The organism is Actinoplanes sp. NPDC026619 (assembly GCF_040638295.1).
Taxonomy (GTDB): domain Bacteria; phylum Actinomycetota; class Actinomycetes; order Mycobacteriales; family Micromonosporaceae; genus Actinoplanes.
Genome location: NZ_JBEZYA010000010.1, coordinates 1 through 57,671, shown reverse-complemented (window position 1 = coordinate 57,671; position 57,671 = coordinate 1). Strand labels below are relative to the sequence as shown.

The 57,671-nt window shown below is 71.7% G+C and carries 38 protein-coding genes and 3 pseudogenes (1 of these 41 running past the window's edge); 21 read left to right on the top strand and 20 right to left on the bottom strand.

Features of this window, described 5'->3' with window-relative positions; translation table 11 throughout:
• The 9 genes from AB0E90_RS22375 to AB0E90_RS22335 form a co-directional block, all read right to left on the bottom strand.
• Positions 1 to 10,218, bottom strand: partial view of a hypothetical protein gene (locus AB0E90_RS22375; RefSeq protein ID WP_360408634.1) — the 5' portion only. The gene continues 7,470 nt to the left of window position 1, outside the view; only the first 10,218 of its 17,688 coding nucleotides appear in the window; the start codon lies at positions 10,216 to 10,218; its stop codon lies beyond the left edge, outside the window.
• A 5-nt stretch (positions 10,219 to 10,223) separates the two neighbouring features.
• A complete protein-coding gene (locus tag AB0E90_RS22370; protein ID WP_360408631.1) occupies positions 10,224 to 10,571 on the bottom strand; it encodes a hypothetical protein in 348 nt (115 codons plus the stop codon).
• 10 nt (positions 10,572 to 10,581) lie between these two features.
• Complete coding sequence (locus tag AB0E90_RS22365; protein ID WP_360408628.1) at positions 10,582 to 13,389, bottom strand: BTAD domain-containing putative transcriptional regulator; 2,808 nt, start codon at positions 13,387 to 13,389, stop codon at positions 10,582 to 10,584.
• A 35-nt stretch (positions 13,390 to 13,424) separates the two neighbouring features.
• Positions 13,425 to 14,387, bottom strand: a complete 963-nt coding sequence (locus tag AB0E90_RS22360; protein ID WP_360408625.1) for a hypothetical protein — start codon at positions 14,385 to 14,387, stop codon at positions 13,425 to 13,427.
• A 67-nt stretch (positions 14,388 to 14,454) separates the two neighbouring features.
• On the bottom strand, positions 14,455 to 15,204 hold the full coding sequence (locus tag AB0E90_RS22355; RefSeq protein ID WP_360408622.1) for an SDR family oxidoreductase: 750 nt from the start codon (positions 15,202 to 15,204) through the stop codon (positions 14,455 to 14,457).
• A 9-nt stretch (positions 15,205 to 15,213) separates the two neighbouring features.
• Positions 15,214 to 16,221: an alcohol dehydrogenase catalytic domain-containing protein gene (locus AB0E90_RS22350; RefSeq protein ID WP_360408619.1), complete on the bottom strand. Its 1,008-nt coding sequence runs from the start codon at positions 16,219 to 16,221 to the stop codon at positions 15,214 to 15,216.
• Positions 16,221 to 17,081 (bottom strand): fumarylacetoacetate hydrolase family protein, encoded by an 861-nt coding sequence (locus tag AB0E90_RS22345; protein ID WP_360408616.1) that lies wholly within the window; start codon positions 17,079 to 17,081, stop codon positions 16,221 to 16,223. Before AB0E90_RS22345 ends, AB0E90_RS22350 begins: the two co-directional genes overlap by 1 nt.
• Before the next feature lie 12 nt (positions 17,082 to 17,093).
• Positions 17,094 to 17,957: an SMP-30/gluconolactonase/LRE family protein gene (locus AB0E90_RS22340; RefSeq protein ID WP_360408613.1), complete on the bottom strand. Its 864-nt coding sequence runs from the start codon at positions 17,955 to 17,957 to the stop codon at positions 17,094 to 17,096.
• Positions 17,954 to 18,718 (bottom strand): IclR family transcriptional regulator, encoded by a 765-nt coding sequence (locus tag AB0E90_RS22335; protein WP_360408610.1) that lies wholly within the window; start codon positions 18,716 to 18,718, stop codon positions 17,954 to 17,956. The genes AB0E90_RS22340 and AB0E90_RS22335 overlap by 4 nt, the downstream gene beginning before the upstream one ends.
• A gap of 99 nt (positions 18,719 to 18,817) precedes the next feature.
• Between AB0E90_RS22335 and AB0E90_RS22330 the strand changes: the two genes are divergently transcribed.
• From AB0E90_RS22330 to AB0E90_RS22315, 4 genes and pseudogenes are all read left to right on the top strand, one after another.
• Positions 18,818 to 20,536 (top strand): IlvD/Edd family dehydratase, encoded by a 1,719-nt coding sequence (locus AB0E90_RS22330; protein WP_360408607.1) that lies wholly within the window; start codon positions 18,818 to 18,820, stop codon positions 20,534 to 20,536.
• Entirely contained in the window at positions 20,536 to 21,210 is a 675-nt protein-coding gene (locus tag AB0E90_RS22325; protein WP_360408604.1) for an SDR family NAD(P)-dependent oxidoreductase, read from the top strand. Before AB0E90_RS22330 ends, AB0E90_RS22325 begins: the two co-directional genes overlap by 1 nt.
• Before the next feature lie 37 nt (positions 21,211 to 21,247).
• Positions 21,248 to 22,186 (top strand): LLM class F420-dependent oxidoreductase, encoded by a 939-nt coding sequence (locus tag AB0E90_RS22320; RefSeq protein WP_360408601.1) that lies wholly within the window; start codon positions 21,248 to 21,250, stop codon positions 22,184 to 22,186.
• A gap of 84 nt (positions 22,187 to 22,270) precedes the next feature.
• Positions 22,271 to 23,098, top strand: a pseudogene (locus AB0E90_RS22315) (serine/threonine-protein kinase); the annotation flags it as partial.
• Between the two features lie 1,142 nt (positions 23,099 to 24,240).
• On the opposite strand, the gene AB0E90_RS22310 reads toward AB0E90_RS22315, so the two are convergent.
• Positions 24,241 to 25,674 (bottom strand): RICIN domain-containing protein, encoded by a 1,434-nt coding sequence (locus AB0E90_RS22310; RefSeq protein ID WP_360408598.1) that lies wholly within the window; start codon positions 25,672 to 25,674, stop codon positions 24,241 to 24,243.
• A gap of 34 nt (positions 25,675 to 25,708) precedes the next feature.
• Entirely contained in the window at positions 25,709 to 26,761 is a 1,053-nt protein-coding gene (locus AB0E90_RS22305; protein WP_360408596.1) for a substrate-binding domain-containing protein, read from the bottom strand.
• A 129-nt stretch (positions 26,762 to 26,890) separates the two neighbouring features.
• On the opposite strand from AB0E90_RS22305, the gene AB0E90_RS22300 reads away from it, so the two are divergent.
• Positions 26,891 to 28,306, top strand: coding sequence for an RICIN domain-containing protein (locus AB0E90_RS22300; RefSeq protein WP_360408593.1), 1,416 nt, complete (start codon positions 26,891 to 26,893; stop codon positions 28,304 to 28,306).
• A gap of 50 nt (positions 28,307 to 28,356) precedes the next feature.
• Here AB0E90_RS22300 and AB0E90_RS22295 read toward each other — a convergent pair.
• Positions 28,357 to 28,971: pseudogene (locus AB0E90_RS22295) on the bottom strand (M14 family zinc carboxypeptidase); the annotation flags it as partial.
• Between the two features lie 118 nt (positions 28,972 to 29,089).
• Here AB0E90_RS22295 and sigK point away from each other — a divergent pair.
• The 4 genes from sigK (at position 29,090) to AB0E90_RS22275 (ending at position 32,659) form a co-directional block, all read left to right on the top strand.
• Complete coding sequence (gene sigK, locus AB0E90_RS22290; protein ID WP_360408590.1) at positions 29,090 to 29,698, top strand: ECF RNA polymerase sigma factor SigK; 609 nt, start codon at positions 29,090 to 29,092, stop codon at positions 29,696 to 29,698.
• Positions 29,695 to 30,423 (top strand): anti-sigma factor, encoded by a 729-nt coding sequence (locus tag AB0E90_RS22285; RefSeq protein WP_360408587.1) that lies wholly within the window; start codon positions 29,695 to 29,697, stop codon positions 30,421 to 30,423. The genes sigK and AB0E90_RS22285 overlap by 4 nt, the downstream gene beginning before the upstream one ends.
• 71 nt (positions 30,424 to 30,494) lie before the next feature.
• On the top strand, positions 30,495 to 31,136 hold the full coding sequence (locus AB0E90_RS22280) for a fasciclin domain-containing protein (protein ID WP_360408584.1): 642 nt from the start codon (positions 30,495 to 30,497) through the stop codon (positions 31,134 to 31,136).
• Positions 31,136 to 32,659 (top strand): molybdopterin-dependent oxidoreductase, encoded by a 1,524-nt coding sequence (locus AB0E90_RS22275; RefSeq protein ID WP_360408581.1) that lies wholly within the window; start codon positions 31,136 to 31,138, stop codon positions 32,657 to 32,659. Before AB0E90_RS22280 ends, AB0E90_RS22275 begins: the two co-directional genes overlap by 1 nt.
• A gap of 49 nt (positions 32,660 to 32,708) precedes the next feature.
• On the opposite strand, the gene AB0E90_RS22270 is transcribed toward AB0E90_RS22275, so the two are convergent.
• Both AB0E90_RS22270 and AB0E90_RS22265 read right to left on the bottom strand, forming a co-directional pair.
• Complete coding sequence (locus tag AB0E90_RS22270; protein WP_360408578.1) at positions 32,709 to 33,794, bottom strand: substrate-binding domain-containing protein; 1,086 nt, start codon at positions 33,792 to 33,794, stop codon at positions 32,709 to 32,711.
• Positions 33,791 to 35,656 (bottom strand): heparinase II/III family protein, encoded by a 1,866-nt coding sequence (locus AB0E90_RS22265; RefSeq protein ID WP_360408575.1) that lies wholly within the window; start codon positions 35,654 to 35,656, stop codon positions 33,791 to 33,793. Before AB0E90_RS22265 ends, AB0E90_RS22270 begins: the two co-directional genes overlap by 4 nt.
• A gap of 166 nt (positions 35,657 to 35,822) precedes the next feature.
• On the opposite strand from AB0E90_RS22265, the gene AB0E90_RS22260 reads away from it, so the two are divergent.
• The 8 genes from AB0E90_RS22260 to kduD all read left to right on the top strand — a co-directional run bounded on the left by AB0E90_RS22260 (position 35,823) and on the right by kduD (position 44,375).
• On the top strand, positions 35,823 to 37,796 hold the full coding sequence (locus AB0E90_RS22260) for a DUF2264 domain-containing protein (RefSeq protein WP_360408572.1): 1,974 nt from the start codon (positions 35,823 to 35,825) through the stop codon (positions 37,794 to 37,796).
• Positions 37,797 to 37,798: 2 nt separating this feature from the next.
• Complete coding sequence (locus AB0E90_RS22255; protein ID WP_360408569.1) at positions 37,799 to 39,100, top strand: extracellular solute-binding protein; 1,302 nt, start codon at positions 37,799 to 37,801, stop codon at positions 39,098 to 39,100.
• A gap of 78 nt (positions 39,101 to 39,178) precedes the next feature.
• Entirely contained in the window at positions 39,179 to 40,081 is a 903-nt protein-coding gene (locus tag AB0E90_RS22250) for a sugar ABC transporter permease (RefSeq protein WP_360408566.1), read from the top strand.
• Entirely contained in the window at positions 40,078 to 40,965 is an 888-nt protein-coding gene (locus AB0E90_RS22245) for a carbohydrate ABC transporter permease (protein WP_360408563.1), read from the top strand. The genes AB0E90_RS22250 and AB0E90_RS22245 overlap by 4 nt, the downstream gene beginning before the upstream one ends.
• Positions 40,966 to 40,970: 5 nt before the next feature.
• Entirely contained in the window at positions 40,971 to 41,645 is a 675-nt protein-coding gene (locus AB0E90_RS22240) for a hypothetical protein (RefSeq protein ID WP_360408560.1), read from the top strand.
• On the top strand, positions 41,642 to 42,778 hold the full coding sequence (locus AB0E90_RS22235) for a glycoside hydrolase family 88 protein (RefSeq protein ID WP_360408557.1): 1,137 nt from the start codon (positions 41,642 to 41,644) through the stop codon (positions 42,776 to 42,778). The genes AB0E90_RS22240 and AB0E90_RS22235 overlap by 4 nt, the downstream gene beginning before the upstream one ends.
• 8 nt (positions 42,779 to 42,786) lie before the next feature.
• Positions 42,787 to 43,614, top strand: coding sequence for a 5-deoxy-glucuronate isomerase (gene iolB, locus AB0E90_RS22230; protein ID WP_360408554.1), 828 nt, complete (start codon positions 42,787 to 42,789; stop codon positions 43,612 to 43,614).
• A 2-nt stretch (positions 43,615 to 43,616) separates the two neighbouring features.
• Entirely contained in the window at positions 43,617 to 44,375 is a 759-nt protein-coding gene (gene kduD, locus AB0E90_RS22225; RefSeq protein ID WP_360408551.1) for a 2-dehydro-3-deoxy-D-gluconate 5-dehydrogenase KduD, read from the top strand.
• 93 nt (positions 44,376 to 44,468) lie between these two features.
• On the opposite strand, the pseudogene AB0E90_RS22220 reads toward kduD, so the two are convergent.
• A pseudogene (locus tag AB0E90_RS22220) lies at positions 44,469 to 45,368 on the bottom strand (WYL domain-containing protein); the annotation flags it as partial.
• 44 nt (positions 45,369 to 45,412) lie between these two features.
• Here AB0E90_RS22220 and AB0E90_RS22215 point away from each other — a divergent pair.
• Positions 45,413 to 45,991 (top strand): DUF664 domain-containing protein, encoded by a 579-nt coding sequence (locus AB0E90_RS22215; protein WP_360408548.1) that lies wholly within the window; start codon positions 45,413 to 45,415, stop codon positions 45,989 to 45,991.
• Position 45,992: 1 nt separating this feature from the next.
• Here AB0E90_RS22215 and AB0E90_RS22210 read toward each other — a convergent pair whose 3' ends face one another.
• Entirely contained in the window at positions 45,993 to 46,847 is an 855-nt protein-coding gene (locus AB0E90_RS22210; protein ID WP_360408545.1) for a hypothetical protein, read from the bottom strand.
• Positions 46,848 to 47,040: 193 nt separating this feature from the next.
• On the opposite strand from AB0E90_RS22210, the gene AB0E90_RS22205 reads away from it, so the two are divergent.
• Positions 47,041 to 47,628 (top strand): phosphoesterase PA-phosphatase, encoded by a 588-nt coding sequence (locus tag AB0E90_RS22205; protein ID WP_360408542.1) that lies wholly within the window; start codon positions 47,041 to 47,043, stop codon positions 47,626 to 47,628.
• Between the two features lie 32 nt (positions 47,629 to 47,660).
• Here the strand turns inward: AB0E90_RS22205 and AB0E90_RS22200 are convergent, their stop codons facing one another.
• Positions 47,661 to 48,251 carry a helix-turn-helix domain-containing protein gene (locus AB0E90_RS22200; protein ID WP_360408539.1) on the bottom strand — a complete coding sequence of 197 codons (591 nt, stop codon included), beginning with the start codon at positions 48,249 to 48,251 and terminating at the stop codon, positions 47,661 to 47,663.
• 162 nt (positions 48,252 to 48,413) lie between these two features.
• On the opposite strand from AB0E90_RS22200, the gene AB0E90_RS22195 reads away from it, so the two are divergent.
• On the top strand, positions 48,414 to 49,613 hold the full coding sequence (locus tag AB0E90_RS22195; protein ID WP_360408536.1) for a cytochrome P450: 1,200 nt from the start codon (positions 48,414 to 48,416) through the stop codon (positions 49,611 to 49,613).
• Between the two features lie 6 nt (positions 49,614 to 49,619).
• Positions 49,620 to 49,817, top strand: coding sequence for a ferredoxin (locus tag AB0E90_RS22190; protein ID WP_360408533.1), 198 nt, complete (start codon positions 49,620 to 49,622; stop codon positions 49,815 to 49,817).
• A 5-nt stretch (positions 49,818 to 49,822) separates the two neighbouring features.
• Here AB0E90_RS22190 and AB0E90_RS22185 read toward each other — a convergent pair whose 3' ends face one another.
• The 3 genes from AB0E90_RS22185 to AB0E90_RS22175 all read right to left on the bottom strand — a co-directional run.
• Positions 49,823 to 51,583: an FAD-dependent monooxygenase gene (locus AB0E90_RS22185; protein WP_360408530.1), complete on the bottom strand. Its 1,761-nt coding sequence runs from the start codon at positions 51,581 to 51,583 to the stop codon at positions 49,823 to 49,825.
• A gap of 3 nt (positions 51,584 to 51,586) precedes the next feature.
• Entirely contained in the window at positions 51,587 to 54,742 is a 3,156-nt protein-coding gene (locus AB0E90_RS22180; RefSeq protein WP_360408527.1) for a beta-ketoacyl synthase N-terminal-like domain-containing protein, read from the bottom strand.
• Positions 54,743 to 54,773: 31 nt separating this feature from the next.
• Positions 54,774 to 57,671, bottom strand: a 2,898-nt coding sequence (locus AB0E90_RS22175; protein ID WP_360408524.1) for a type I polyketide synthase, incomplete at its 5' end; no start/stop codon positions are given.

The following is a 57,671-nucleotide window of genomic DNA, read 5'->3' as shown; positions in this document are numbered from 1 at the left end:
GGTCTCCACCAGCACGAGCGCGTCGCCGACCCGGACCACCAGCACCGCGTGCCGCGCCTGGCGGGGCGCGTCGAGTACCACCGCGGTCGCGTGGCCGGGCCGCAGCGACGTGCGCAACGACCGCAGATCGGCCCGGGTGAACTCGCCGCGGAACCGCTCGGCGATCGTGTCGATCGGCCGCGACCCGGCGCCGTCGTCGACGGCGCCGCGACGGACCGCGCCGAGCTTGCCGAGCGCGTGGCCGACCCGGACCGCACAGTCCACCAGGGGGTCGTCGGACATCCGGCGCGGGCCCGGGAACCGGTCGGTCTCGGCCAGCGCGTCGTGCACCGCCTGCGGGACCACGGTCTCCGGCGCCGGGGCGGCCACCTCGGCGAACCGCACGGTGGCCCGGGCCCGGGCGGTCAGGTCGCCGACGGTGTTCTGAGTGGTGTCGGCGACGATCGAGACGTAGTCGGCCGGGTCGACCGTGGGCGCGGGGACGCCGCGGACCAGCGCCGCATCGGCCACCTCGGCGCGCAGTCGCTCGACCACCTTTTCCCGCACCGCCTCGGCGCGCCGGCCCGCCCGTTCGCTGTCGAGGCCGAGCGTGCTGCGGCCGGAGACCTGCACCCGGACGGTCGGCACCCCGTTCGGCGCGTCCACGATCCGCCGGGCCGCCTCGGCCACGAACTGCTGGAACTCCAGCGGGCCGACCTGCGGGCCGGTCGTGGCGGAGCGGTTGAAGTCCACGTCGAGGGTGTCCGGGGCGGTCCAGTCGAAGCCCTGATGCACCCAGTCCGAGTGCCGGCCGAGCTCGGTGGCGATGTTGTACTCGTCGCTGTTGGTGCCGCCGGTCGGCGCGAACGCGGGCGCCCAGGCGGCCTTGCCGTCGTCGCCGACGAACAGGTAGGTCTGCTTCGCCGGCCACGGCCGGTACCAGCGGCCCCGTACCATCTCGGCGCCCTTGGCCCCGACCATCGTGTAGCCGTCGCGGTGCAGGATCCGCTTGCGCCACTTCGTCATCGCGTGGTCGTGGTCGAGCGGATCCGACGGGGTGAACGCCTTCGTCACCGGATCAAACGACCCACTGATGAGTACGCCGTGGAAGTTCACGGCAACCACGCCGTTCCCCGCTTCGGCGGTGACGATCGGCCGCCCCGCCGCGTCGACCTTGTCGAACCGGTCGGGAGCAGGCGCGTGCACCGGTGTCGCCGGCGTGATCGGCGACGGGGGCATCTCCGGGTTGTGCCCGGTGACCGCGCGGATCCACCGGTGCATGTCGGCGCCGGTCACCTTCTCCATCGGGTCGACGCCGAGCAGCTCGAAGATCGCACCGAGCACCGACTTCAGGCCGACCTCCTCGGCGATCTGGCCGGCCTCCATCGGGTCGCCCTCGGACAGCTTCTGGTAAAACTCCAGGCTCGACACCTTCTCCTTGACCTGCGCGCCGAAGTCCTTCCAGAGTTGCTTCTTGGCGGCCTCGATCCGGGCCGCACGGATCGCCGCGGTGTCCCCCGGCTGCGCCTCGATCCGCTTGATGAGCTTGGTCCGGAGCCGGGCGTCCAGGTAGGCCTCCGCGGTGCTCTCCAGGGCGATCTTGGCGAACTCCCAGCCCGGCAACATGCTGGCGCCGATCGAGGCCGCCTCCAGCAACAGGGTGAACGCCCGCCGCTGCTGCTCGATCGCGTGCTCGGCCAGCACGTACGGCTTGGCGTCGAGGGTCTCCACGGCCGCCAGCACCGAGTGCTCGCTGCGGAAGTGGTGCTCGCGGAAGGCGGCGAAGCTGCTGATCGCGACCTCCCGGGCGACCGAGACGCCGAACGAGGCCGCCGCCGGGATCGGGCCGGCGCCGAGGCTGAGAAAGCCGAGACCGGTGTTGACGCCCTGGCTGACCGCGGTGATCCCGTCCACGACGCCGCTCTTCTGCAGCGAGACGTGGCCCTCGACGCTCTTGTTCTCGAGCACCGCCCGCACGCTGCGCCCGGTCTGCTCGAGCCGCGCGGCGAGCCGCGACGCCATGTCGATCACCTCGGCGGTCAGGACGTCGGTGCGGCCGCCCCGGCGGTAGTCGCGCAGCGCGTTCTCCAGCTGGAGGACCGCCAGATCCACGTCGTGCCGTGCCGACCAGATCCGGTAGGTCGCCACCGCCGAGTTCCTGATGAACTCGGTCTCCAGGATCTGGTTCAGCGACGTCGACTGATGTTGCCCCTCGGTCACCTTGCGGATGATCGCGGCCATCATCTCGCCGTCGTCCGGCTCGGCGTGGCTGTCCAGGGCGATCGCGGCGGCCGGGCCGTTCGGGCGCAGCCCGAGGGCCGCGGTCGGGATTCCGGCCACGAGCGCGGCCGTGGCCAGCGCGGACACCTGGTACGTGTGAACCGCGTGGTCCGGCCCGCTCGTCGACGGCGCTTTCTTCTGCAGCAGCCACCCCTGGGCCTCGGTGGAGCGCGGCGGGTCGATCATGCCCCGGGCGGTGTCGCCGGCCGGCTTGATCTCGCCGCCGGAGAGGAATCCGCGCCGGCCGTCGCCGGCCCGCACCTGCCGCAGGTGGTTGTCGCCGTCGACGATCACCTGGATCGACGCGAAGTTCTCGGTGTCCAGGAACCCGGACTCGTCGGTGGCCAGGAAGTCGTACCGGTCCCGGCCGGCCGCCTGCGTCTCGGCCACCACCAGGCCGGCCGCGGTCTTCACCACCAGAACCAGATGGCGTACGCCGTTGATCGGCGCCAGCAGCACCGGCGTCGCGTGATCCCGGCGCAGCGTCGCCTCCAGTTCGGCCACGGTCGCCGCCGCGAACCGGCCGCCCATCCGCTGCTGCAGCCGCTCCTGCGCCGGGGTGCCTTCCTCGAGCGTCCGCGACGTGCCGCCGAGCTCGGAGACCACCTGGTCGACCCGGTCGGCGCAGTCGGTCAGCGGGTCGGTGACCTTCGGGTCGATCTTCGGGAGGTTGCCCATCGCGCCGATCAGGCGGTTCGGCACGTGTGAGTCGACCGCCGGGGTGGTCACCGGGACCGCCGGGGCGGCGACGCCGTCGATCCAGGCGAAGGCCCGGGCCTCGCGGGTGAGCCGGCCGGTGCGCCGGGACGCGGGCGCCGCGGCCGCGTCCTGTTCGATCACCACATGCTTGTCCGGGTCGAACTCGCCGTGGTCCTGGTCGCGTATCAACTGCGCCTTGCCGTGCTCGTGGCGGATCCGCTCGACCAGGATGTCGCGCAGCGCCTCGGCGCGCAGGCCGGCGTTCTCGGGGTGCAGCGCGTTGCGGCTGACGCCCTTGATGCGCACCTTCGCCGTGGTGTCCGGGTTGTCCGCCAGGTGCTGGGCGAACGCGGTGCCGAACAGCTGCAGTTCCAGCGCGTCGATCCGCGGGGTGTCGCTGTTCAGGATGCCGAAGTCGGCCTCGAGCCGGGCCGGCGCGCTCCAGTTGAACGACGTACGCAGCCAGGTGGGGTGGGCGATCAGCTCGTGCTGCACGTCGTGTTCGTCGCTGACCAGGCCGCCGGTCGCGGCGTGGCCGGGCGCCCAGAACGCGCGGCCGTCGTCGCTGACGAACAGGAACGTGAAGGAGTCGGCGAACGGCTGGTACCAGCGCCCGCCGATGGTGGTGTCCTCGGCCATCGCGTGGAATTCCTCGCGGCCGACGGTGCGGTCGAGCCAGCGTGCCCCCTCGACGAGGTGGTCGCCCGGCTGGACCGGGGTGAACTGATCGCCGCTGAGCCAGCCCCAGACGAGCACGCCGTGGAAGTCGGCGCCCACCCAATGGCGGTCGCCGGACTGCTTGGCCGGGTCGATCGCGGTGATCGGAAAACCGTTGGCCGAGACCTTGCGGAATCCCTCCGGCGGCCTGGTGTGTACGGGTGTCGTCGGCGTCTCGGCCTCGGTCTCGTGCGCCGCGGGAGTCTCGTGGCCGGTCACCCGGCGGATCCAGCCGCGCATGTCGGCGCCGTCCACCACCGCGGCGCCGTCGATGTCGGCCAGCCGGAAGATCGCGCCGAGCACCGCGTCGAGCACGGTGTCGGTGGCGAACTCGGCCGCCTTGGCCGGCTCGACCTTCCCCTCCTTCGCCACCTCGGTGAGCAGGTCGCGGAGATCCGAACCGGTCAGCTTGTCCTTGAGCGTCTCGCGCAGGTCGTCCCAGACGCGGCGGCCCGCCTCCTGCAACCGCCCGCGCACGTCGGCCGGTCGCTCCCGACCGGCCAGCCAGTCCTCGGTGATCTTCACGCGCTCGTCGAGGTACTTGTCGGTGAGCTTGGTGAGCGCGGTCTTCACCACGCCCCACACCGGGAGCATGCTGCCGCCGATCGAGGCCGCGTCGAGTGCCAGGTGCACCAGCAGCTTCTGCCGGGCGACCACGTACTCGGCCATCATGAGCGGCTTGGAGTCGAGTGCCGCGACCGCCTGCATGGCCGAGTGCTCCTGCTCGATCCCGCGGACCTCCCAGCGGGCCTTGCCCTCCAGGAATGCCGCCTGGGCCGCGGTGAAGGTGAACTGGACGGCGCCGGCCACCGGGGCGTTGCTGATCTCGAGCAGCTCGACCAGCGCGGTCACCTTGCCACCGTATTTGTCGACGAGCTCGCGCACGGCGTCCGGCCGGCTGTGCTGATAGGCCTTGACCGCGCGGTGCTCGAGCGTCATGCGGACCCGATGGCCGGCGGTCTCCGCGGCATTCTTGACCGCCCCGATCGCCTGCCGGGTCTCGTCGAGCACCCGGTCCAGGTCCGGCGAGTCCGGCGCGAGGCCGGCGAGCTCGCTCATCTGCCCCTGCAGCACGCGCCGGGCGGCGTCGAGGGCCATCCGGCTGAACACCACCGTGGTGAAGGCGGGCACCGAGTTCGCGATGAACCCTTCCGCGCGCAGCCGCCCGAACAGTGCGGACAGCCGCTGCGCGTCCGCCGCCGCCCGGACCGCCGTGACCAGCATCAACTGCTGGACCGAACCCGGCTCGAGGATCCGGGCCGGGGCGCCGGCCGGCCGCCCGACCTCCAGGCCCGGCATGGCGAGCGCGGCCAGGGCGGCGCGGGCGGTGCTCGCCTTGAGCACACCGTTCTCGGCGCGCTCGGGCATGGCCTTGCGCAGCTTGCCGCCGTTGCCGTTGCGGGCGAGGCCGGCCGGCGGGTTGGCGACCTGATCGGGCTCGACCATCGCCCAGTCCTCGAGGTCGCTGGTCGTCTGCTCCGGCGGGGCGGCGTTCGTCTTCCGCCGGCCTTGCGGCCCGGTCGAGCGCGGTGGGTCGATCAGCGCCCGGGCGGTCTCGCCACCCTTCGCGATCTCGCCGCCGGAGACCATCCCGCGCTTGCTCTCGGCGGTCCGGACCTGCCGCAGCCGGTTGTCCTCGTCGACGACCAGCCGGATCGACCCGAGGCCCTCGTCGGTCAGCATCTCGTACCGGTCCCGGCCGGTCGCCTGGGTCTCGACCACCACCAGGCCCTCGTCGGTATTCACGACCAGAACCATGTGGCGTACGCCGTTGATCGGCTCGAGCAGCACCGGTGTCGCGTGGCCCGGCAGCAGCGCGGTCCTCAGGTCGGCCACGGTCGCCGGCTGGAACGTGCCGCCCATGCGCCGGCGCACCCGGTCCACCGGGCGGGTGGCGCCGTCCTCGAGCGTGGCCGCCGTGCCACCGAGCCGGGCCAGAACCCGGTCGACCCGGACCGCGCAGTCGGTCAGCGGGTCGGTGTTGTTCGGGTCGATGGCCGCGAGATCGCCCATCGCCCCGATCAGGCGGTTCGGCACGGACAACGAGACCGGCGGCTCGGTCGCCGGGGCCTGGACCGGCTCGACGGCGGCTCCGTCGATCCAGGCGAAGGCCCGGGCCGCGCGGGTGGTCCGGCCGGTGCGGCGGGACGGCGGCGCCACGGCCGCGTCGCCTTCCTCGATCACCACGATCCGGTCGGGGTCGAGCTCGACCGGCTCCTTGCCGCGGATCAGGCGGGCCTTGCCGTACTCGTGCACGACCCGTTCGACCAGCAGGTCGCGAAGGGCCTGGGCGCGCTTGCCCGCGTTCTCGGGGCGCAGCGCGTTGCGGCTGACGCCCTTGATGTGCAGCCTGATCGGCCCGTTGCCGGGCGTGTCCAGCAGCCGGCGGGCGAACTCGGCGCCGAAGAGCTGGAGTTCCAGCGCGTCGATCTGCGGTTTGGCGGTGTCCAGGGTGCTGAAGTCGGCCTCGAGCCGGGCCGGCGCGGTCCAGTTGAACGAGGTGCGCAGCCAGGTGGGGTGGGCGATCAGCTCGTGCTGCACGTCGTGTTCGTCGCTGACCAGGCCGCCGGTGGCCGCGTGGCCGGGCGCCCAGAACGCGCGGCCGTCGTCGGCGACGAACAGGAACGTGAAGGAGTCGGCGAACGGCTGGTACCAGCGCCCGCTGACGGTGGTGTCCTCGGCCATCGCGTGGAATTCCTCGCGGCCGACGGTGCGGTCGAGCCAGCGCGCCCCCTCGACGAGATGATCTCCCGGCTCGATCGGCGTGAAGTGGTCGTTGCTGCCCAGCCAGCCCCACACGAGGACACCGTGGAAGTCGGCGCCCACCCAGTCGCGACCGCCGTTCCGCTTGGCCGGATCGACCGTGACGATCGGAAAACCGTTGGCGGAGACCTTGCGGAATCCCTCCGGCGGCCTGGCGTGTACGGGTGTCGTCGGTGTCTCGGCCTCGGTCTCGTGCGCCGCGGGAGTCCCGTGGCCGGTCACCCGGCGGATCCAGCCGCGCATGTCGGCGCCGTCCACCACCGCGGCGCCCTCGATGTCGGCCAGCCGGAAGATCGCGCCGAGTGTCGCGTCGAGCACGGTGTCGGTGGCGAACTCGGCGGCCTTGAGCGGCTCGACGTTGCCTTCCTTCGCCGCGTCGGAGAGCAGGGTGCGGAATTCCGAGCTGGTCAGCTTGTCCTTGAGTGTCTCGCGCAGGTCGTCCCAGACGCGGCGCCCGGCCTCCCGCAACCGCCCGGCCGCGTCGCCCGGCCGTTCGTGCCCGGCGAGCCAGTCCTCGGTGATCTTCACCCGTTCGTCGAGGTACTTGTCGGTGATCTTGGTGAGGGCCGTCTTGACCACGCCCCACGCGGGGACCATTCCGCCGCCGATCGAGGCCGCGTCCAGCGCCAGGTGGACCAGCGCCTTCTGCCGCTCGACCACGTAATTCGCCATCATCAGCGGTTTCTTGTCCAGCTCCGCGACCGCCTGCAGGGGCGAGAAATCCTTCTCCAGCGCGGCCACCCGGATGTGGGCCCGGCCTTCCAGGAACGCCGCCTGGGCCGCGGTGAAGGTGAACTGGACGGCGCCGGCCACCGGGACGTTGCTGATCTCGAACAGCTCGACCAGCCCGGCCACCTGGCCGCCGTATTTGCTGACCAGATCGCGTACGGCGTCCGGCCGGCTGTGCTGGTACGCCTTCACGGTGCGGTGTTCGAGGGTCTGGCGAACCTGCTGGCCGGACTGCTCGGCCGCCGCCTTGACCGCCTCGACCGCCAGCGCCGTCTCGTCGAGCACCCGGGGCAGGTCCGGCGACTCCGGCGCCAGCCGGGCGAGCTCGTGCATGTGCGTCTGCAGTTGGTGGCGGGCCGCGTTGAGCGCCATCTGGCTGAACGCGACCTTGGTGTAGGCGGAGGCGGAGTTCGCGATGAACCCCTCCCCGCGCAGCCGCCCGAACAGTGCGGACAGTCGCTGCGCGTCCGCCGCCGCGCGGACCGAGGTGACCAGCAGGTTCTGCTGGACCGGACCCGGCGTGGCGGTCACCGCGCCGGCCGTGGCCGCGGCCGGCCGGCCGGCGTCGAGGCCCGGCAGGGCGAGGGCCGCGAGGGCGGAGCGGGCGGCGCTCGCCTTGAGCACGGCGTTCTCCGGCCTGGGCTTGCGGAGTTTGCTCCCGGGGCCGCTGCGGGCCGGCTCCGACGGCAGCCCGGCGACCTGGCCGGGTTCGAGGATCGCCCAATCCTCGATGTCGCTGGTCGTCTGCTCCTCCGCGGCGGCTTCCGTCTTCCTCTTGCCGTGCGGGCTGATCGAGGTCGGCGGGTCGAGCAGGGCGTTCAGCAGGCCGGCGGACCGCGTCTCCACCGGCCTGCCGACCACGCCGGCCTCTGCCGGGTCCACCTGGCGCAGCTCGCTGCCGGACAGCACGGCCTTCATCGGGGCGGTCTCCCGGAACGGCCGGGCCGCGCGGTCGGGCTCGGCCTGCGTCTCGATCGTCATCAACTGGCCGTTCACCTTGGTGACCAGCAGCATGTGCTTGTCGAGGCCGGCCGGCTCCAGGAGCAGGGCGGCGACGTTGCCCTCCGCCAGCGACTCCCGCAGGGACTGTTCGGTCACCGGGGCGAAACGGCCGTCGAGGCGCTGCTCCACCACGTCGACCGGCCGCACCATGGCGCGGTCGTCAAGGGTGGTGTGGGCGCCGAGCCGGCCGAGCACGTCGCCGACCCGGATCGCGCAGTCCACCAGGGGGTCCGCCGACCGGGTGGCGGGGAGCCCGCTCATCGCGTGGGCCACCTTCGGCGCGACCTGCGCGACCGATACGACGGGCGCGGCCGCCGGTGTGGCCCAGGACGCCGTGGCGGCCGACTGCGGCTGCTCGGCCGTGGCGAAGGCCCGCTCGGGAGCGGCGCTGTCGACCGCGGTGGTCCCGTTGTCGCTGGTGGAGCTGTCGATGGCTGGGCTGTCGACCGTGGCCGGTCCGGCGGCGGCAGCCGTGGTGTCGGTTCCGGCCGCCGCGTTCAGATCGTAGGAACTCTCCGCCGACACCTCCACCGGACCGGCCGCCGCCGACAACTCCACCGGACCGGCCGCCGCCGACACCGACGACGAACCGGAAGCCGGCGCCGTGGCGGACGCCGTGTTGCCGGTGGACGTCGCGCCGGCCGTGGTGGGCCGGCCGGATCTGTCCGTGGCGGAACCCTGGCCACCCGCGTTGGACGGGTTGCCCCCCGCACTCGTGTTGCTGGCAGTCGTGTTGCTGGCATTCGTGCTGGTGGCAACATTCGTGCTGGTGGCACCACGCGTGCTGGTGGCAGCGTTGGTGCCGGTGGCGGCGTTCGTGCTGTTGGCGGCGTTTCCGGGCGTACCCGCCGCGGAGATGTTGCCCGTGCCGTTGAGGGCGGCGATCCCGGCACCGACCGCGCCCGCTGCCGGAGCCGAACCCGACCCGGTCTCCTCCGCGCCGCGCCGGCGGTTGTCGGGCTCGCCGTCGTCGGACTCCTCGGACGCGACCGAGTCGGTGTCCGGCGTCGCGTCGTCCCCGGAGCCGAGCAGCGGTTCCTCGTCCTGCGCCACCTCGGCCGGTCCGTTACCCAGCCGCTCGCTCCAGTTCGGGCCGAACTCCTTGTTGAGCCGGGCGCCGATGCCCGAACCAGCGACGCCGGCGACCCCCGAGATGCCGCCGGAGAGACCGGCGTACAGCGCGTTGACCTTGAAGCCCTGGCCCTTCATCGCGTTGTAGAGGCCCTCGGTCATGATCTCCGACGTGGCCTCGGTGGTGATCTCGTGCGCCGCCGCGGGTGCCGTGTGGGTGAGGAAGTTCTTGGTCGCGTCGTTCAGGTGGATGTTGTCGAGCACCTTCGGGGTCGGGATGTGCGACCCGAGCTTTCCTAGCAGCTTCCCGACCCCGGTCAGGCCGCCGCCGATGCCGAGACCGACCACGCCGCCGAGCGAGCCGATCTCGACCGCCGAGATCGTGGCTTCCTTGTTCCATTGATCCCGGCTGCCCTGGCTGAACTGGTAGGCCTGCACGAGCACGTCCATCGCGGTCTGCAGGCCGATCCCGACGAGCTGCGCGGCGACGACCCGCGCGATGAGCCGGGCGACCAGGCTGCGCTCCAGCAACTGCATGAGGAGCCGGCCGCGGAGCAGCGTGGCGAGGGCGGCTCCGGGGTTGATCCAGGCCATCGCGATCGCGACCAGGAACTCCAGCAGCAGCTCGATCAGCGCCGCGATCACCATCAGCTTCGCGTACTGCAGCTCGGTGGCGGTGTTGCGGTAGCTGTGGCCGAGGCGGTTGACGTACTTGGCGGTGATCCCGATATATCCGGGGTCGTCCATCACGTACCGCCGCATGTCCTCGACGAAGGTGTCGCCGGTCTGCCCGTCGGCGCCGTTGCGGTACGCGTTGACGCCGGCGACGAACTGGTCGGCCGATTCGGTGACGTCGTCGGCCGCCTTGTGCAGCGCGCGCGACTGCGCGAACAGGTTGTCCTCGTCCGCCTGCGGGAACTCCTCACCCGTGAGGACCTGCAGGAACTTCGCCAAGTCGCCGCTGATCTCGATGGACATGAGCGTCAGCCGTGCCGGCCGCCGTCGACGGTGGTGTCGGTGCCGCCCATCGCATCGGCGAGCTCCGACTCCATCGCGTCGAAGATCCGGCCGGCGTCGTTCATGCTCTGCTGGCCGTTCTTCGGGAGGTCCCCGAGCAGTTGGATCACCGGAACCGCGTCCTTGGAGTCCGGCAGCGCCGTCACCGTCGCGTCGGCGTCGCCGGTCGCCGCCCGGCCCGCCTTGAACGCGGGATGGGCCTCGAGCTCGGCCTTCAGCCGCTGCGCTATCTCGCCGACCTGGCCCATGAAGCCGTGGAAGTATTCGCGCGCCAGGATGCTGGTGTCCACATCGAGGTTGTCGTTCGCGGCCATTTCCGGCTCCCTAGGTCGGCGGGTTCACCCTCTCTACGGACGCCGCGGGAATCGGTTCAGCAGAAGATCCGAGAATCCTGGTGATCCGGTCGAGGTCGGGGTAGTGCGCGATCTCCAGCAACCCCAGCGCCTCGTCCCGGACCCGAACGGCGGCCGCGGAGTCGCCGGCCCGCAGATGGCACTGGTACAGGCCGACCAGCGGCTCGATCCAGAGGGCCCGCCGTTCGCCGTAGATCTCCAGGGCCTGGCGGAACTCGGCGATCGCCTGATCCACCTCGTCGGCGAGCAGCAGCATCCGGCCCAGTTCCATCCGGGCGCTGGCCTCGCCGTACGGGTTGGACCAGCGGGTGTGCACCTCGACGGCCTCGCGCATCAGTCCCAGCGCGTCCTCGTGGCCGCCGGGCCGATACCAGTGGTGCCAGCCGATCACGCCCAGCGTGTTGGCCTCCTCGACGTTCGCCACGCTGGCCGGCAGCCGCCGGTAGACGGCGCGCGCCTCGGTGGCGTACGGAAAAGCCGCTTCGGCCTGCTCGGCGGTGGGCACCGTGTTCACCGGGGTGATCGACATGGCGTAGGCGAGCAGCCCGTGCGCCAGTCGCCCCGGGTCGTCGGTGGTCCGGCCGACCTCGATCGCCCGCCGCAGGTGTGGCTGGGCCTCGGCGCCCCGGTCGAGCCGCAGCCACGCCCGCCCGACCATGTAATGCAGGTAGCCGATCCACCACTGATCGCCGTCCCGCTCGGCCTCGGCCAGCGCCCGGGTGGTCAGCTCGATCGTCTCGTCGAGGTGGTAACGCACGTCCTGCTGGAACTGCCCGAGCGACCACACGAACCGGCCGAGCAGGTCCGGGCGCGCCGAGGTCAGCGCCATCACGTTGTCGTACTCGATGTCCAGCCAGGACAGCGCCGGCTCACGCTCGGTGAACACCGGCGCCGACATCTCGGGCGGCGGCTCCGCCACCCGGGACGGGCGGAAGGGATACAGGATCTTGGCCGCATTCGCGGCGGCGTACAGGTGGTGCCAGGCGAGCCGGTCGATCGTCTCCCGCTGATCGCCGGGAAGTTCCATGGCGTACGCGCGGAGCAGATCGTGATAAACGAAGCGCCCCGGCCGGCTCTCGATGATCAGGTGCGCGTCGGACAGCTGCCGCAGCAGGCGGTGGGTGTCCCGGCGGTCGCCGCCCGCGACCGCGGTGGCGGCGTCGAGCGTGACATAAGGCCCGGGGTGCAGCGCGAGCCGCCGGAACAGCTCCGCCTCGTCCGCCGACAGATGCCGGTACGACCAGCTGAACACCGACCGCGGGTCGCTCTCGTCGCCGGGCATCGCGAACGCGTCCAGGCCCTGCTCACCCGCGAGCTCCTCGGCGACCGCGGCCAGCGGGTGCCGGGCCGCCCGCGCACCCACCACGGCCAGCGCCAGGGGGAGGCCGCCGCAGCGGGCCACGACGGCGTCGCCGGCCGCCGGCTCGGCGTCGACGACCGCGGCCCCGAGCCGGGTACGCAGATATTCGCGTGCGTCGTCCGCCCCGAACGCGTCCAGTCGCAGCAGCTGGGCGCCCTCGGCCACGACCAGTCCGGCCAGCCCGCTGCGGCCGGTCACCACCACCGCGCAGCCGCGCGCGCCGGGCAGCAGGGGCCGCACCTGGGCCGCGTCCCGGGCGTTGTCCAGCAGCAGCAACATCCGCCGGCCGGCCAGCACGCTGCGGAAGAGCGCGACCCGTTCGTCCAGGCCCGGCGGCACCCGGTGCTCGGGCAGGCCGAGCGCGGCCAGGAACGCGAACAGCACGTCCGACGGGTTGGCCGGCGCCTCCTCCGGGCCGAATCCGCGCAGGTCGGCGTAGAGATGACCGTCGGCGTACCGGTCGGCGTGGCGGTGCGCCCAGCGCAGCGCCAGCGTCGTCTTGCCCACCCCGCCCACGCCGGCGATCACCGCGAGCGGCGCCTCACCGGATTCGTCGAGCATCCGTTCCAGCTCGGCGAGCTCGTCCGCCCGGCCGGCGAACGCGGCGCCGGCCCGGGGCAACTGGGCCGGGCGCACCGCGGTGGCGGCCGGTCCGATCGCCTCGGCCAGCACCTCGGTGCGCTGCTCGAGGATCGCCCGCTCCAGCGCGGCGAGCGCCGGTTCCGGGTGAAGGCCCAGCTCCTCGTCGAGGCGGGCGTGGTGGGCGCGCAGCACGTCCAGGGCGTCGGCCGAGCGATGCGACGCCCACAGTCCCAGTGCCAGCAACCGCCAAGCCTCACCCCGCAGCGGCTCCGCGTCGGCCAGCGCCCGCGCCGCGAGCACGGCGTCGGCGGTGCGGCCCAGGCGCAGCAGCGCCGTCGTCTCCCGCTCGTGGGCGACGGACCGGGCCTCCCGCAGGCGGGCGATCTCGGTGCGCGCCCAGGCCTCGTCGGTGAACTGCTCGTACGGGCGGCCGCGCCACCGGCCCAGGGCGGTGCGCAGGAGCTCGACCGCCTGCAGCGGCGGCAGCTCGGCGGCGAGGCGGACCTCCCGCTCGAAGCTCCAGGCGTCGACCGCCTCATCGGGCAGGCGCAGCGCGTAGCCTCCCGCGTCGGAGACCAGCGCGGTCGCCGGACTGCGCGGCGGGCGGTCCGGTTCCAGCAGCCGGCGCAGGCGGGACACGTACACCTGGAGCACCGACGCGGCCTTGGCCGGCGGCGCGCCGTTCCACACCTGATCGGCCAGCCGATCCGCCGAGACGACCCGGCCACCGGCCGCGACCAGCACCCCGAGCACAGCCTGCTGCCGGTCACCGCCACCGGCGACGGTCCCCGCCCCGTCCCGAACCTCCACCGGCCCGAGCACGCTCACCTGCATCATCGCGGCGCAGCCTACCGCCCGCGGCGGCCGGCCGATCAGCCGTAGAGCAGCGACACCAGCTCGGCGGAGCCCTGCCGCAGGTCGCCCCGGTTGCTGATGCTCCCCTCGATCAGCACCCGGCGGCAGCCGTCCGCCTCCACCGAGATCGGCCGGTCCCACGACTTCTCGCGAAGCACGGCGAAACGCGTGCCGACCTGGTCACAGGCGGCCGCCGGCCCGGCCGCGGCGATCTCGCGCCGGACCTCAGCCCACGTCGCGGCCGGGAGCGGGCCGCCGTCCTGGAGGATGCCGTAACCATCGAGCACGGCCGACCCGGTGCGGAACCGGCAGACCCGCATGCCGGCGGTGGCGGCGGGCAAGGACGCCGGGTCGGGTTCATGGACCACCCCGAAGACCTCGTCGTACGGCTCCGCGTCGTGGCACCCGCCCGCCTTGGCCACGTCCCGATCGTTGCGGCGCAGCACCCGGGTCGAGACGCGGGTGACCGGCAGCCGGGCGATCGCGGCGCTGACCTCGGCCCGCGGCGCGTTGCACGGCGCCAGCGGTATGCCGGGCCGGACCCAGCGCCCCTGGGCATCCAGCAGCGCCAGCCACGGCACGTACTGCGCCCAGAACTCGCCATGGCAGTCCCGCATGCTCTGATCCGGCAGCCGCAGCGCCGTGACCAGGTCGGCGATGTCCGTAGCCCGCTCCTCGACGGCCACCAGATCCGACCCGCCGCCGGGATGCGGCTGCGAGTCGCTGCGGCAGATGACCGCGGCAACCGCCCGGAACGTGCCGCCCAGCGCCGGCAGCACCACCGCCTCCCACCCGCCGCCGAACAGCATGCCGTCCGGCGCCGGCACAAACCGGTCACACGAGACCCACGCCGCCTCGACGACCGGCACCCCACGGGACCGCGCGTCCCGCCGCGGCTTCTCCCCGTCAGCCGGCGCCGGCCCGGCACAGCCGGCCAGCAGAACCAGACAAACCGCCAACGCTGACGTACGCCCACCCATGGTCCCGCCCCCTCGTGGAACCGTTGAGACGCCACCAGGTCACACCCGGTTCCCGGGCCGGCACCCCTCAGGTGCGTGGGCGCAGGCGCAGGCCCTGCATGCCGCCGTCGACGGCCAGGGACGTGCCGGTGGTGGCCGCGGCGAGTGGGCTGGCCAGGTAGGCGATCGCCGCGGCCACCTCGTCCGCGCTCACCAGGCGGCCGGTCGGCTGCCGGGCCTCGAGTGCGGCGCGCTCGGCCTCGGGGTTGTCGGCCTTGGCGAGCAGGCGGCCGATCCACGGGGTGTCGGCGGTGCCGGGGTTCACGCAGTTGACCCGGACGCCCTCCTGGAGGTGGTCGGCGGCCATGGCGAGGGTCATCGAGAGGACCGCGCCCTTGGTCGCGGAGTAGAGCGCGCGCTGCGGCAGGCCCGCGGTGGCGGCGATCGACGACACGTTGACCACCGCCGCGTGCGACGAGCGGCGAAGGTAGGGGAGCGCGGCCCTGGTCGTGCGGACCATGCCGTAGACGTTGACGTTGAAGACCCGGGCCCACTCGGCGTCGTCGTTGTCCTCGACCGTGCCCTGCGCGCCGATCCCGGCGTTGTTGATGACCACGTCGATGCCGCCGAGCGTTTCGGCGGCCGACGCCACCGCGGCGCGGATCGACTCGTCGTCGGTGACGTCGGCGCGCACACCGATCAGCGGCTTGTCCACCTCGGGGTTGAGGTCGAGGCAGGCCACCTGGGCGCCGCGCGACGCGAGCAGGGTGGCGGTGGCGAGCCCGATCCCGGAGGCACCTCCGGTGACGATCGCGGTGAGACCGTCGAATTCGCTCATCTCAGCTCCTTAGAGGCGGGGGTCGACGTGGACTTTCGGGCCGGTGCCCGGCGGGCGCCGGCCGGCGAAGACGTCCACGATCTCGTCGAGGGTGACGGTGGCGGCGACCAGCGGGCGCGGGTCGACCGATCCGTCGGCGTACGCGTTGATGGCGCCGGCCAGCCCGGCCGAGGCGCCGAGGACGCCGACCGCGGTCACGTCCTTGAGGACGAGGTCACGCGTGTCGACCAGGCTGGGCGGCACGGACAGCCCGATGTAGACGACGCGGCGGCCCGGCTCGACCCGGTCGAGCGCGAACGGCGGCATCTCGGCGCCGGTCGACGCGTCCACCACCGCGTCCCACGGCAGGTCGGGCAGGGCCGTGCGGGTCCACGCGTGGCCGAAGCCCAGCGATTTCGGCAGGGCCAGATCGTCGTCGCCGCGGCCGATCAGATGCACCTCGGCGCCGCCGGCCCGCGCGAACATCGCGACCAACAGCCCGATCGTGCCCGTCCCCAGCACCAGCAGCCGCTCCCCGGGGCTCAGCTGGGCGGCCTGGACGCAGCGCAGCGCGTTGCCGCCCGGCTCGACCAGGGCGCCGAGCGTCGCGTCCACCGGGTCGGGCAGCGCATGCAGGTAGGCGGCCGGCACCGCGACCTGCTCGGCGAGCGCCCCTGGCAGGCCGTCGCGGATGCCCAGCTCGAACCGCTGCTCGCAGACCCAGTGCCGGCCCTGCTCGCAGCGCCGGCAGTGACCGCAACCGATCATCGTGTCGCCGGTGACGCGGCGGCCCACCCAGCTCTCGCCGACCCCGGCGCCGACCGCCGTCACCGTGCCGCACCACTCGTGGCCGAGGCGCAGCGGATAGGACGACGCGCCGGTGTGCAGATAGCTCATCTCGCCGCTGAACAGCTCCATGTCGGTGCCGCAGACACCGACCCGCTCGACGTCGACCACCACCTGGTCGTTCCCGGGGGAGGGCGCCGGGACGTCCTGGACCTCCGCCTTGCCGGGGCCGGTGAGGACGAGAGCACGCATCAGCGGGGGCCGATCACGTTCTGCCGGGCGGTGCCGAGCCGGTCGATGGACAGCTCGACGACGTCGCCCGCCTGCAGCCACACCTGCGGCCGGAAGCCCATGCCGACGCCGGGCGGGGTGCCGGTATTGATCAGGTCGCCCGGCTCGAGAACCATGAACTGGCTCAGGTGGTGCACGATGAAGAACGGGTCGAAGATCATCGTGGCGGTGTTGCCGGTCTGCCGGCGCACGCCGTTGACGTCGAGGGTCATGCCCAGGTGGAGCACGTCCGGGATCTCGTCCGGCGTCGCCAGCCACGGGCCGGCCGGGTTGAACGTCTCCGCCGACTTGCCCTTGCTCCACTGGCCGCCGCGCTCCATCTGGAACTCGCGCTCGCTCACGTCGTTGACCAGCACGTATCCGGCGATGGCGGCGGCCGCGTCGGCGGGGGAGTCGAGGTAGGAGGTGCGGCTGCCGATGACGATGCCGAGCTCCACCTCCCAGTCGGTCTTGGTGGAGCCGCGCGGGATGCGGATGTCGTCGTTCGGCCCGACCAGCGTGTTCGGTGACTTGGTGAACAGGATCGGCTCGTCCGGCACGGCCTGACCGGTCTCGGCCGCGTGGTCGCGGTAGTTGAGGCCGATGCACAGCAGCTGGTGCGGGCGGGCGATCGGGGCGCCGATCCGCTGATCGCCGAACGACTCGGTTTCACCGGCGGCGATCCGCTCGGCGACCGGCTCGGCGAGCGCGGCGATGCCACCGCTGCCGAAGAAGTACTCGTCGAAATCCGTCACCAGGTCGGACACGTCGACGTAGGAGCGGTCGTCGACGCGAACTACCGGCTTTTCGGCGCCGGGGGCGCCGACACGCATGAGATGCACGGGGTCTCCGATTCAGAGGGCGGGATTCCAGTACGGGGTGGGGAGGCCGGTTGCGCCGACGCGGGCGGTGAAGATGCGGCCCGAGTCGGGATGCGCCGCCAGGCCGGCGGCGGACATGCCCTCGGTCGCGGTCGTGATGACCAGGACGTCGAGGTCGGGACCGGCGAACGCGACACTGGTGGGCTGCGGCGTGTCGAGCTCGATGACGCCGAACAGGGTGCCGCCCGGACTGCGGCACTCGACCCGGCCGGCGCCGTGGACCGCGATCCACAGGTTGCCGTCACTGTCGAGGCACATGCCGTCGGGCAGCCCGCCGGTGATCTCGAGCAGGTCGTGGCGATCGCCGCCCGGGTAGTCGCGCACCCGGACCCGGCGGGCGACCGAGTCGATGCTGTAGAGCCCGCTGCCGTCCGGCGTCCAGGCCAGGCCGTTGGAGAGCGTGAGGTCGCTGTCGAGCGTGGTGCAGCCGCCGTTCTCCAGCCGGACCAGGACCTCCTGGCCGGTGCGGTCGTCCAGCGCCATGCTGCCCACCACGAAGCGGCCGGACGGGTCGACCGCGCCGTCGTTGAGGCGGCTGCCGCAGCCGGCCGCGAGCACCCGGGCCACCTGGCTGCGCCGCCCGTCCGGATCGACCCGGGTGAGGATCTCGCGCTCGGCGACGAGCAGCGAACCGTCGGCCGCGACGGCGACGGCCGTGGCGAAGTCGTCGAACGACCAGGTGTCGGTCACCTCGAACGGGTCGAGACGGCCGGCGAGCACCTGGCCGGCCAGGATGTCGACCCAGAGCAGGCGCTGCCGTGCGGAATCCCAGAGCGGGCCCTCGCCCAGCTCGTAACGGTCGGGACTGATCGGGGTGACTTCCAGCGAGGTGATCATGGCAGCTCCGTTCCGGCCACGATCGCGCGGATCGCGGGCACGTCGGCGACCAACTTCTCGATCGGGGTGCGGTAGGCGAGGCCGCTGATGCTGATCGCGCCGCTCGGCACGGTCGGTGAGGTGAGGTAGGCCGGGACCGCCAGGCAGTTGACCCCCGGCTCGTTCTCCTGATCATCCACCCCGAAGCCGCGCTCGTGGGTGATTCGCAGCTCGTCCCACAGCTGGTCGGTGGTGGCGACCGAGCGTGGGGTGGGTGTCTCCAGCTCGGTGCCGCCGACCCACTCGTGGACGGCCTCCCGGCTCCGGAGCGTCGCGGCGAGCAGCAGCTTGCCGACCGCGGTCGTGTGCGCCGGGTTGCGGCCGCCGACCACCGAGGTGAGCCGGACCGCGCCGCTGGGCGGATCGAGCTTCGACCGGTAGACCACCGAGCGGCCGTCGAGGGTCGCGTAGTGGACCGTCTCGCCGTAGCGCTCGCAGAGCGCCTGCAGCATCGGCAGCACCCGCACGTGATCGGGGCGGGCCTCGTGGTGCGCGAACGCCAGGCGGAGGAACTCGTCACCCAGCACATAACGCCCGTAACCGTCCTGCGCCGCGAAACCGGCCCGGCGCAGCGCCGCGAGGCACCGGTGGATCGTCGGTTTCGGGCTGTCCATGGCGCGGGCCATGTCTTCCAGACCGATGCCCTGCGGGTGCCGGGCCAGCTCGGCCAGCACCGCGAGGACGCGGTCGGCGCCCACCAGGCGGCTCTCCGGATCGGTCATGTTCCGGATGTTAGACCTCAGTTCCGACAGAATGAAAGCTCTATCTTTCCGGCGAGCGTCGGCGGTAGCGTTCGCATCGGCGAGAGGCCGGAGGTCGGGATGACGGAAAGACGAAGCGCCGGGTGGTACGGCGGAGACGACCGCAACAGCTACATCCACCGCGCCTGGATGCGCCGCGGCCTGCCCGACGACGCGTTCGACGGCCGGCGCCCGCACATCGCGATGGCCAACACCGCCTCCGACCTGACCCCGTGCAACGCGCATCTCAACGAGGTGTCCCGCAGCGTGGCCGACGGCATCCATCAAGCCGGCGGCATCGCGCTCAACCTGCCGGTGGTGTCGCTGGGCGAGACGCTGGTCAAGCCGACCGCGATGCTGTGGCGCAACATGGCCGCGATGGCGATCGAAGAGATGCTGCGGGCCAACCCGATCGACGGCGTCGTGCTGCTCGGCGGCTGCGACAAGACCATCCCGGCCCTGCTCATGGCCGCGGCCTCGGTCGACATCCCGGCCGTCGTGGTGCCGGGCGGGCCGATGCTCACCGGCACGTTCCGGGGTGTGCCGCTGGGCTGCGGCACCAGTGTCTGGCAGCTCTCCGAGGAGGTGCGGGCGGGCACGCTGAGCGCGGCCGAGTTCCGCCGCTCGGAGTCCTCGATGATCCGCAGCCGCGGCCACTGCAACACGATGGGCACCGCCTCGACGATGGGCCTGCTCGCCGAGGTGCTCGGCATGACCCGGCCCGGCATCGCCGGCACCCCGGCTCCCGACAGCCGCCTGCTCGAGGCCGCGCACGCCACCGGCGTCCTGGCGGTCGAGATGGTCGACGCGCAGCGCAAGCCCAGCGACGTGCTGACCCGGGCGTCGTTCCTCAACGCGATCGTCGCCCTCGCCGCGATCGGCGGGTCCACCAACGCGGTCGTGCACCTGCTGGCCATCGCCGGCCGGCTCGGCATCGAGCTGACCCAGGACGACTTCGACCGGGTCGGCTCCGGCGTGCCGCTGCTGGTCGACCTGCAGCCGGCCGGCCGCTTCCTGATGGACGACCTCTATCGGGCCGGCGGTCTGCACGCCGTCCTGAAAGAGGTGCGCGACCTGCTCGACCCGGCCGCGCTGACGGTCACCGGCCGCCCGCTGGCCGACTATCTCGGCGAGGCCCAGGTCTACGACCGGGAGGTGATCCGGACCCGGGCGGAGCCGCTGCAGCCCGAGGCCGGCATCGCGGTCCTCTACGGCAACCTCGCCCCGGGCGGCGCGGTGATCAAACCGGCCGCGGCGTCGCCCGAGCTGCTGTCCCACCGCGGGCCGGCCGTCGTGTTCGACTCGATCGAAGACCTGCACGCCCGGCTCGACGACCCCGGCCTCGACGTCACCGCCGACTCGGTCCTGATCCTGCGCGGCTGCGGCCCCAAGGGCTACCCCGGCATGCCCGAGGTCTCCAACACGCCACTGCCGCGGAAGCTCCTCGAGGCCGGTGTGCGCGACATGGTGCGCATCTGCGACGGCCGGATGAGCGGCACCGCCTACGGCACGGTGGTCCTGCACGTCACTCCCGAGGCCGCCGCCGGAGGCCCGCTCGCCAAGGTGCGCACCGGCGACATCATCGTGCTCGACGTGGCGAAACGGCGCCTGGACGTGGACATCCCCGACGAGGAACTGGCCGCCCGGGAAGCGGCGCCGGAGGCAGTCAAGGCCTACGCGGCGCCGAAGAGAGGGTGGGAGAAGCTCTACGTCGACACGGTCGGGCCGGCCAGCACCGGCGCCGACTGCGACTTCCTGGTCGGTTCCAGCGGCTCGCAGGTCTCCCGGGAGTCGCACTGATGCGCACCGCGGTGATCACCGGCGGTCGCAGCGGCATCGGCGCGGCGGTCGCGGCCCGGCTGGCCGCCGACGGCATCAAGACCCTGACCCTCGACCTGGCCGAGGGCGCCGACCTGCGGGTCGACGTGACCGACCCGGCCGCGGTGCGCGCGGCCGCCGCCGAGACCGGGCCGGTGGACATCCTGGTCAACTCGGCCGGCATCGTCGGGCCGAACGCGCCGCTCTGGGAGATCCCGCTCGACGGCTGGGAGCGCACCTTCGCGGTCAACGTGCGCGGCACCTTCAACACCTGCCAGGCCTTCGTCCCCGGCATGATCGGCAAGGGCTGGGGGCGGATCGTCAACATCGCCAGCATGGCCGGCAAGGACGGCAATCCGAACATGTCGCCCTATTCGGCGTCCAAGGCCGCCGTCATCGCCCTCACCAAGTCGCTCGGCAAGGAGCTGGCCACCACCGGCGTGCTCGCCAACGCGATCGCCCCGGCAGTCATCGAGACCCCGATGAACGCCGACACCGGCCCCGCCGCCCTCGCCCACATCACCGGCCTCATCCCGATGCGCCGGGTCGGGCAGCCGGGTGAGGTGGCCGAGCTGATCGCCTGGCTGTGCTCGGCGAAGGTCACCTTCTCGACCGGCGCCGTTTACGACATCAGCGGAGGCCGTGCGACGTACTGAAGGGCAACGGCAACGGATGAGTGGTAAGGCTGGGGGTATGACGATTCGCCTGGGATACCAGATCCCGAACTTCACCTACCCGGACAAGCCGGTCGAGCAGATCTTCGACACGGTGGTCGCACAGGCACGGGAGGCGGAGGCGTCCGGTTTCGACACGGTCCTGGTGATGGACCACTTCTACCAACTGCCCGGCATCGGCACGCCGGACCAGCCGATGCTCGAGGCCTACACGACGCTGGGCGCGCTGGCCACGGCCACCTCGACGATCCAGCTGTCGACCCTGGTCACCGGCAACACCTACCGCAATCCGCCGATGCTCGCCAAGACCGTCACCACGCTCGACATGGTGTCGCACGGCCGGGCCGTCCTCGGCATCGGCGCCGGCTGGTTCGAACGGGAACACAACGACTTCGGTTATGAGTTCGGCACGTTCACCGACCGCTTCGAGCGTCTCGAGGAAGCACTCAACATCATCTCGCCGATGCTGAGCGGCGAGAACCCGACGTTCGCCGGCAAGTGGTACAAGGTCGAGAGCGCGATGAACAACCCGCGTTACCGCAAGCGGATCCCGATCATGCTGGGCGGCTCCGGTGAGAAGAAGACGTTCCGGATGGCGGCCGAGTTCGCCGACCACATGAACATCATCTGCGACCGCGCCGACGTCCCGAAGAAGGTGGCGGCGCTGCGGCAGCGCTGCGAGGAGGCCGGCCGTGACCCGGCCACGCTGCCCACCAGCTACCTGGCCATGGCGGTGATCGTCGAGTCGGAGGAGGAGTCGAAGCGGATGCTCGACAGCGTTCCGCCGGACCGCCTCAACCGGGTCTTCATCGGCACCGCGGAGCAGGTCGCCGAGCAGCTCAAGCACGACGTGATCGACGCGGGCATCACCGGCCTGACCCTCAACCTGGTGCGCACCGGCCACATCCCGGGCGCCGTCGCGCAGGCCGGCGAGGCGCTGAAGCCACTGGTGGCGTAACGGCGGCCCCCGGGTTCGAACACTGACAGTATTCGTACGTTCGCTACTGGCCGGGCCCCCGGGTCCGGCCAGTACCATGGCCGGGTGCTGTCCCCCGGAGCCGTGCTCAGCGAGCGCTACGAACTGACCGAGCGGATCGCGGCCGGTGGCATGGGCGAGGTCTGGCGCGGCGTCGATCGGCTGCTGCACCGCCCGGTCGCGGTCAAGGTGCTGCTACCCGGCCTGGCCGCCGACCGTGAGTTCATCGCCCGCTTCCGCACCGAGGCCCGGATGATGGCGTCGCTGCGTCACCCCGGCATCGTGCAGGTCTACGACTTCGGCGAGACCCCGCTCGACGGCGGCGGCAACCTCGACTACCTGGTGATGGAGTTCGTCGAGGGCACGTCCCTCGCCGCCCGGATCCAGGCGGCCGGCAAGCTGGCCGCGGCCGAGACGGTGGAGATCGTCGGGCAGGTCGCCGACGCGCTGCAGGCCGCACACGAGGCCGGCATCATCCACCGCGACGTCAAACCCAGCAACCTCCTCGTACGCCCGGGTGGCGCGCTCGTCCTCGTCGACTTCGGTGTCGCCCGATCCACCACCGGCGCCGGCCTGACCAGCACCAACGTCGTGCTCGGCTCGGCGCATTACATGGCCCCCGAGCAGGCCGAGGGCAAACCGGTAACCCCGGCCACCGATGTGTACGCGCTGGGCGCCGTCGCCTACATCTGCCTCACCGGCCGCCCGCCCTACGTCGGCGACAATCCACTGCAGGTGATCGCCCAGCTGATCGTCGCCGACCCGCCGACGCTGCCGTTCGACGTGCCCGCACAGGTCGCCGCCGTGGTGTTGCGCGCGCTGGAGAAGGACCCGGCCCGCCGCCACCAGAGCGCGGCCGCCTTCGCCGCCGCGGCCCGGGTCGCGCTCACCGGCCAGGGCCCGTCGCGGCGCATGCCGGTCTACGCACCGGGAAGCGAGACCCCACCGGGACAAACCGCGACCGTCCACAACGCCGCTGGCCACGGCCCGATGGCTGGGGGAAACGCGGTGCACGGCTCGGCACCCTGGGGCGCCGCGGGCTATGGCGCCGCGGGCTATGGCGCCGCGGGCTATGGCGCCGCGGGCTATGGCGCCGCGGGCTATGGCGCCGCGGGCCAGGCAAGCGGGGGCCTCGGCCTGGCGGGACAGAGGATCGGCGGCCCCGGCCTGGCGGGCCCGGCTAACGCTGGCCCGGGAATGGTGGGCCAGGGAAACGCCGGTCAGGGCTTCGCGGGGCGCGGGAACACGGGCCGGGGAGCGCCGGGTCAAAAGGCGGCGGCGCTCTCGCCGGCGGCTGGCGGTCCGGTGCCGCCGACTGGTGGCGGGCCAGCTAAAGGTGGGCGTGGGCGGAAGACTGTGCTGGTTGCGGTGGGGGCGTTGGTCCTGGCGGTGGCCGGGGTGGGCGTCACGCTTGCCATGCGTCCCGGGCCCACTCCCGCGCAGGGGCAGACGCCCGGCGCGAGTCAGATCGGCGTGCCCAACGTCGGTGGTGGCGGGCCCGGTGAGGACAAGCGTGTCGGCCTGCCCACGTCCGGCCCGGGACGATCAGGATCACCCGGGCCGGGGGCGACTGCTTCCGCCCGTACATCAGCCGGGGTCTTGCCGGGAACGACGGTGCCGGCGGGGGCCGGACCCAGCGTGACCACCCCCGGAGATCCCGGCCCGGAGCCGTCGGAGACGGCGACCTCGGCGCCCGCCGCGAATCCCTACAGCGCGCGCGACGTGTGCGGCGCGGCGTTCGTGGCCATCGACCAGGTGGCGCTGAAGGACGCGGGCGGCGCCCTGCTCGGCCGGGTTTATCTGTTGTACAACGCGACGACCAAGAAGAACTGCACGGTGACGCTGAAGCTCACCGACATCGGCACGGAGACCGACGTCGCCGCGTACCTCGAGGTGGAAGGAGCCGACCGGGCGACCGACGCCGGCTCCTTCCAGTACTACGCGGGCCCGGTGAAGGCCAAGGCCGCCGCGACGTGTGTGCGGTGGGGCGGCTCGGTCGGCACGGTCGCCTACGACAGCCCGCTCGAGCACTGCGACTAGGCAGCCGTCCGGCTCCACTGCTGGTTGGTGCCGCCGTTGCAGGTGTACTGCGTGATGTCGCCGCCGTCGGCGGTCGAGGCGCTCACCACGTCCAGGCATTTGCCGCTGTGCCGGGCCTTGAGCAGGTAGTACGAGCCGGAGGCGACCCACTGCCATTGCTGGTTGGTGCCGGTGCCGCAGGTGTACTGGATGACGTTGGCGCTGTCCGCGGTGGAGGCTGACGCGACGTCGAGGCATTTGCCGCTGTTCTGGTTGACGACGCGGACGTAACCGGTGCCGAGGTCCTCGAACGCCCACTTCTGGTTGAGCCCGCCGTTGTAGGCGTACTGCTTGACCTCGGCGCTGTCCGCGACCGACGCGCTGACCAGATCCATCGCCTTGCCGCTGTTGCGGTTGAGCACCTGGTAGTGGGTGAGCGCCACGTTGCCGCCGCCGGACAGGCCCCACGAGTAGTTGAGCTGGTCCTTGCCGGAGGCGTTGGTGGTGGACAGGCCCAGGCTGGTGCCGCTGCCGGTGATCTCCTGGAGGCGGTACGGGTCGGCGATGCGCACGCCCGGCCAGTAGACGGTGCCGAGCCCTTCGGCGCGCGCCTCGGCGGCGGTGCCCCGGATGAACGCGACGTAGCTGTCGCTGGTCGAGTTCACGTTGTAGTTGCGCCCGTCGGTCATCGGCGCGCCGAACTCGGTGATCAGCACCCGGTCCTTGTATGCCCCGACGCTGGTGCGCAGCGACTCCCGCCAGGAGTCCTCGGTGGTGCGGCTGGAGTCGAAGAACTGGTAGGTGTGCCGGGAGATCAGCGTGCCGTCGAAGCGGGTGTCGCTGCCGATCGTGGTGAGCCGCTGGTTGTAGCCGGCCCCACTGATGATCACCCGGCCGCGCGGGACGCTTCCGTACGTGCTGAGCCATTGCGCGGCCAGGTTCTTCCAGTCGGTGTCGCTGTAGCCGTACGGCTCGTTGAACGGCTCGAAGTACACGTTGGCGTTGCCCGAGTACTTGGTGACGATCGTCTGCCACATCGACCAGTACTGGGTGGTGTTGTCCACCGTTCCATTACGCGAGCTGGCCCCCTCCCAGTAGCTCAGGATGACCTTCATAGATTTGGCCGTCGCCGCATCGATAGCGCCGATGTAAGAGTTCCAGTACGACCCGGAGACCGTTGCATAATTCACCGGCATCCGAACCGTATTGGCGCCCAGATTGTTCTGGAACCCGGTGAGGATCCCGTTGGCTTTGGCCTGCGTAGTCGCATAACTGTCCGAGGTGGCGAGGCCGCCCAGCACGAGCGTGTCGTCGACGAAGTTGTCGCGCTGATCGGCCCAGTTGACGCCGCGGAAGCCGGACGTGGCGGCGACCGCGGGGGTGGCGGCGGCGGGCACGGCCAGGCCGGCCGCGACCAGGGCGAGGATGGTGGCATTCCGCAGTGTCTTCACGGATGTCATGGGAGCGCTTCCCCGGCGAGACGCGCTACGAACCGAACCGAGGCAGTCCGAACCGTTCACAACCGAACGACGAGTCCCGCACCACCAGCTCGGGCGCGACGAGCATGCCGCGCACCGGCCGCCGGTCCCCGTCGAGCAGCCGCGACACGATCAGCTCGACGGCGAGCCGCCCGACGTGGTTCTTCGGCGGCCGGACGGCGGTCAGCGGCGGCTCGCCGAGATGCGCGATCTCGTCGTCGTAGGAGACCAGCGCCAGATCATCGGGAATGCGGATGCCCTCCTCGGCGCACGCCTGGGCGACCGCGATCGCATGCGGGTCGCTGTGCACGATCAATGCGGTGCAGGCGCGGCCGGCGATGATCGAGAGAAGGGCGCGCCGATCCGGCGGATCATCGAGGATCACCGGCGGCTGGTCCTCCGGCCAGGCTTTCAGCAGGTACGCCGAGGTCGGGCTGCCGCGCGAGACGAGCAGCCCGATCCGCCGGTGGCCGCTCTCGCGCAGGTGATGCAGCGCGATCTCCAGCCCGAGAGCATGATCGCTGCGCACCCACTCGACCTGCCGGGACGTCGAGGTCCAGCGCCGGGGCTGCCGTTCGATCAGGACGGCCGGCACCCGCAGCCGCCCGATCCACTCGATCATCTCGTCGTCGCCGTCCAGGCTGGGCGCGAGCAGCAGACCGCGCACCTCGCCGGCCTCGATCAGCCGCCCGATCTGCCACCGGTCCTCGTCCGGGTCGTAGGTGGAGCCGCGCAGCTGCACGGTCACGCCGAGGGCGGCTGCGGCGGCCCGGGCGCCGGCCACCACCGGCGGCCAGTAGAAGTCGAGCGACGGCACGACCATGCCGACGGTCAGGGTGGTCGAGCTGCGGGGGCGGCCGGCCGGGCGGGAGCGGATCGGCAGGGTGGCGCCGCCGTGCACCCGGGTGACCAGATTGCGGGCGGCCAGGGCGGCGATGTCGCGGCGGATGGTCAGCTCGCTAACGCCGAGGTCGCGGGCCAGCTCGCTGACCCGGACGGCGCCGTGCTGATGCAGTTCGCTCATCAGGCGCTCGTGGCGCTGCACCTGGAAGAGGGTCACGGCGCGCTCCCAAATGTTTCGTGAACGTTAACATAGCGCGCTCTGCATAGATGGTCAACGATGAACGAGTTGTTTCGCTTTTGGACGTTTCATGGCGGCGCAGGGGAGCGCTCGGCTACCAACAGGGGCATGAAATGGCGACTCGTAGCGGCCCTCGTCCTGGCCTCCGTGCTCGTAGCGCCGGTGCCGGCGCTGGCGGCGGCGGTCACCATCACCAACGGCACCCAGTTCACCGACACCTCCGGCGCCGGCGTGCAAGCGCACGGCGGGGGAGTGTTGAAGGTGGGCTCCTACTACTACTGGTTCGGCGAGAACCGCAACGCCGACAACACGTTCAAGGCGGTCTCGGTCTACCGGTCCACCGACCTCAAGACCTGGGAGTTCCGCAGCAACGTGCTGACGTCGGCGTCCGCGTCCGAGCTGGCCGGCGCCAACATCGAGCGACCCAAGGTCATCTACAACGCGACCACCGGCAAGTACGTGATGTGGATGCACAAGGAGAGCGGCACCGACTACGGCGAGGCCCGCGCCGCGGTGGCGGTGTCGTCGACCGTGGACGGCGCCTACACCTATCAGGGCAGCTTCCGCCCGAACGGCACCTACATGTCTCGCGACATCACGCTGTTCAATGACAACGGCACCGCCTACATGATCTCGGCGGCCAACGAGAACTACGACCTGATGATCTACCGCCTGAACGCGGACTACACGGGTATCGCGGCGGTCGTCGGGAACTTCTGGGCCGGCGGGCACCGGGAGGCGCCGGCGCTGTTCAAGCGGGGCAGCACTTACTTCATGCTCACCTCGGCGGCCACCGGCTGGAGCCCCAACCAGGCTCAATACGCGACGGCCTCCAGCATCAGCGGCCCGTGGACCGGCTGGACCAACGTGGGCGACTCGACGACCTTCAGCTCCCAGCCGACCTATGTGCTGCCGGTCCAGGGCACCTCGACCACGAGTTACCTCTACCTGGGTGACCGCTGGGCGGGCGCGAACGGCGGGCCGGTCAACGACTCGACGTACGTCTGGCTCCCGATCGCCTTTCCCTCGGCGACGAGCATGAGCCTGAGCTGGTATCCGACGGTCACGATCGACGCGGCGGCCGGGACGGTCACCGGCAACGCGGCCACCTACTACCGGGTCACCAACCGCAACAGCGGCAAGGTGATGGACGCGGTGAGCGCCTCGACCGCCAACAACGCCGAGATCAAGCAGTACGCGTGGAACGGCGGCGGCAACCAGAAGTGGGAGTTCCAGGACGCCGGCAGCGGCTACTTCCGCATCGTCAACCAGAACAGCGGCAAGTGCCTCGACGTCGCGAACTCGTCCACCGCGGACGGCGCCAACATCATCCAGTACACCTGTGGCACCGGCACCAACCAGCAGTGGCAGTGGACCGCGACCGGCAGCTACTTCCTGATCAAGGCCCGGCACAGCGGCAAGTGCCTCGACGTGGTCAGCTCGAACACCGCCGACGGCGCCGACATCCAGCAGTACACCTGCGGCAGCGGCACCAACCAGCAGTGGAGCCGGACGCAATCCTGAAACCGGCCGGGGTGGGAGGTCCCGCCCACCCCGGCCAACTTCTAGCAGGACTTATTGATCACCTTGTACGGGCAGTCGGCCACCTCGGCCAGGATCAGCGCCGCCTCCTTGTTGCGGGCGGTCTCCCGGTTGATGACGCCGGCCGGCGGATAGAAGCCGCCCTGCGCCGACGAGGTCGGATACATCTCGAACGTGTAGGCGAACTGCTGCACTCCGCCGACCACCCGGCTCGCCACGAAGTCACGCAGCACCTGGGTCTCCGGGGCCGAGAACGCCGACTTCCCCCGATAGGTCGCCGACGACGGCGTGCCCGACGAGCCGCCGCAGCAGCCCCACCTGTAGCTGTAGTTGCGGTTCAGGTCGGTGCCGACCGCCGCCACCCCGGTGTTCGGCTGGCGGTTCTTGCGCCACGAGCGGTACGACCCGGTGGCCACGTCGTACTCGGAGCCGTCCGGGTTGACGGTGGGAACGATCCAGATCTCCCGCGAGTCGACGATGTTCTTGATCCGCGAGTCGCTCGTGTAGTGCCGCCGCAGGGTGCGGACCTCGGTGTCGGTCGCGGTGACCGTGACCACCAGGTGCTCCACGTCGTCGATGGCCGCGCCGGACCGGGCGATCCGGTCGAGCTGGGCGGAAGTGCGAATGTCGTACACCTCGAACTGCGCCGGCGCCGGTTCCGCGACCGGCTCGGCACCGCTCGTACGGATGATGGCACCCATCCACGCGGCGTACCGCTCCGAATCACGTCGAGCGGAACCGAACCGCGCGGAGGGTGGAGCACACATGACGGAGCACAGCGCGAGCCGCCGTCTGTCGGCGGTCGCCGGCGGCCGGGCCGGACCCGCCGACGAGGGCGACCTGATGAAGGCGGTGGCCCAGGGCGACGAGAGCGCGTTCGCGCGGCTCTACGACCTGGTCGCGCCGCGGGTATACGGCCTGGTCCGGCGGGTGCTGCGCGATCCCGGGCAGGCCGAGGAGGTCGCCCAGGAGGTGCTCCTCGAGGTGTGGCGCACGGCCGCCCGCTTCGATCCCGCCCGCGGCACCGCCACCTCGTGGGTGTTCACGATCGCGCACCGCCGCGCGGTCGACCGGGTCCGCGCCGAGCAGACCGCCGCCGACCGCACGTTCCGCAGCGGCGCCGCGTCGATCGACACCCCCTACGACGCGGTCGCCGACGAGGTGGCCGGGCGGCTCGAACGCCAGCAGGTGCGCCACTGCCTGGACGGGCTCACCGAGCTGCAGCGCCAGGCCGTCGTCCTCGCCTACTACCAGGGCCACTCGTACCCGCAGGTCGCGGAGCTGGTCGGGGCGGCGCTGCCCACCGTCAAGGCAAGAATGAGAGACGGGCTGATCCGTTTGCGGGACTGCCTGGGAGCGGGGGTGCGAGCATGACGGCCGAGACACACGCCCTGCTGGGGGCATATGTGCTGGACGCGGTTAACGACATCGAGCGGGCCGCGTTCGAGCGGCACCTGCGCGAGTGCGAGGCCTGCCGGGACGAGACCGACGACCTTCGCGCCGCGGCCGCCCGGCTGGCCGACGGCACCTGGTCGGTGCCGCCGCCGAGCCTGCGCACGAATGTGCTGACCGCGATCACCTCGACCCGGCAGGTGCCGCCGGTCTCGGTTCCGGCGCCGGCCCGGCCGGCGAACCCCCGCTGGCGGCAGCTGACGGTCGCGGCGGCCGTCGTGGTCGCGGTGGGCGGTTCGGTCGCGGTTGTTCAAGAGCAGCGGGTACGCCATGAGCACGCCGACGCCGTGTCCGCCCGGGCCGCCGAGGCGCGCATCCAGGCCCTGCTCGCCGCCCCCGACCTGACCGTGCGCGAACAGCGGCTGACCAGCGGCGGCAAGGTCACGGTGGCGATGTCCCGCCTGCACGACGCCGGCGTGATCATGCTGGCCGCCGACGCCGCACCGGCGGGCGGACAGGTCTATCAGCTGTGGACCGTTCGCTCGAGCACCGCCGCGTCGGCGGGCGTGCTCGTTCCCGGCCAGTCGGCCGTCGTGCAGATCGTCGAGGGGATGTCGGGCGTCTCCGACGTCGGCGTGACGGTGGAGCCGCCGAAGGGTTCGGCGCAGCCGACCACCGAAATGATCGCCGATCTGAAATTGGCTTGAGATCCGACCTATCCGCGGCCGGGTTCGCTCCGAATTACTGGTGTTCGCCCCCAATGATGGAGGAATACACCATGCGTGCAATGAAGTTCACCGCCGTCGCCGCTGCCCTGGCGTTCTCGGTCTCGCTCGCCGCCTGCGGCAGCAGCGACGACTCCTCGGACACCACGGCGGCGGCGCCGACCACGACCACGATGGCGCCGACCATGGCCCCCTCGTCCGCCTCCGCCGACTCGATGGTCAACTTCGGCTCGGGCTGCGCAGCCGTGCCGACCGACCCGTCCAACAAGGGCAGCTTCGCCTCCATGGCGCAGGTCCCGGTGGCCACCGCCGCCTCCGGCAACCCGCTGCTGTCCACCCTGGTCACCGCGGTCAAGCAGGCCGGCCTGGTCGACTCGCTCAACTCGGCCGACGGCATCACGGTCTTCGCGCCGACCAACGACGCGTTCAACAAGATTCCGGCGGCCGACCTGAAGAAGGTCCTCGCCGACAAGAAGACGCTGACCAGCATCCTCACCTACCACGTGGTGTCCGGGAAGCTCACCCCCGCTGACCTGGCCGGCACCCACAAGACCCTGCAGGGCGGCGACGTGACCGTCAGCGGCAGCGGCGAGGACTTCAAGGTCAACGGCGACGCGTCGGTGATCTGCGGCAACGTGCAGACCGCGAACGCGAACGTCTACATCATCGACTCCGTCCTGATGCCGAAGAGCTGATGTTGCGCCCTCTTTCCGGCGCGCTCGCCGGGATAGTTGCAGCGGGCTTCGGGGTTGCGGTCGCGGAACTTCTCGCGGCCGCAACCCGGCCCGAGGCCGGCCCGCTGGTCGCGGTGGGCGCCGCGGTGATCGACGCGACGCCGACCCCGATCAAAGAATTTGCGGTACGCGAACTCGGTACCAACGACAAACCGGCCCTGCTGACCGGAGTTGCGGTGGTCCTGGCCCTGCTGGCCGCCGCAACCGGCATCTTCGGCCGCCGCCACCGGCTCGTGCTGATCGCCGGCGCAGCCGTCCTGGGCCTGGCCGGCGCGGCCGCCGCCCTGTCCCGCCCGGCCGCGCACCCGTTCGACGTGGTCCCGTCCCTACTCGGGGCAACGATCGCCGGCCTGACCCTATGGTGGCTGCTGAACCGGAGCGGCCGAGCCCGGCCCGTAACGCCCGCACCGGCGACCCAGCCGGTCGAGGGGTTTGACCGGCGGCGTTTCCTCGCGGCGGCGGCCCTGGTGGCGGCCGGGGCCGTCGTCGCCGAGGGCGGCGCGACCGGGGTGAAGCGGGTTCGCGGCGGGGCCGCGGCGCGGTCGCGGGCCGACGTGCGGCTGCCCGCAGCGGCCGACCCCGCGAAGCCGGTCCCGGCCGGCGCCGGCCCCGGGTTCCTCACCGGCAACGCCGACTTCTACCGGGTGGACACCGCGCTGACCGTGCCCCGGATCGACCCGGACTCCTGGTCGCTGCGCATTCACGGGATGGTCGGCAACGAGATGCGATTGTCCTTCGAGGATCTGTTGCGCCGGCCGCTGATGGAGCGGGTGATCAGCCTCAACTGCGTGTCGAACGAGGTCGGCGGCCCGTACATCGGCACCGCGAAATGGCTCGGCGTGCCACTCGCGCCGCTGCTGAAGGAGGTCGGCGTGCAATCCGGCGCCGACCAGATCGTGGCCCGCTCGGCCGAGGGCATGACGATCGGCACGCCGGTCGCCACCGCCCTGGACGGCCGGGACACCATGCTGGTCGTCGGGATGAACGGCGAACCGCTGCCGCTCGAGCACGGCTTCCCGGTCCGGATGCTCACCCCCGGCCTGTACGGCTACGCCGGCGCCTGCAAGTGGCTGACCGAGTTGGAGCTGACCACGTTCGCCAAGTTCGACGCGTACTGGGTGGAGCGCGGCTGGTCGGCCGACGGCCCGGTGAAGACCGCGTCGCGCATCGACAAACCGCGCCCGTTCGCCCGCCCGGCGGCCGGCCCGGTGACGGTGGCGGGGGTCGCCTGGGCCCAGCGCCGCGGCATCAAGACGGTCGAGATCAGCGTCGACGGCGGCGACTGGAAGCCGGCGGAGCTGCTGCCCGCGCCGTCGATCGACACCTGGGTCCAGTGGCGTTTCACCTGGCCGGCCACCGCTGGCCCGCACTCCCTGTCGGTCCGGGCAACGGACCGCACCGGCGCCCCGCAGACCGCGGCCCGCGCCACCCCGTTCCCGAACGGCGCCACCGGCCTGCACACGATCACCGTGACGGTCGCCTGACGGCTCTGCCCGCACCGGCCGGGCGGTCAGCACCGGGCGCGGCAACCGGTCAAGCGGGCGCTGAGGTGGACGCGCGCACCGTCAGCGACGGGCTGATCACCACGCGGTGGGCCGGCCGATCCGGATCGGACAGCCGGTCGGCGACCAGCCGTACGGCCGCCTTGCCGATCGACCGGCGCGGCGGCCGGACCGCGGTCAGCGCCGGGCTGAACAGCCCGGCCACCTCGTCGTCGTAGGCCACCACCGACAGGTCGCCCGGCACCGTGAGCCCGCGCTCCTCGCACCGCTGCACCAGAGCGATCGCCTCGGCGTCCGCGTGCACCAGCAGCGCGGTGGTGCCGGTGTCCCGGCACTGATCGAGCACCCGGTCGAGCTCCGCGGCGCACGCGGGCAGCTTCGCGTCCGGCACCAGGGCATCCACGGTGGCCGCCGGCTCGAGACCACATTCGGTCAGCGCGGTGAGCCACCCGCGCCGGATGTGCGGGGTGGTCGGGCTGTGCTCGGCGAGGACCGCCCCGATCCGGTGATGTCCGAGAGCGACCAGGTGCCGCACGGCCATCTCGGCCCCGAGCGCATGATCGGTCACCACCGACTCGAGCACCTCGTGATGCGGCCCGGCGGCGGCGGTGCGCTCGAGCAGGACGACCGGAATCTCCAGGTCAGCCAGCCAGGCAATCGTCCGGGCCGACGTCGGCGCGTCCAGCCGGGGCGCCACGATCAGCGCGTCCGCGCCCTGCTCGACCAGCCGGCTCAGCGACGGAAGGTCATCCTCCGACTCGTACGACGAGCCGCGCAGCACGATCCGCATGTCCAGCTCGCGCGCGGCCTCCTCGGCCCCCTGCGCCACACTCGGGTAGTAGTAGTCGAGCGACGGCACCAGCATCCCGATCGACTCGCCACCGGTCTCCTCGGCCGCTTCGTCAGCCGCGCCGGACGGCAGGGCAACACCGCCGTGCACCCGCTTGACCAGGCCTTCCGCCGCCATCTGGGCGATGTCGCGGCGGATCGTCACGGCCGCCGCGCCGAGCGCGCCGGTCAGGTCGGAGATGCGCAGCACGCCGTCGCGCTGCAGCGCCTCGAGCAGCCGGGCACGCCGGGCCACCTGCAGCGGCCCGCGCTTGTCAGAGGTGCTCACCGCTGCTCCTTAACGCTCAGTTCGAGACCGCCGATCGGCCCGAGGCCGGTGACATCGATGTCGAGCCTGGTCAGCCGAGGTCCCCAGACGTCGCTCAGCATCGGATCGTCGAGCTCGCGCACGGTGAGTGAGCAGGCGACGGCCGGCATCCACGTCAGAACCACCGAACCCGCCCCCTCCAACGCGACGATCTCCGCAAACCCGTCGCCGACCGAAACTGATCCGGCCACCACATAGTGGATCATTGTCGATCCGGGCTCGTCGGCCAGCTCCCAGGCATCAGAGATCAACACCACGTCGTTCACCAGCCGCGCGGTCCGCCGCCAGCTGTTCGGGCTTTTCAAGGGGTACGCGGTGGACAGCTCCGCCGAAACCACACCGTCCCGCCACTCCATGCCCTGAGCCGCGAACTGCCGGCCGTCCGACTGTTGCACACCGAGAATCGTCGGAGTGTTGTGCCACTCGCTGCGCATGGTCCAGATCGCGTACCGATCCGGGCCGAACGTCTGCCTCGTGTAGGTCGGGCGCCCCGGGTCGACCAGCACCGGCACCCCGCCCAGGGCGACGACGACGCTGCCCACGTCGTTGTGGTTGTGGTTCTCCCCGTTGTGCCCGCCCTTGACCGCGAGGGTGAGCCGCGGCCCGCGCGCGATCAGCACCTGAGTGGAGGAGAACCAGACGTCAGCCCGATTTCCTGGAAAATGGGCTCTCGGAAGCGCAGGAGACCCCGCTGTCAAGGATTTCGGGCTCTCGGCTCGCCGCGTGGCCGACAGCCAGGCCGGGTCGGTCAGCGCGCGCAGCAGCCGGCCGAAGCCCAGCGTCTCGTCGCCGGCCGGTTCGCCGTCGATCCGGTGCGCGGCGGCGTGCGCCTCCGCCTCCTGGTCGCCGAACAACCGGGCGGCCCGGTGCAGCGAGTCCCACGGCTGCGTCCGCGGCGGCCGGGCCCAGCCGTCGGCGTGGTTCAGGTACCAGTCGCCGCCGAGATGCACCCGATGCGGGAAGGCGACCGTCTCCCGCAGCGCCGGCCAGGCGGTCGCGTCGCCGAGGGCGCCATCACTGGCGTACGCAAGCAGGTCTAATGCCTCGAGGAGCCGGCAGGCGCCGTTCCACCAGTAGGAATACCCCTCGTCGATGGCCCCGTCGGCCGGGATCGAGGCCGCGTAGCGGTCGAGCCCGTCGACGACGAGGCGCACCAGGCGTTCCCGCCGAACCGGGTCGTCGACCAGGCGCAGGGCCGCGACGAGCACGTTCCCGTGGATCCAGGGGTTCCAGTTGTGCAGGTGGCCGTCGAGCCCGAGCCAGTGCCAGTCCCGCCGGGTCTCGAACGGCGCCAGCACGCGGCGGTCCACCTCGTACCGGATCCGTGCTCGTAGTCCTGGCATTTGACTGTCGAACAGTGGGCCGAGCAGATGATCGATCCAGGTCAACTGTGCGGCCACCTCGCCGGCGCCGAGGTCGAGGTACGGATCGGTGACGGTGGGCAGCACCGAGCCGTGCCGCCGGAACGTGTCGTCGTGCGCGGGCCAGCACCAGGTGCTCTGCTCGCACAGCAGGATCACGCCGTCGGCGGCGGCATCGATCCACTGCGGATCGAGCGTGGCCGCCGCCATCAGCGCGGCCCGGCTCACCCGGTCGGCCCGCGCCCAGAGCACCTGCTCATACGCATCGCGATCGCCGTCGCGGTAGAAGCGGGCGAGCCCGCTCGCCAGCGGAACCGGCCACGGCCGCGCCCGATCGGCCGCCGCGCCGGCGGAGATGCGCCGCAGCGTGGCCGGGTCGAGCCGCCCGGCATCCCAGACGCCCCGATCGGTGGCCGGCCGGACCGGCAGCGATTCCGCTGGGGGGAGAAGGAGATCAGACATCCCCACACTCCGATGATGGTCTCCGATGTGATCGATCGTGATCGTAACAGATCACTTTAGATTCCATTCAGGATGAACATGGCGTTGACATGATTGAATCTGAGCGTTTAACTTCCCGGAAACCGTCTCTCCACCCCAACCAGCCGAGCCCCTCGGAGAGTGACGCGTGCCCGAGAACAGCCCCGAGCGCACCCGCGACGACTGGCTACTGCTGGCCGACCGGATGCTCGCCGCCGCCCGCCGCCATGCCTCACCCGGCCACGCCCGCATCACGCCGCCGGGCGCCGAGGGCGGTTACGGCCGCGCGATCGACGGACTCGAAGGCTTCGCCCGCACGTTCCTGCTCGCCGGGTTCCGGCTGGCGGGGGAGCGCGGCAACGGCCTCGACGAGCTGGCCGAGTGGTACGCGACCGGCCTGTCCACCGGCACCGACCCGCACGCGCCGGACCGCTGGACTCGGCTCGACGAACACGGCCAGGCCAAGGTGGAGGCCGCCTCGATCGCCCTGATCCTCGACCTGACCCGCCCGTGGATCTGGGACCGCCTCAAGCCTTCGGCGCAGGAGCAGATCGTCGAATACCTGTCCCCGGTCGTCGGCGACCAGGACTACCCGCAGACCAACTGGGTGTGGTTCCGGCTGGTCGTGCAGACCTTCCTGCGCTCGGTCGGCGGCCCCTGGTCCGGCACCGATATGGTCGCGGACCTGGAAACGCACGACAGCCTCCGGCGTGCCGACGGCTGGTTGGCGGACGGCTCGACCCGCGCCTACGACCACTACAACGGCTGGGCGCTGCACGTCTACCCGATCCTGTGGTCCCGGATGTCCGGCGCCGCCGACCTGGCCACCTCCCGCCGCGCCGGCTACGTCGCCGACCTCGACCGTTTCCTGCAGGATGCGATCACCATGATCGGCGCGGACGGCTCCCCGCTGATCCAGGGCCGCAGCCTCACCTACCGCTTCGCCGCCGCCGCGCCGTTCTGGGCCGGCGCCCTGGCCGAGGTGCCGTCGACCGCACCGGGCGCGCTGCGGCACGCCGCCGACCGGATCGTGCACCACTTCGCCGACCGCGGCGCCCCCGACGCCGACGGCCTGCTCTCACTGGGCTGGCACGCACCGTGGCGCCGGCTCGCGCAGTCCTACTCGGGCCCCGGCTCGCCGTACTGGGCAAGCAAAGGCCTGCTCGGCATCGCCCTGCCGGCCGACCACCCGGTGTGGACGGCGCCGGCCGAGCCGTTGCCGATCGAGACCGGCGACGTGCTCCGCGCCGCCCGCGCTCCCGGCTGGCTGATCTCCGGCAACCGCGCCGACGGCATCGTCCGGGTGATCAACCACGGCACCGACCATGACGTCGAGGGCGCGACCACCGGCGACTCCCCGCTCTACGCCCGCCTCGGCTACTCGACCGCGACCGCCCCGATCCTCGACGAGAGCGGCTGGACCGACCCGCTCGACCAGTCGGTGGCGCTGATCGACCCGCATACGGCCCGCCGCTCGCACCGCACCGGCTTCCGCACCCTGACTGTGCGCGTCGACGGCGAGGTGGGCGTCGCCGGTTCCACCGGGCTCGCGCACTGGAACGTCGCCGGCCCGGATCAGCGCGACCACGGCAGCGGCCGGCCCGGTGAATCGCGCCCGGCCGCCGAGATCACCGTGTTCTCGCTGGTCCGCGGCCCTTGGGAGATCCGTTTCGCGCGCACTGACCGGCCGGGCATTCTCCGCATGGGCGGCTGGCCGGTGACGGGCGAGCTGGTGTCACACCTGATCCCGCTCCTCGGCCCGAACGTTAGTGCCACGAACGTTAGCGGCCCGAACGTTAGTGCGACGAACGTTAGTGGCACGAACGTTAGTGGCACGAACGTTAGTGCCACGAACGTTAGTGCCACCAACGTAAGTGGCACTAACGGTTTTGGCGTGGAGATCCATGACGACGCGGGGCCGCTCGGTGCCCCGACCCGGGTGCCCTGGCTCGAGTGGCCGGTCCGCCCGGGGGAGTGGGTCGCCGCGCTCGTCGGCCTCTCCCGCGACCCGGCCCCGCCCACCGCGGCGGAGGCCCACATCGACCACGGGTGGGAGGCGCGGGCCACCTGGCCCGACGGAGTCCACACCCGCACTCCCCTGGAAAAGCACAGGAAGGAATAATAATGATGAAGCGCTCTTTCGCGGCTGTCCTCGGCGCCACCGCGGCGATCTCCTTGGTCCTGGCCGGTTGCAGCAGCGGCGATGACGACAAGGGATCAGCCTCCGGCCCGCAGACGCTCACTCTGGCCGGGTGGAGTTTCGCCACCACGCCCGAGTTCAAGACCCTGGCCGACGGCTTCCACGCCACGCACCCCGACGTGACGGTGGAGCTGAAGGAGTACGACGCGGCCAACTACGACACCCAAATGGTCGCCGACCTCGCCGCCGGCAAGGCCCCGGACATCTACGCGCAGAAGACCCTGAAGAACTTCTACACGTATCAGAACGGCAAGCAGCTGGTCGACGTGTCCGATGTGGCCACCGCCCTCGGCGACAAGGTCGGCGGCATCTCCAGTTACCAGGCCGACGGCAAGACCTGGGCGATCCCGTACCGGCAGGACTCCTGGGTGCTGTTCTACAACAAGACCTTGTTCGCGAAGGCGGGTGTGAAGATCCCGGACGGTTCCTGGACCTGGGACGACTACGCGGCCGCGTCGAAAGAACTGACCACGAAGCTCAAGGGTTCCAAAGCGGTCGGCGACTACGAGCACACCTGGCAGTCGACCGTGCAGGGCTTCGCGCTCGCCCAGACCCAGGGCGCGACCATCGAGAGCGGCGACTTCAGCTATCTCAAGCCGTACTACACCCGGGCTCTTGATCTGCAGAACGCCGGCGCGCAGGTGAAGTTCGGCGACGCCACCACCAACAGCCTCACCTACCAGGCGCAGTTCGGTAAGCAGTCGGCCGCGATGATGACGATGGGCTCCTGGTACATCGCCACCCTGCGCAAGCAGCAGGCGTCCGGCGAGGCGGACAAGTTCGAGTGGGGCTTCGCCCCGGCGCCGCAGCTCGACAAGAGCACGACCGGCACCAGCGCCACGCCGGTCACGTTCGGCGACCCGACCGGTCTCGGCATCAACCCCAAGATCGGCAAGAGCAAAGAGGCAACGGCCAAGGCTTTCCTTCAGTACGCCGCGGGGCCGGACGGCGCGAAGGCGCTCGCCGGGATCGGCATCACCCCGGCGGACACGGAGGCGGTCAAGGACACGTTCTTCCAGCTGGACGGCGTCCCGCAGGACGACCTGTCGAAGTTCGCCTTCACCAAGCACGACACCAAGCCGGAGAACCCGGTCTCCAAGTACACGGCGGCGCTGCAGAACATCCTCAGCGACCTGCACACCGCGGTCATGTCCGGCAGCAAGGACATCGACGCGGCCATCACCGAAGCACAGAACCGGGCCAAGACCGAGGTCCTCAACAAGTAGTGCTCAACAAAGTAGTGACGCGAGCGCCGCGGGTTTACGACGTACACCCGCGGCGCCGTAACCACCCGGGAGCCTGACATGACATCTCTGCCGTTGGCCCGCCGCAGGCGAGGCCGGCAGGTGTTGCGCAACACGGTGGTGGGCTGGACGTTCCTGCTGCCGAACTTCGCCGGTTTCGCCGTGCTGACACTCGTGCCGGTGGCGTTGCTGTTCTACTACGCGTTCACCGAATGGAACGTCTTCGGCGGCGCCGAGTGGACCGGCCTGGCGAACGTGCGGCAGCTGATGCACGACCACAGCTTCCGGACCGCGCTGCTCAACACCATCTACTACACGGTCTTCCACATCCCGCTCACGCTGGTCGCGGCGCTCGCCCTGGCGCTGCTGCTCAACCGGCGGCTGCGCGGGGTCGCCTTCTTCCGTACGGTCGCGTTCTTCCCCTACATCACCTCGATCGTCGCCCTCGCCCAGGTGTGGAACATGCTGTTCAGCCCGGGATACGGCCCGATCAACGCGGTGCTGCGCGGGCTCGGCGTGGACAATCCGCCCGGCTGGACCACGTCGGCGGACTGGTCGATGCCCGCCGTGATCATCGTCGGGACCTGGCGTGAGATGGGCTACTACATGCTCCTCTTCCTGGCTGGACTGCAAACCATTCCGGGCCAGCTGTACGAGGCGGCCAAGGTCGACGGGGCGAACGCGTGGCAGCGGTTCCGCGCCGTGACGCTGCCCGGCCTGCGGCCCACCACGTTCTTCGTGGTCGTGATGCTCACGATCGGCAGCTTCAACGTCTTCGACCTGATCCTGGTGATGACCAACGGCGGCCCGGGCCAGTCCACCCTGGTGCTGTCGCAGTACATCTACCAAAAGGGCTTCGTCGAGAACCAGTTCGGATACGCATCGACGGTGTCGATTGCGCTCTTCCTGATCTGCTTCGTGATCACGATCGTCCAGTTCCTGATCAACCGGCGGCAGTCATGACCCTTCTGGAAGCTCCCCCCGCCGACCGCTTGAGCCTGGCCCCGCCACCCGCCGGCGGCAGGCGCGGCAAAAAGATCAACCGCCTGCTCGGGTACGGCGCCCTGATCGTCGCCGCCGCGGCCATCCTCGTGCCGTTCTACTGGATGCTCATGTCGTCGCTGAAGGCGAACAACGACGTCTACACGATCCCGGTCAAGTGGCTGCCCGACCCGGTGGTCTGGCACAACTACGTCGCGATCTGGCAGAAGTCGGACATGACGACGTGGCTGAAGAACACCCTGATCCTGTCGGTCGCGGTCACCCTGCTGCAGGTGCTGACCGGCAGCTTCGCCGCGTACGGCTTCGCCAAGGTCCGCTTTCCCGGGCGCAACGTGCTGTTCCTCGCCTACATCGGCACCCTGGCCGTGCCCTGGCAGTCGTACATGATCCCGCAGTTCATCCTGTTCTCGAAGCTGCACCTGTCGGACACCCGGTGGTCGATCATCGCGCTGCAGGCGTTCGGCGCGTTCGGTGTCTTCCTGATGAAGCAGTACTACGAGTCGATCCCGGACGAGCTGCTCGACGCGGCCCGGATCGACGGCATGAGCGAGTACGGCATCTACCGGCGGATCATGCTGCCGCTGTCGGTGCCGGCGCTGGCCAGCCTCAGCCTGCTGACCCTGGTGAAGACCTGGAACGACTACATGGGCCCGCTGATCTACCTGCGCAGCCGGGACCTGTGGACGATCCAGATCGGCCTGAAGACGTTCGTGAACACGTACAACGCCGAATATGCCCTGATCATGACGGGGTCGGTGCTGTCGGTGCTGCCGATCGCGATCATCTTCCTGCTCGGGCAGCGTTACTTCGTCGAGGGCATCGCCAGCACCGGGCTGAAGGGCTGAGCGCGATGAGACACATCGGCGCCGTGTTCGAGGTCGCCTATCTGGCCCTCATGACGAACCTCCTGCTCACACTCTCCTGTCTGCCACTGGTGGTCGTGCTGTTCACCACCGACCCGGCAACGTCCTGGCCGTTGCTGGCGCTGCTCTCGCCGCTGGCCGGCCCCGGCCTGTGCGGATCGTTCGCGGTGCTCGCCGCGTACTCCGGCGGCGACGGGTCGGCCCCGGTCCAGGTGTTCACGCGGGCCTGGCGGGCCTCGGCACGCCGGGCCGTCCCACTGGTCGCCGCCACCGTGGCCGCGCTCGTCGTGCTCGGCGTGGACGTGCGGTTCGCGTGGGGCCGCCAGGCGGGCGCAATGTTAATTCCGATTCTCATTGTCGCGATGATTCTGGTGCTCGCCACGTGCCTGCTCGCCCTGGTGGTGCTCGCAGAGCGGCCCGAGGTGCGTAATCGCGATGCGTGCCGGGTCAGCGTCTATCTCGCGGTCCGGCACTGGTACCTGACGTTGTTCTCGCTCGTCGCGCTCGGTGTGTTCGAGGTCCTGCTCTCGACGCGGCCGGCGATCGCCCTCGGCCTCGCGGCGGCCCCGCTTCTCTACCTGGTGTGGGCCGGAAGCCGGTTCTCGCTGAACGCCGTCCTGCCCGCGCCCGCTCTGCCATCCGTAACGAGAGGAGTCGCATGACGGCGATCGACGTCCGTCCCAGCCCCGACGCCGAGGCCGTCGCCGCCGCCGTGGCGGCCGCGCTGACCACCATCGACCGGAACATCGCGACGTTCGGCACCAACTATCCCGGCGACACCACGACCGGCGGCAACTATCTCGACCGCGGCGGAAACTTCGGCTGGACGACCAGCTTCTGGCCCGGCATGACGTGGCTGGCCCACGAACTGACCGGGGACGCGTCCTATGCCCGCGCCGCCGCCGGCCACGTGCCGAGCTTCGCCGACCGGATCCACTCGCTGTCCGATGTGGACACCCACGATCTCGGGTTCCTCTACACGCTGTCCTGCGTCGTGCCTTGGCAGCTGGCCGAGGACACCGTGGCCCGCGACGCCGCCGTCGCCGCCGCCGATCACCTGCTCACCCGGGTGCTCGAGCCGGCCGGGATCATCCAGGCCTGGGGCGACATGAGCGATCCGCGGCAGCAGGGCCGCACCATCATCGACAGCCTGATGAACACGCCGCTGCTGTTCTGGGCCTCGTCGATCACCGGCGAATCGCGCTACGCCGACATCGCCCGGCGGCACACCGAACAACTGCGGGACAACATCCTCCGGCCCGACGGTACGACGTTCCACACCTTTTATTGGGATCCGGCCGGCGGCGAACCGGTGCGCGGGGAGACCGAGCAGGGCAGCTCCGACGAATCGTGCTGGGCGCGCGGACAGGCGTGGGGGATCTACGGATTCGCGCTCAACCACCGGCACACCGGCGACCCGTCGTTCCGGGCGGCGGCCGAGCGCTGCGCCGAACGGTTCCTCGATCGCCTGCCGGCCGACTCGGTTCCCTACTGGGATCTCGTCTTCGGCGACGGCAGCGGCCAGGAGCGGGACAGCTCCGCGGCGGCGATCGCGGTCTGCGGGCTGCTCACCCTCGGCGGGGATCGCTACCGGGCGGCGGCCGGCCGGATCCTCACGTCGCTCATCGACGACTACTCGACCGCCGGAAAGCCGGATTCGAACGCTCTTCTCCGGCACGGCGTCTACGACAAGCCCAAAGGCGTGGGCGTGGACGAGGGCAATCTCTGGGGCGATTACTTCTACCTGGAGGCCCTGACCCGCGTCACCCGTCCCGACTGGTCCGATCACTGGTGAGGAGCCCCATGGACTACCGCTATCACTGCACGATCCCCGCCGACTCCGGCCTCAACGCGCTGCCGTTCAACCCCTGCGACCTGCTCGACTTCCAGCTGTTGCGGCTGTCGGCGGGGGAGTCGTGGTCGGGCGAGTCCGGTGACCGGGAGATCCTCGCCGTGCTCCTGGGCGGGAAGGCGTCGTTCACGGTTGGCGAGGAGAAGTTCTCCGAGGTCGGCGGCCGGCCTAACGTCTTCGGGGGGAAGCCGCACTCGGTCTACATTCCGGCCGGTTCGTCGTTCGCCATTTCCGCCCTGGGCGGTCCGGTCGAGATCGCGCTGCCCAGCGCGCCCAGCGACCTGGCCGTGGCGCCCTACGTCATTGCGCCCGCGCAGGTCGCGAACGGCCGGTGGGGCGCCGCCAACTTCGGGCGCACCTTCCACCAGATCCTCACCGAGATCGCCCAGCCCGAGCTGCCCGCCCGGCGGCTGATCGTGGGGGAGACCTACACCCCCTCCGGCAACTGGAGCACGTTCCCGCCGCACCGGCACAAGTTCGACGACCTGCCCGGCGAGGCCGCGCACGAGGAGATGTACTACTTCCGGGTCTCACCCGGCGACGGCTTCGGGATCTCCCGGGTCTACACCGACGACGGCTACGAGGAGAACTACACCGCCCGCGACCACGCCGTGCAGATGATGCCGTCCGGTTACCACACGGTGGCCAGCGCGCCCGGCTATACCACCTACTACCTGTGGTTCCTGGCCGGCACCCAGCGCACCCAGGGCGCCATCGAGGACGTCAACCTGTCGTGGGTGGGCCGCACCGTGCCGATGCTGCGCGACCTGGGGCACTGACGATGATCCTGGACAGCTTCCGGCTCGACGGGCGGGTCGCCCTGGTCACCGGCGGCAACCGCGGCCTCGGCCAGGGGAGCGCGATCGCCCTGGCCGAGGCCGGCGCCGACATCGCCCTGCTGTGCCGCTCGGCCCCCGCCAACACGATGGCGGCGGTCTCCGCGCTCGGCCGCCGCGTCCTCTACGTGCCCTGCGACCTGGCCAAGGACGATCTTGCCGACGCGGTCCACAGAGTCCTCGACGAGCTGGGCCGGGTGGACATCCTGGTCAACAACGCCGGCATCATCCGCCGCGACGACGCGGCCGCCTTCCCCGCCGCCGACTGGGACGAGGTGCTGACCGTCGACCTCGACGCGGTGTGGCACCTGTCCCAGGCGGCCGGCCGGATCATGCTCGATGCCCCCGGCGGCGGCAAAATCATCAACGTCGCGTCGATGCTGTCCTTCCAGGGCGGCATTCGGGTCCCGGCCTACACGGCGGCCAAACACGCGGTGGTCGGCCTGACCAAAGCCCTGGCCAACGAGTGGGCGGCGCACGGCGTCAACGTCAACGCGGTGGCCCCGGGTTACATGGCCACCGACAACACGGCCGCCCTACGCGACGACCCGGCCCGCGCCGCCGCCATCCTCGACCGCATCCCGGCCGGCCGCTGGGGCACCCCCGCCGACCTGGCCGGCGCCGTCGTCTTCCTGGCCTCCGACGCGGCCCGCTACATCCACGGCACCGTCCTGCCGGTCGACGGCGGCTGGCTCGCCCGCTGACGCGGCGCCCGCCCGGCCGCCGTCCTCCGCCGCGGGGTCTCCGGTCGGCCGGGGGACGGCTTCGCCTGCCGCCGCATCCATCAGCCGGCGGCCGATTTCCTGGGCCGCGCGACGAAGTTCCGGGCCGCCGGTGATGGTGAACGGGACCGGCACGGCGGTGAGCTGCTCGGCGTACCACTTCGGGTTGCTCGTTGTGCCGGTCAGGCGGCATCGGCTTTCGCCGGCCGGCTCCAGCCGGCCCAGGCTGCGGGGGACGCATGGCTCGGCGGCGGCGTGCGGCGCCTCGATGAGTACGTCGGTGGTGAACTCCCAGCCGACCGCGAGGTGGTCCTCCAGCTCCTTCGCCGGGTCCAGACCGGTCGGCGGCTCGAACGTGCCGGCCTGCGCCTCGACGCTCAGCACCCGGTCGATGCGGTAGGCGCGGCGGCCCCGCGCGGTTCCGCACAGCAGGTACCACCGGCCGTGGCGCACCACCACCGCCCACGGCTCGGTGTCGTGGTCCCGCTCGGTGCCGGACTCGGCGCGGTAGTGCACGATCGTCCGCTGCCGTCGCTCGCACGCCTCGACCAGGGCGGCGGTGATCCCCGGATCGGGGCGGGCGGCGCCGCGGTCGGGGACGGGCGCGGCCTTCTGGCGTACCGCTGCGGCTTGTGCCGCGACCGGCTCGGGAAGCGCTCGCATGATCTTGCCGAGGGCGGCGCCGACGGGCCCCTCGGTCGCGTCATGATGACCGTCCAGGACCGCCATGACCAGGCCCAGCGCCTCGGTCGCCGAGAACATCAACGGCGGCAGGCGCAAACCACGGCCGATCCGATAGCCACCGTACGGGCCGCGGGTCGACTCGATCGGGATGCCGGCGTCGCGCAGGAAACCCACGTAGCGGCGGGCCGCCCGCTCGGTGACGCCCAGCTTGTCGGCCAGCCGCTCGGCGGTGATGCCGGGACTGCTCTGGATCAGTTCGAGAGTTTGCAGGGCTCGCGCGGTGGGGTTCATGTTCCGGACGCCTTTCGACCGGAACCGAGCCTAGTCTGGCCGCCATGACCGACGACACCACGATCCACGAGCCGGCGCTGGACGCCGGCGAGGCCGAGATGCTGCTGTTCGCGCTGGACCGGTCGCGGGCGCAGTTCGCCTGGAAGACCGGCGGCCTCGACGCCTCCGCCCTCAACCGGGCGCACCCGCCGTCGTCGATGACGCTCGGCGGGTTGATCAAGCACCTGGCGATGGTCGAGGAGCGGTACACGATCGACTTCAGCGGGAAGCCGCCCGGGCCGCCGCTCTCCGCCGCCGACCGCGACGACCCCACGTGGGTCTGGCGGACCGCGGCCGACGATTCACCGGCGGTGCTCTACGGCCTGTGGCGGGACGCGGTGGCGCGCTCGCGGGCGGCGATGGCCGAGGCGCTCGCGGCGGGCGGGCTCGATCAGCCGGCGAAGTTCACCGCCGACGACCAGGGAAACCCGCCCAACCTGCGGCGCATCATCGTCGACGTGCACGACGAGTACGCCCGGCACGTCGGGCACGCCGACCTGTTCCGCGAGGCGATCGACGGCCTGACGGGGGAGGATCCCCCGTCCGACCGCCCCGCCGCCGCCCTTGACCGGACTGAAGACTGAGCTAGAACGTCTCGGACACCAGCGACGAGACCGGGCCGGAGACCGCCACCTCATAGCGGTCCTTCGCGGTCTTGAAGTCGGTCGAGCTCAGGGTGCCGGGCTTCACCTCACCCTGAGTCTTGCCGTCCACGGTCGCGGTCTTGGCGCCCTTGGTCAGCTTGATCCGCACGGCGGTGCCGGTCTTTCGCCGTACGCTCAATTCCCCGACCGTGCCCGCCACCGACAGACGCACCGTGCCGGTCGGGGGTGGCAGTTGAAGCACCGCGTGTGCGGTGCCGCCGGTCATCGTGACGGCCGTGGCCCCGCCCGCCTGCATGTCCACGTTCTGCTCGCTGGTGCCGCCGGCCAGCTTGAGCGTCCACTTCACCTTCGAGTTGAGCTGGATCTCCGCGCCGACCGTCCCGGCCTCGCCGGACTTGACCAGCTCCACCCGCGCGCTGGCCTTGGTATCCACCAGGTGGGGCACCGCGCTGCGGTCGATGGTCGCGATGTCATACAGCTTGTCGCCCAGGTCCGCGCTGCGCACGTGCAACACCGCTGAGGTGCCGGCCACCTCGAGCGTGCGGGTCTTCACCGTGCCGAGCGGCGCGGTCAGCTGATGCGCGGCATCCGGCCACGGCACCCCGCTGGCCGGCAGCGACTGGATCACGTCGGCCGGCGCCGGGGTCTGCGCGTTCGCCGTCGCGCGGTAGGTCGGCTCGAACGCCACCGTCTGCCCCAGCACGACGCCGATCGTCAACGCGACGAGCACCGCGGTGAACGCCCACAGGCGCCACGGCTTACGCGGCTTCTCCTGATAGACGATGACCGCGCGCGCCACCACCACGGGCGGTGGCTGCCGGGGAATCGTCGGCATCGACTGGGTAGGCTCGCTGACCGCCCCGAACCACTGATGATCATCCCCACTACCAGGCCCTACGGCCACCGCGACACCTCCACTCGCCAGACGTCTGCCAAGGTTCACCAGTGATACGCATCGCAGCCCGCGTCGGATCGAAGATCTTCATTTCAGCACGAGAAGCGCTCCCATGGAAGGCAGGATGTGACCGGTGCGTAACACCAGGGACACTTTGGCACGCGGCCTGACGGAGCTCTTCGCCCCAGCTGTGCTGGCCGCAGTGCTTCCCCTGGTCGTCGGCGCCCATGCATCGACATCAATAACTGTGGGTTTGCTGTGGGGTTTGCTGGCCAGCCTCTTCTGCGCCGTGCTCCCGTACGCGTTGATCTTGCGCGGCGTCCGCCGCGGCACCCTGACCGACCACCACATCGGCGTGCGCGAGCAACGAACCCGCCCGCTGCTGTTCGGCCTGGCCTCGGTGACGATCGGCCTGGCCCTGCTGCTGTTCCTGCACGCCCCGCGAGAGCTGACAGCGTTGATCGTGGCCTCACTGGCCGGCGGCGTGATCGCCACCGCGATCAACCACTTCTGGAAGTCGAGCATCCACGCGGGCGTGGCCGCGGCGACGACCGTGGTCCTGACCATGGTCTTCGGCCCGTGGCTCCTGTTGGCCTCGGCAATCACGGCTGCCGTGGCCTGGTCCCGGGTGCAGTTGCGCGACCACACCACGGCCCAGGTGCTGGTCGGCTCGGCCATCGGCGCCGTGGTCGCCGGTGCGGTCTTCGGCGCCCTGCGGTAGCGGGCAGCGGAGCCACGCATGCGGCCGGCCGGTCAGTGGCTCAGGTCCTGGCGCTGCAGGGGGCGGCCGGGCAGGGCCGCGCCCGGCCTCGCCTGCAGGCCGTCGATCAGGATCGCGGTGCAGCGGCTCGCCGACATGCGGGCGATCTCCGGGTCACGGGCCGACAGTGGGCGCAGGATCAGCGCGGACAGCTGGGCCACATCGCCCACCCCGACGTCGGCGCGCAGCCGGCCCTCCTGCTGGGCGGCGAGCACCAGGCGGCCGAGCCGCTCCAGCAGGTCATCGCGCAGGCCCGCGATGGCCGGGTCGGCGCCCTGCACCGCCACCGGGCTGAACTGGAGCTCGGCCGACCGGGTCAGCAGCCGGACCAGCGCGGGCCAGGCGCTCGACTCCTCGGCTTCGGCCGTGCGCGCCTCGTCCAGGATGCGGGTGAGGCTGTCGGTCGCCACCGCCCGGATAAGCGCGTCGCGGTCGGGGAAACGACGGTAGAGCGTGCCGACGCCGACCCGTGCGGCCCGGGCGATCTCGTCCATCGGCACGTCGTAGCCGCGCTCGGCGAAGACGGTGCGAGCGGCGGCGATGATCTGTTCGCGGTTGCGTCGCGCGTCCGCGCGAAGCGTCATGGGCCGGCCTCCTGACGATGGTGCCGGATTCTCGCACGTCAGGAGAGGTGCAGCCGATCAGCGCCCGTTTGATGGTGGACTGCGGGCCTTCGCGAAGGTACGGTCGACGGGTAACCGGAAGAGAATCCTCCACATACGGCCATCCCCTGCCGAGGAGTGTCCATGCATCAATTCCCGGTGACCCGCACCTGCCCCTACACCCCTCCCGCCGCCTACCGGGAGATCGCCGAAGAGGACCCGATCACCAAGGTCCGGCTGCCCGACGGCACCTGGACCTGGGTGGTGAGCAAGCACGAGCACGTGCGGCAGGTCCTCAACGACACCAGCTTCAGCGCCGACCGGTTCCGTCCCGGCTTTCCCAACCAGGCCCCGGCCGACCTGCGGCCGGGCCGGGCAACCTCGGACGAGGCCGACCGCACCATCCTCACCATGGATCCGCCGCAGCACGGGCCGGCCCGCCGCGCGGTTCTGGGCGAGTTCACCGTCCGCCGGATCAACGCGCTCGTTCCCGAGATCCAGCGGATCGTCGACGAGCAGGTCGACCAGCTCCTGGCCGGGCCGAAGCCGGCCGATCTGGTCGAGGCCGTCTCGCTGCCGGTGCCGTCGCGGGTGATCTGCGCGATGCTCGGCGTGCCCTACGCCGACCACGAATTCTTCCAGGCCGGCACGGCCGCGATGATCAAGCGGGACATCGCGCCGGAGCGGCGCCGGGAAGCCTTCGGGCAGGTTCGCGACTACATGTCCGACCTGATCGCGAGCAAGGAGGCCGACCCGCCGGACGACCTGCTCGGGCGGCAGATCCGGCAACGCCGGGCCGAGGGCACGTACGATCGCCGGTCGCTCGCCGCACTCGGCTTCCTGCTGCTGGTCGCCGGCCACGAGACGACCGCGAACATGATCTCGCTGGGCGCGCTCCAGCTGATGGACAATCCCGCCCAGCTCGCCAAGCTGCGTTCCGCGCCGGAGGGCACGGCGGGCGCCGTCGAGGAGATGCTGCGCTATTTCACCATCGTGGACACTGTGGTGGCGCGGATCGCGGTCGCCGACACCACCGTGGGCGGCGTGCGGATCCGGGCCGGCGAGGGCGTCCTCACCCTCGGCCTGGTCGCCAACCGCGACCCGTCGGTGTTCCCCGACCCGGACACGTTCGACCTCGACCGCTCGGCCCGGCAGCACGTCGCCTTCGGCTTCGGCCCGCACCAGTGCCTGGGGCAGAATCTGGCCCGGGCCGAGCTCCAGGCGGTCTTCGACACGCTGCTCCGCCGGGTGCCGACGCTGCGGCTCGCCGCCGGTGTCGACGATCTGCCGTTCAAGGCCGATGCCCAGATCTACGGGTTGTACGCGCTGCCGGTGGCGTGGTGACCCGGCATGAAGATCGTCGCTGATCTCACCCGATGCGTGGGCGCCGGTCAGTGCGTGCTGACCGAGCCGGAGCTCTTCGATCAGTCACCGGCCGACGGCACCGTGATCGTCCTCGACGACAACCCGCCACCGGAGCTGCATCCGGCCGCTCACGAGGCCGCCCTCATCTGCCCCAGCCAGGCCCTGACGGTAACTCCTGATTAGGGCGGTCATCGGTCACGCCGGCCCTGGACGGCGAACCCGCCGAGCATCGTCGCCTTCGCCGTCCCGGACATGTCGTCGCCGCGGATCGTCACCGTGAATGTCAGGCTGGGCAGCCGCTTCAGCTTGACCTTCCACCGCAGGGCCGCGCCGTCGAACCGGCCGTCGAGCAGTTCGGTGCTCATCTGGTTGCCGTTGTTGGTCAGCGTGCCGGTCAGCGCTCCGGCGGCCTCCGTGAGGCGAACCGTGACGTCCTGCTTGCCCATCGGGCTGTCCACGATCAGGCGCCAGGCTCCGTCTATCTCGGCGGACTCCGGCGCCTGGTCGCTCCCCGGGTCGCCGCCGAACCAGGCGGTCAGCGCCCGGCGGAGGCCGCTCTTGGCGCCCGCGTACGCGATGTGCCCGTCCGGGCGGATCAGGAGCACCTCGGCGTCGACCCCCGGCAGCGGCGCGGCCACGACCGTCTCGACCCGCCCGGACCACTCCGCGACGTCCGGCGCCGGGCCCCCGTCGCCGGAGACGTCCAGCAGCAGGCCGTGCCCGGAGCGCATCGCCTCCGCGATCGTGGCCGGGCCGCTCGCGGTCACCAGTGGCTGATCGGCGACGGCAGTGCCGGTCAGCGGGTGGTCGCCGCCCGGGTAGCGCGTCACGGTGGTCATCCGCAACAGGTGCCGGCTGACGTCCTCGAACTCGATCAGCTCGGTGAACAGGGTGCGCAGTGAGGCCAGCCGGTCCAGCGGGTGCAGCATCGCGACCACCGACTCGGCGTGCAGCAGCATCCGCCGCCCGACCGGTTGCCGCTCGGCCGCGTAACTGTCCAGCAGGCCGGCCGGCGCCCAGCCGTGGATCTCCGCCGCCAGCTTCCAGCCGAGGTTCATGGCGTCCTGGAGGCCGGTGTTCATCGCCTGCGTCCCGGAGATGAAGTATTGATGCGCCGCGTCCCCGGCGAGCAGCACCCGGCCACGGCGATACTCCGCCGCCACCCGGGACGGCCCGCCGAACCGGGCCAGGAAGTAGGCGTCGGTCAGCTTCGGCTCCTCGCCGTTCAGCCGGCCCACACCGGCCGCCAGCTCGGCCACGGTGGGCGGCCCGGCGTCCACCGGCGGCTCTCGGTCGAACTCGATCGACATGAGCCGCAACATGCCCTCCTCGATCGGCAGCGCTCCGAACATGCCGCCGGGCCGGGGGCCGGCCTCGAAGAGGCTCTCGAGTTCGTCGGTGAGCGGCACGTCGCCGAGGATGCCGTAGTAGCCGGGCAGGTTACCGGCCAGCTCGATGCCCGCGCCGCGCCGCACCACGCTCTCCGCGCCGTCGCACCCGACCAGGTAGGCCGCTCGGATCTGGTACGCCGCACCGGTGGCGGGACGCACGTCGACCGTCACCCCGGTCTCGTCCTGCGTGAAGCCGACCACCTCCTGCTCCCGGCGAAGCTCGGCGCCTTGACCGGTGGCCCACTCCGCCAGCAGGGTCTCGGTGCGCCACTGCGGGAAGCCGTATGTCCAATCGCTCTCGGTCACCGCGTCGAGATCGAGCCACAGCATCGCGAACGGCGTGCGCGGCCACCGGATCATCTCGGCCCGGATCGGCGCGGCCAGGCCGCGGAGGTTCAGAGTTTCCAGCGTACGGCTGTGGATGGCCATCCCGCTGGAGCGGGTCCCGGCGCCGGCCCGTGGCTCGATCACCACGGTCTCGACGCCGGCCAGGGAGAGCTCGCCGGCGAGCAGCAGTCCGGCCGGGCCGGCCCCGGCGATGACGACGGTCGATGTCATGGGTTACTCCTTCAGGGACGGAGCCGGGTGCGCCCCGGTCAGCTCGTGGGCGAGGTAGGCGACGAGCGAGGCCGGGGTCGGATATTCGAAGACGGTCACCGGCGGCAACAGCAGGCCGGTGGCCTCGCACAGCAGGTTGCGCAGTTCCAGCGCCGTGAAGGACGAGAAGCCTAGCGACACGAACTCGAGCTCCGGGTCGATGTCGTCGGTGGACGCGTGGCCGAGCACGGCGGCGGCGTGCCGGCGGACGAGGTCGAGCAGGACTTCCGCCCGCCCCGTCTCGTCGAGGCCGGCGAGTGTGCGGCGCAGGTCGGCCGCCTCGTCGCTGGTCGCCTCCTCGCGATCGGCGGCTTCCTCGACGTGGCCGGCCACCTCCGGCAGGTGCTCGGCACCGATCATGTCGGGCGCGTCCAGCCAGTAGCGGCGGCGCTGGAAGGGATAGGTCGGCAGCGGCACCGCCCGCGCGTCCTGGCCGGCGAGGAACGAGCCCCAGTCGACCCGGACGCCGTGCGCGTGCGCCCGGGCGAGCGCGAGCGTGAGGGTGTGGGTCTCCGGGCGCCGCGAGTTCAGCACCGGGGCCGGCACGACGCCGGTTCCGGCGAGGCACTCGGTCACCATCGACGCGAGCACGGCGTCCGGCCCGACCTCGAGGAACAGGGTGGCGCCGAGCTCGTGCATGGCGCGCACCCCGTCGGCGAACCGGACGGTGCCGCGGACGTGGCGGACCCAGTAGTCCGCCGTCGCCAGCTCGGCGCCGGCCACCGAGCCGGTCACGTTCGACACCACCGTCAGCCGCGGCGGGGCGTAGGTCAGGCCCTCGGCGACCTCCCGGAACGCCGCCAGCATCGGATCCATGTGGGCGGAGTGGAACGCATGGCTGACGCGTAACTGCCGGACGCGGCGGCCCTGCTCCTTCCAGTGCGCGGCGACCCGCAGCGCCGCGTCCTCGTCGCCGGAGACGACCGCCGCGGCCGGCCCGTTGAGCGCGGCGAGGTCGACGGCCCCGTCCGGCCCGGTGAACGAGGAGAGCAGCTCCTCCTCGCTCGCCTGGACCGCGATCATCGCGCCGCCCGGACGGGCGGCCTCCTGCATCAGCCGGCCCCGGGCGCTCACCAGCGTGCACGCGTCGGCCAGCGACAGCACCCCGGCCACGTGGGCCGCGCTCAGCTCGCCGATGGAGTGGCCGCCAACCACGTCCGGTGTCACCCCCCAGTGTTCGAGGAGCCGGAACAGCGCCACCTCGATCGCGAAGATCGCGGTCTGGGTGTACCGGGTCTGGTCGAGCAACTCCGCCCCGGCCGAGCCCGCGGCGGCGAACATGACCTCCAGCAGCGGCCGCGGCAGCTCCCGGTCGAGGTGCGTGCAGATCTCGTCCAGCGCCTTGCGGAACACCGGGTACGTGTCGTACAGCTCGCGGCCCATCCCGGCGCGCTGGCTGCCCTGACCGGTGAACACGAAGGCCACCGTGGGCGTGCCGCCGGCAGTGCCGTGCACGAGGTTGGTGGCGGACTCGCCCGCCGCGAGACGGGCCAGCCCGGCCAGCAGCGCGGTGCGATCCGCCCCGACGACCGCGGCCCGGTGCTCGAACGCCGCGCGAGTGGTGGCCAGGGCCACGGCCACGTCCGCCGGGTGCAGGCCGGGATGCGCCGCGAGGTGAGCGTGCAGCCGGCCGGCCTGGGCCCGGAGTGCGGGACCGCCGCGTGCCGAGATCAGCCAGGGAAGCGGAAGCTGCGCGGCCGGCCGTGCCGCCTCGCCGAGGGGCGGCTCCACGGCGGGTGGCTCCTCGAGGATGAGGTGGGCGTTGGTGCCGCTGATCCCGAACGAGGAGATGCCGGCGCGGCGGGGGCGGCCGGGGTCGGCCGGCCACGGCGCCGGCTCGGTGAGAAGGGCGACGGCGCCGGCGGTCCAGTCGACGTGCGGGGTGGGCGTGTCCGCGTACAGGGTTCGGGGCAGTTGTTCGTGCCGCATCGCCATGACCATTTTGATCACCCCGGCGATGCCGGCGGCGGCTTGGGTGTGGCCGATGTTGGATTTGATCGAGCCGAGTCGTAGTGGCCGGTCGGTGGGCCGGTTCTGGCCGTAGGTGGCGAGCAGCGCTTGGGCTTCGATGGGGTCGCCGAGGGTGGTGCCGGTGCCGTGTGCTTCGACGGCGTCGATGTCGGCGGGGTTCAGGCCGGCGTTGGCGAGGGCTTGGCGGATGACCCGTTCCTGGGAGGGTCCGTTGGGTGCGGTGAGGCCGTTGCTGGCGCCGTCCTGGTTGACGGCGCTGCCGCGGATGACCGCGAGGATGGGGTGGCCGAGGCGCTGGGCGTCGGAGAGCCGCTCCAGCAGCAGCAGGCCCACGCCCTCGCCGAATCCCGCGCCGTCGGCCCCGGAGCCGAACGATTTGCAGCGGCCGTCCGGCGACAGCCCGCGCTGCCGGCTGAACTCCACGAACAGTCCCGGCGTGGCCATCACCGTCACCCCGCCGGCCAGGGCCAGCGAGCACTCCTCCTGCCGCAGCGACTGGCAGGCGAGGTGGAGCGAGACGAGCGAGGAGGAGCAGGCGGTGTCGACGGTGACGGCCGGGCCCTCGAAGCCGAAGATGTACGCCACCCGGCCCGACGCGACGCTGCCGGCGCTCCCGTTGCGCAGGAACGCCTCGTACTCCTTGGGCGCCTCGAGCAGCCGGGCGCCGTAGTCGCCGTACATCACCCCGACGAACAGTCCGGTACGGCTGCCGCGCAGCACCGCCGGATCGATACCGGCCCGCTCGAACGCCTCCCACGTGCTTTCCAGCAGCAGCCGCTGCTGCGGGTCGGTGGCGATCGCCTCGCGCGGGCTCATCCCGAAGAACGCCGGGTCGAAATGGTCGGCCTCGTAGAGGAAACCACCTTCCCGGGTGTACGAGCGACCGGCGCGCTCCGGGTCCGGGTCATAGAGCTCGTCGACCCGCCAGCCACGGTTGACGGGGAACCCGCCCACCGCGTCCGTGCCGGAGTCGACCAGCTGCCAGAGCTCCTCCGGGGAACGCACCCCACCGGGGAACTGGCCGCTCATCGAGACGATCGCGATCGGCTCGCGTGCCTTGTACTCCAGATCGGTGAGCCGCTGACGGGTCTGGTGGAGTTCCGCCGTGACCCGCCTCAGGTATTGCAGTGTCCTGTCCTCGGACGTCATTCGTCGTGTCCTCTCCCGGTCCCGGCGGCGGTCAGCTGACGGAGCCCAGCTCCTTGTCGATGAAGTCGAAGATCTCGTCGCTGGACGCCGTCCGCAGTCGTTCCGCGACGTCGGCCTCGCCGGCCGGCGGCTCGCCGGTCTCCTGCCAGCTCGCGAGAATCACCTGCAGGCTGGTGGTGATCGCGGCCCGCGCCTCCGCGCCCGGATCGACGGCGGCCAGCGCGGCGCGCAACCGGTCGAGATCGGCGAGGAGCGGTTCCGCCGGGTCGGCCGGCGGCGGGGCCAGCACGGCCCGCAGATGCTCGGCGAGCCGGGCCGGTGTCGGGTAGTCGAACACCATCGTCGGCGCCAGCCGCAGCTGGGTGGCGGTGGCCAGCCGGTTGCGCAGCTCGACCGCCGTGAGCGAGTCGAAACCCATCTCCTTGAACGCCTGGTCCGCGTCGACCCGCTGCCCCGGCGCATGGCCGAGCACCGTGGTCACGGTGTCGAGGACCAGCGCTCGGACCGTCTTCTCCTGGTCCTCCGGGGACTGCCCGGCCAGCCGGTCCCGCAGCGCGCCGCCGGCCGGCTCGGCCCGCCGTCGTGACGGCACGCGCACCAGCCCCCGGAACAGCGGCGGCAGCAGGCCGGAGGTGGCCCGGCCGCGGAGCGCCGCCAGGTCGAGCGCGGCCGGGACGGCCACCGCCAGATCCTGGACGAGGGCCTGGTCGAACAGGGCAAGGCCCTGCTCCGGCGTCAGCGCGGTCACCCCGGACCGGTTGATCCGGCCCACCCGCTCGTCGCCGAGGCGGGCCGCCATGCCCTCGTCCTGCGCCCACAGGCCCCAGGCCAGCGAGATGGCGGGCAGGCCCCCGACCCGGCGGTGTGCGGCCAGGGCGTCGAGGAAGGAGTTCGCGGCGGCGTAGCTGGCCTGCCCGGCGTTGCCGAGCGTGCCGGCGAACGACGAGAACAGCACGAAGGAGCTCAGATCCGCATGCCGTGTCAGTTCGTGCAGGTGCCACGCCGCGTCCACCTTCGGGCGCAGGACCGTAGCCAGGCGTTCCGGGGTCAGCGAGCCGGCCACGCCGTCGTCGAGGACGCCCGCGGTGTGCACGACCGCGGTGAGCGGGTGCGCCTCCGGCACGTCGGTGAGCAGCGCGGCCAGTGCGGCCCGGTCGCTCACGTCGCAGGCGGCGACGGTGACCTCGGCGCCCAGCTCGGTGAGTTCCCGGCGCAGCGCCGCGGCGCCGGGCGCGCCGGCGCCGCGGCGGCTGGTGAGCAGCAGTTGCCGGACCCCGTACGCGTGGACCAGGTGCCGGGCGAAGAGCGCGCCGAGCTGACCGGTGCCGCCGGTGACCAGAACCGTCCCGTTCGGATCGAACTCCGCCGGCGAGGCCGGTTCCGCGCCGGCCGGCCGGGCCAGCCGGGCCGCGAACCGCACGCCGTTGCGGATCACCACCTGCGGCTCGTCGTCCGCGAGCACGGCCGGCAGCATCCGCAGGGAGACGTCGTCGTCGTCCACGTCGGCCAGCACCAGCCGGCCCGGGTTCTCCGACTGCACGCTGCGCCCGAAGCCCCAGACCGCGGCGTGCAGCAGGTCGGCGTCGCCGTCGTCGCCGGGCACGAGCACCGCCCGGCGGGTGAGCAGAACCAGCCGGGATGCGGCGTGGTCGGCGTCGGCGAGCCACTGCTGGACCGTGGCGAGCAGGCCGGACAGCGTCCGGTGAATGCGGGCGGGCAGGTCGGCCGCCGTCGGCTCGCCGGCCGGAGCCAGGCCGGGCAGCACGATCACCTCGGGGGCGGTGGCGGCCGCCGCGAGCGCGGTCAGGTCGGGATAGCCCGGCACCGTCGGCAGGATCGCCCGCATCTCCGGTGGGCCCACCACCGCCCAGTTCCCGGTGGGGACGACGGCCGACGCCGGCAGCTCCGTCCACTGCACGGTGAAGAGCGCGTCCGGGCCGTCCTTCCCCAGGGCGGCAAGCGTCGCCGCGGTGATCGGGCGTACCGCGAGGGCCTCGACCGTGGCCACGGCAGCGCCGGAACCGTCGGCGATGTCCAGGGACACGGCGCCGGCGCCGGCCGGCGCGAGCCGGACCCGGAGCTCGGTGGCGCCGCCGGCATGCAGCCGCACGCCGGTCCACGCGAACGGCAGGCGAGCCGTGCGCCGCTCCTCGTCCGTCGCGCCGAGTTCGGCCGCCGCGTGCAGGGCGGCGTCGAGCAGCGCGGGGTGAAGACCGAAGGCCTGCGCCTGCGACTGCTGCTCCGCCGGGAGGTCCACCTCGGCGAACACCTCGTCGCCTCGTTTCCACGCGGTCCGCAGGCCCTGGAAGGCCGGGCCGTACTCGAGACCCGCCTCGGCCAGGCCCCGGTAGATCCCGTCCACGTCCAGCGGCGTCGCACCCGGCGGGGGCCAGGCCGCGAACTCCTTGCCCGCGGCGCCGGGCCTCGCGGTCAGCGAGCCGGCAGCATGCAGCGTCCACGGCGCGTCGGGGTCGTCGTCCGGCCGGGAGTGGATGGTGATCGACCGCAGGCCCTGCTCGTCCGGGCCGAGGGTCGCCTGGAGCCGGACCGCGCCCTGCGCCCGGATGACCAGCGGGGCCTGGAGATTGAGCTCGTCGAGGACCGGGCAGCCGCCGAGGCTACCGGCGTGCAGGGCCATCTCGACGAAGGCAGTGCCGGGCAGCAGGACCGAGCCGGCCACGGCGTGGTCGGCCAACCACGATGTCACGGAGAGCGCCAGGCGCCCGGTGAAGACGCTGCCGCGGTCGTCGGGGAGGTCGATGGCGGCGGCCAGGAGCGGGTGGCCGGCGGACTGCTGGCCGATGTGGGCGGGGTTGCCGGCGGAGGGGGTGGGGGTGAGCCAGTAGCGCTGGTGCTGGAAGGGGTAGGTGGGCAGGTCGATCAGGTGGGCGGTGGTGGGCCAGGTGGGCCGGTGGCCGGCGGTGTGGGC

Bases quoted from the DNA above. Each gene is read 5' to 3' on its own strand.
- AB0E90_RS22195 (WP_360408536.1), top strand. From the start codon at position 48,414: ATGCATCAATTCCCGGTGACCCGCACCTGCCCCTACACCCCTCCCGCC.
- AB0E90_RS22235 (WP_360408557.1), top strand. From the start codon at position 41,642: ATGACGGCGATCGACGTCCGTCCCAGCCCCGACGCCGAGGCCGTCGCC.
- AB0E90_RS22275 (WP_360408581.1), top strand. From the start codon at position 31,136: ATGTTGCGCCCTCTTTCCGGCGCGCTCGCCGGGATAGTTGCAGCGGGC.
- AB0E90_RS22330 (WP_360408607.1), top strand. From the start codon at position 18,818: ATGACGGAAAGACGAAGCGCCGGGTGGTACGGCGGAGACGACCGCAAC.
- AB0E90_RS22370 (WP_360408631.1), bottom strand. From the start codon at position 10,571: ATGGCCGCGAACGACAACCTCGATGTGGACACCAGCATCCTGGCGCGC.
- AB0E90_RS22340 (WP_360408613.1), bottom strand. From the start codon at position 17,957: ATGATCACCTCGCTGGAAGTCACCCCGATCAGTCCCGACCGTTACGAG.
- AB0E90_RS22350 (WP_360408619.1), bottom strand. From the start codon at position 16,221: ATGCGTGCTCTCGTCCTCACCGGCCCCGGCAAGGCGGAGGTCCAGGAC.
- AB0E90_RS22250 (WP_360408566.1), top strand. From the start codon at position 39,179: ATGACATCTCTGCCGTTGGCCCGCCGCAGGCGAGGCCGGCAGGTGTTG.
- AB0E90_RS22320 (WP_360408601.1), top strand. From the start codon at position 21,248: ATGACGATTCGCCTGGGATACCAGATCCCGAACTTCACCTACCCGGAC.
- AB0E90_RS22185 (WP_360408530.1), bottom strand. From the start codon at position 51,583: ATGACATCGACCGTCGTCATCGCCGGGGCCGGCCCGGCCGGACTGCTG.
- AB0E90_RS22200 (WP_360408539.1), bottom strand. From the start codon at position 48,251: ATGACGCTTCGCGCGGACGCGCGACGCAACCGCGAACAGATCATCGCC.
- AB0E90_RS22190 (WP_360408533.1), top strand. From the start codon at position 49,620: ATGAAGATCGTCGCTGATCTCACCCGATGCGTGGGCGCCGGTCAGTGC.
- kduD (WP_360408551.1), top strand. From the start codon at position 43,617: ATGATCCTGGACAGCTTCCGGCTCGACGGGCGGGTCGCCCTGGTCACC.
- AB0E90_RS22325 (WP_360408604.1), top strand. From the start codon at position 20,536: ATGCGCACCGCGGTGATCACCGGCGGTCGCAGCGGCATCGGCGCGGCG.
- sigK (WP_360408590.1), top strand. From the start codon at position 29,090: ATGACGGAGCACAGCGCGAGCCGCCGTCTGTCGGCGGTCGCCGGCGGC.
- AB0E90_RS22180 (WP_360408527.1), bottom strand. From the start codon at position 54,742: ATGACGTCCGAGGACAGGACACTGCAATACCTGAGGCGGGTCACGGCG.
- AB0E90_RS22285 (WP_360408587.1), top strand. From the start codon at position 29,695: ATGACGGCCGAGACACACGCCCTGCTGGGGGCATATGTGCTGGACGCG.
- AB0E90_RS22300 (WP_360408593.1), top strand. From the start codon at position 26,891: ATGAAATGGCGACTCGTAGCGGCCCTCGTCCTGGCCTCCGTGCTCGTA.
- AB0E90_RS22210 (WP_360408545.1), bottom strand. From the start codon at position 46,847: ATGCCGACGATTCCCCGGCAGCCACCGCCCGTGGTGGTGGCGCGCGCG.
- iolB (WP_360408554.1), top strand. From the start codon at position 42,787: ATGGACTACCGCTATCACTGCACGATCCCCGCCGACTCCGGCCTCAAC.
- AB0E90_RS22335 (WP_360408610.1), bottom strand. From the start codon at position 18,718: ATGACCGATCCGGAGAGCCGCCTGGTGGGCGCCGACCGCGTCCTCGCG.
- AB0E90_RS22360 (WP_360408625.1), bottom strand. From the start codon at position 14,387: ATGGGTGGGCGTACGTCAGCGTTGGCGGTTTGTCTGGTTCTGCTGGCC.
- AB0E90_RS22245 (WP_360408563.1), top strand. From the start codon at position 40,078: ATGACCCTTCTGGAAGCTCCCCCCGCCGACCGCTTGAGCCTGGCCCCG.
- AB0E90_RS22265 (WP_360408575.1), bottom strand. From the start codon at position 35,656: ATGTCTGATCTCCTTCTCCCCCCAGCGGAATCGCTGCCGGTCCGGCCG.
- AB0E90_RS22255 (WP_360408569.1), top strand. From the start codon at position 37,799: ATGATGAAGCGCTCTTTCGCGGCTGTCCTCGGCGCCACCGCGGCGATC.
- AB0E90_RS22355 (WP_360408622.1), bottom strand. From the start codon at position 15,204: ATGAGCGAATTCGACGGTCTCACCGCGATCGTCACCGGAGGTGCCTCC.
- AB0E90_RS22280 (WP_360408584.1), top strand. From the start codon at position 30,495: ATGCGTGCAATGAAGTTCACCGCCGTCGCCGCTGCCCTGGCGTTCTCG.
- AB0E90_RS22215 (WP_360408548.1), top strand. From the start codon at position 45,413: ATGACCGACGACACCACGATCCACGAGCCGGCGCTGGACGCCGGCGAG.
- AB0E90_RS22240 (WP_360408560.1), top strand. From the start codon at position 40,971: ATGAGACACATCGGCGCCGTGTTCGAGGTCGCCTATCTGGCCCTCATG.
- AB0E90_RS22365 (WP_360408628.1), bottom strand. From the start codon at position 13,389: ATGATGCAGGTGAGCGTGCTCGGGCCGGTGGAGGTTCGGGACGGGGCG.